We start from the raw sequence: 57217 nt of genomic DNA on the forward strand, positions 1-57217 counted from the left end.
GGGAAATATCTGTTGACTTATGTTTCAGGCTTGGGACCTACATTGGCAGAGAATGTGGTGGAATATATCCGGGAAAATGGAGCAATGAAAAGTCGGGAAGAATTGAAAAAGGTAAAGCGGATGGGACCGAAAGCATTTGAGCAATGTGCCGGTTTTCTACGCATAGAGAATGCCCGGAATCCGCTCGATAATTCGGCTGTACATCCAGAATCTTATTATATCGTGGAAAAGATGGCCCGGGATATGGGGGTACAGGTGCAGCAACTGATCGGGAATGAACAGTTGTGCAGCCGGATTGTTGCGGAACGTTATGTGGATGAAAAGACCGGAATTTTGACATTAAAAGATATTGTAGAAGAGTTAAAAAAGCCGGGAAGGGATCCCCGCACCCTGGCAAAAGTATTCAGTTTTGCAGAAGGTATTTCGAAAATTGAAGATTTAAAGGAAGGCATGGTCTTGCCGGGCATCGTGACCAATCTAACCAGTTTCGGGGCTTTCGTCGATGTGGGAGTCAAGCAGGACGGCTTGGTACATATTTCCGAAATAGCCGATCGGTACGTGGCTAATCCTGCCGATGTGCTCAGCTTGCATCAACAACTCCGGGTAAAAGTTGTTCAGGTGGATTCGGAACGGAAGCGAATCGGATTATCCATTCGTCAGGCCGGGGAATAAAGAAAAAGAGAAAAGACATATATTCATTTATCGGAACAGAAAGTTGTAAATTATTTATTACCGGGGAATAAAGCGGGAAAAGTACTTCCAATTTTGGGAGTTTTTGGAAAAGAATTGCATTCTTGTTGGTTAATTTCTTCGTATAGACTATCTTTGTATCGAATTTCTATACAGACAAAGGTTGGAAATATGTGTGTGTATTTACTTACAAATCGGTAGTTTCCAGGAAAAATAATTATTGTGTCAAAACAGGAATCAGATAATTTATTGAATGCCGGCTTTATTCCGGGAATTTACAATTTTTGTGACCATTGGTGCGAAAAATGTCGTTTAAAATCCAGGTGTTTGAGTTTTGTTATGGAAAAGAAGGTGGAGGAGAAGAAAAATGGGAATTTTGAGGAAGGAGTGTTTGATAAAAATGAGAATGTCTGGGAGTTTTTAAAACTGTTTTTCGATTCCACATACGAGTTTCTGGAGGAATTAGCCAAAGAGAGGGGAATGGAAGTGGAAGATTTATATACTCTGGAAAATGAGGAGACTGATTTCTTGGAAGAGGGGGATATTTTATCCGAAGAAGGAGATCAGGCGGAATCTTTTGTAGAATATTCCGATATGATCAAGATATGTATGATCTACGAAGCTCTGGCAGAAGAATGTCTGGATGCGATATTCGGAATATTGGACGAAAAAGAATGGTTGGAAAAGGGGAAAGAAGTCCGGACTACTGATCGGCTACTGGATGTGATAAACTGGTATCTGGATATTATACAGCCTAAGGTTCGGCGGGCTTTGTATGGGTATGTCCGCCGTGACAGTTTCCTCACTCCGGAAGCCTGGGAAATGGAGTGTAATGGCTCGGCCAAAGTTGCCCTGATCAGTATTGCGCGTTCTGAAAGAGCTTGGAAAGGCATGAGGGATTATTGTCCTTCCCTGAAAAAAGATATTGCTCATTTGTTGGTCGTATTAAATCAGTTAAAAGGCGAGATAAAACTTTGTTTTCCCCAAGCTACTTCTTTTCGGCGTCCCGGCTTTGATAAATAAATCTTTTTTGTTTAGAAAATTTTTCTCGCTGAAAAATGACTTTTTGCATTGCGGAAAGATATGTCTCTATCTCCCTGAATTCTCTATTTAGTAATCAGAAGTTTCTCTTTATCACTAAAAACCTTCCTTTCTTTCCGGAAGAAAACTGTTTTTCTCCCGGAAAGAATTTAAAGACACTTTTGACTTGACGTATGAGGCTTACTTGAACAATTTTTCGAATCCTTTTAATGCTTTATTTTTCAGGTCTTTTTCTGCAGCCTTTCTTACGGCGTTGATGGCTTTGGTCAAATCGGGTTTTACTTCCGGTTTTTCCAGAGTACCTGTGATTTTGGCATCGATATCCAGACTTTTAATGTTCCCGCTTCCGGGGATGGCTTGTAATAGATTTTCAATATCTTTCCCAAAATATTTTCGGTCGACATTCATCGACAAGGTATAATCAATATTTCCGTTTACAGATTGAGTTCCGGAGATAGTGACCGGATTTCCGGCCAGTGTGGTTTTAAAAGGCTCTATGGTAATATTTCCGTTATTTATTTTAAAGAAGATATGGAGAGAACTGATGCTGAGCCGACTTAGCTCTTCATTTTTCAATATGGAAGCCAGGTTTTTCATGCCCGGATTATCGGTGACTAAAATACCTTTTGAAAGAATATCTCCCTCTCCGTTGACGGTATTCATCAACAAGGACATATCCCGATAGTTCAATCCTCCGGACAGTTGCAGATTGGAGGATATTTTTCCGCTACAATTCATGGCGATAGGAATACTCTTTTTAATAAAAGAGAAAGAATTATAGGCTTCCCGTATATCGAAATCCGTCACTTTCAGCTGAAGATCGAAACGGGGCAAAGCCTGGTGTCGGGTATTGTATTCTCCGCTCATCGCCAGTTGGCCTTTTAAAAGATCCATACTCAGATTATTTAGCATCGCAGCCGACTGGGCCAACCGGATTTTACCTTTCAGATTTTGAACCGTCAGCCGGTCGATGAGTAGCGTTTTTATGTTGGTATTTAATTGTATGTCCAGATTATGAGGAATCTGGGGAGCTTGTCCGATAGTTTCTTCTTTTTCCTGTTCAGAAGTTGTCGTATCGGAAGCTTGATGGATCGGACGGACGAATTTATTTAAATTTACCCGGTCGGAAGTAAGAAGGAAATTTCCTTTTAAGGTTTCATTTTTGAGAAGATAAGGAATATAATTTGACAAATTTCCTTTCAGGGAAAAATCGGAAGAATAAATTTTAGCCCGGAAATTATTTAATTCCAAACTGGCCGGTGTAATAACAATCGTACCGTTTGGAATAGAAATTCCTTCCGGAAATTCCGAATTGATAAAAAGAATATTATTTAACAGAATACTGCCTTTTGTCGTAAATTTCTCGTATTTTTTTTGTTCAATAAAACTGTATTTACCATTAAAAGCCAGGTCGGTTGTCACGATTCCCTGAAGACTGATGTCTCCCAGAGGTAAAGCTTGCTTTAACCGGCTAAAGTCAATTACTCCTTTCGCCCCTCCCTGTAAACGGGGATCTTCCAGTCCGGCGATTGATAAATGCATGGTAAACGGATTGCCTCCTATAGAGAAAGAAAGCTGATTCAAATCGAATAGGGTAGAATCTGCAGGTCCTCCCGGATTGGTAATATGCAACTGCATATTGATCTGATGGAGGGATTGGGAAAGTTGTGGGTATTTGATTTCTCCGTTATTGACGGCAAACTGAATATCCAATAAAGGGAGATGATCGGTGTAATATTCTCCTTTTGCACGGGCTTTTAAGGTAAAATCTCCGGCAGTTTTTATCCCTTTCAGGTATTCCTGGTATTGTTTGGGCAGAAGTGCCAACAGATTCTCGAAGCGGGTGTCCGGAGCATTCAGTTGTATGTCCATTCCGATGCGGTCACCGGGTTTACTGATTTTCCCGGTAAGGTCCAGTTGGAGGTCGTTGACAGACAAATTATTTTTTTGTATGTCAAATTCCATTTCTTTTAAATTGGCTGCGATGCTGGCTTCCCAATTTAAATCGGTATGCTGGATCCATACATTATTTCCTTGGCGGAAGGAAATATCCTCTAAATGAAGTATAATATCCAGTAAAGTACGTGTTTCGGATAAATTTCCGGAAAAGTTCAGTTGCATGCTTCCGATCTCTGCAAAGGTGGCTGTCTGAAGATCTGCATAGGAAAGAGAAAGATTTTCGACGGTGAGGTCATTCATTTGAAGGGCTTTATGAGTCCCTTCTTTTGTCTTTTCAACCTCTTCCTGGGGAACTGCTTCAGCCGGTTCTTTCCGAATCAGGATGTCCCAATTGGGCAGTCCTTTTGCGGAAACCAAAGGTTTAAATTGAGCGTCTTTCAATAAAATCCGCTGAATGATAATTTCGTCTCCTTTGATCAGGGACATCAGATTTACGGAAGCTCTTAAAAGCGGTGCGTGCACCAGAGTATCGCCTGCAAATTCTCCTTTTCCGATTACAGCTATTTGTTTGACGTCTACATTTAAGGCTGGGAAACTTTTAAACATACTCAGGTCAATTTTTTCGATCCGTACGTCAGCATTCAAATATTTAGCCGATTGTTTTTCTATAATTTCTGTAATATTGCCTTTTAAGAAAAGGGGAATCGTGATCAATAGAACGAGTAATATACCGATGATAACAGCCAGAGTAATGAGAATTTTTTTCATAGAGACCTTTTTATCTTTTTCATACGTATGGACAAAGTTATAAAATTAACGGAAATACGGTTTTATTTTTTTAAGTTTATATGCCGGTAAAATTTTTCTTTGCTGCAATGTATCGAAAGAAATTTTTTTGTACTTATTTTTTGCATTAAAAATCAACTTTACTTCCTCATAATCGAGATAAGGATGCCGGAGGACTTCTTTAAAAGACATCGAATTCAGATCTTTTTTCCGGATCAGTTGGGGATTGACGGTAAACAGATGGGCAGCAGAATCGACGTTGAAATAGGTCATTTTTATCTCTTTTAATTGGCGTACGGCATAAAAGCCGCCCAAGCGTTCCCGATAGCGGAGGATACGGGAAGCATAATAAGGACCAATACCCCGTATGGCTATTAACGCACTGCTATCGGCCGTATTCAGTTCCAGGGGGTCCGCTTTTAGGACCGGGCGATCCTGGTAAAGACTGTCCGGTATTTCAGTGGGAGGGACTAGTACAAATACCTTTTGTTTCTTTAGTCTCAACTGCCGGGGGAGAATAATCAGGCAACTGATCAGGATAAGCAATATCAGTAAACCTTTTCTTTCGTAATAATAGAGTAACATAACGCACACTTTTTAAGATTCGCTTCCATAAGTTACGACATTTTGAGGACAATCCCAAGTCATCAGTTCTTTTAAATCTCCTTAGTTGGAAATTGGCACGGATTATTTCGAACACTTTTTAGAGAAAAAACGTAAAAAACAGATATCCTTTTTTTGCATAAAACAGAAATCTCTCTATCTTTGCAACCTCGTTCCGAAAGTAAGGACGATTCGCTAGCTCAGTAGGTAGAGCACAACACTTTTAATGTTGGGGTCCTGGGTTCGAATCCCAGGCGGATCACGGAAACTGTGTCAAAATCGGTCAATACTTATTGTAAAACCTGTAATATTAAGACATTACAGGTTTTTTTGTGTCTTTTGTCAAGCCGTCGCCGTCTTTACATATTGACAATTTAAGCGATAGTGTTTCGATAGTGTTTCAAAAAGGATAGTGTTTCAAAAAGTGTGTATGCCTTCCCTTTTTATTCATTTCTGCAAAATTATTTATTTTTAATAAAATAGTTTTGATTCTAAAAAATTATAAATGGGGTATTTATAAATATCCGCATTCTGCGCCACTGTGCCCATCAGCAGAATGACGGCCTGTGGATTTGGCATAGCTCCTCTCATGTTAATGACTCTTTTATAATCCCTGTTGAGTCTTTCAATCCAGTTTGTAGTGTAAATCATTCCCCTGATTTCCCTTTCATATTTAAAGTATGTAAAGTAGAACCTGTATCTTTCATGTTGATATCTTTTCAGTGATGGATAGCTCTTCTGCCATCTTAGGATAAAGTCTTTAAAGTTTTCAAATGCCTTTTCCGGATTGATATCCCATTGATCGGGGGCACATATTTGTTTCAGCTCTTCCATGACCTGTTTCTTATCCCTTGGCTTGACTTTACCTGCAATATTCCTTTTCAGATGAACAGTACAAAGTTGCAGATCTGCTTTTGGAAAAGTGTCTGCCAGGGCGTTTTCAATCCCGCTTAAACCATCACATACCAACAGATCAACAACACTCACCCCTCTTTCCTTGAGGTCTTCAAATACGTCTTTCCAGTTCGTTGCGCTTTCTGTGGGAAAGTTTACCACGGTCAATACTTCCCGTGTCCGGTCTTCCTTCACTCCCAAAACAGTATAATAAGCTTCATTACTGACTGACTCATCCCGACGCGTGAGTACATAAGTGGCATCGATGTATAAGATCGGATAACGAGAGTCAAGCCTACGGACAAGCCAAGCATTGACATCTTCACGGGCCGTATTCAGAAGACGGCTGACCTGGCTTTTGCTGTAATGCTTACCGTAAAATTGCTCGTAAATTTTACCCACTTGTTCCGTGGTTAAACCGCTACAATAAAGACTGCTCACTAGCTTTTGGGCCTTTTTTTCCTGATCTTTCAACACGCCGAGTAACATCGGGTAAAAATTACTGTTACGACTACGAGGGACACGTAATTCGAATATCTTACCTCCATGACATACCCGACGGCCTCGGAAACCGTTACTCATATCAGATAAAGCTTCATTATGAAGACTTCGTTCCGAGAGCATTAAACTCTCTAAACCTTGTTTGACTAAACCCTGAAGACCGGATTCTCCATTTGTGATTTCCGAAATTATTTCCGTAATTTGTTCCTGTGTAAATTCCATAATAAGTTATTTTTGATGTGCAATTACAAAAATAATTAAACTTGGGATTTACACACTTTTTGAAACACTATCTACTTTTCGCCTTTTTTGCCTAAAATGGCGTGGATGGGAAAAGACCATATGACTCCCACATTGTCTAAGGGTTAAAACATCAAAAAATCAGGATGTAAACGTATTTTTGTAACCTTTAAATGTAAACTTATGGGAAAAAGCACAGACAACGGAGTTACATTTTTTTAACCGTCAAATGCTCGATACGGAAGGTAAAAGATCAATTCACGGAAATATCGTTATTAACGGAGATCGGAGGAAATTCAGTACCGGCTTACGTATATCTGAAAAAATATGGGATGCCAAATGTAACCAAGCTAAAGGACACAGCCCGGAAGCGCAAAGGATAAATATTTCGTTAATAAAGATAAGAGAGATTATAGAAAACTTAAAAGTCAACTTATTATTAAAAGACGGTTTCGTATCTGCTGTTACTGTCCGGGATGCTTATGTCGAACTTAGCAAAACACCTGAAAAGAGAGCAAAGGAGGAAGCCATAAAAAAAGCAAAAGAGGAAGAAGAACAGAGAAAAATTGAAGAAGAACGGGAACGTAAGGAATTGGAAGAAATCGGAATAACTTTATTAGATTATTTCGATACGTATATAGAATCTCGGAGAAAGGAGGTAGAAGCGGGAGAATTAACGCATGTAACCTACGGTCGTTATCTATGCACCCGTAACCGTTTAATTTTATTTATGCTGGAAGAATACGGGGATTGGGCTATACCCATAAAAAAAGTTGATATATTCTTTATTAAGAATTTTCAAATGTTCATGCTTAAAAATTTTCCTTGTCAGCATAATGCTGCAATGAAAAACGTACAAAAATTATGTACTATCATAAACTTAGCTTTCAATATGGGAATCATCCCAACGAATCCGGCAAGTTTATTCCGAATCCACTTTGAAGAAACAGAAAGAGATCGATTAGATGAAGAAGAATTATGCAGATTGTATGAATATCCTTTTGCATCTGAAACTTTGAGCCGCGTCCGGGACAGTTACATTATGGCATGTTACACCGGATTAAGCTACATTGATGCCAGCAGCTTTGAGCAAAAGGACTTACAGAAATACATCGACGGTAATCAATACATTATAAAAAACCGTGCAAAAACTTTAGAAAACTTTAAAGTCTTATTATTAGATGTACCTGCGGAAATTATTAACAAGTATAAAGGCAAATTGCCAGACGGTCAATTATTTCCAATGATAAGTAATCAAAATACGAACCGTTTTCTGAAAGAAATAGCCCAAATCGTCGGGATAAATAAGAAACTGACCTATCACACGGCAAGACATAGCAGATTCTCTTTCTTGCTAAAATACAACAGCTTACAAAATATTTCAGCTTAATAGGTAACGATTTAGAAACCAGCGAAATTCGCTATTTTACACCGTTTCGCAGTAATTCAAAAGAACGCTTTCTATGAATACAAAGGTAATATATATTTCTTTAACTGCCAAAACAATAGTTAGTAAACAAGTGAAAGCAAATGAACTTTTCAATCGTTGAAAGACTCTATGCCTATTAGTTGTGTTCAAATCATCTCTTGACTTTGGAGAAAGACAAGATCTAATGTGATAGAACCGAAATAGAAGTGTTATATTTGCAGTGTAATTCAAAGAATTGTTATGACATCAAAAAATAAATTTATAATGATGCGCCAAATCGTTGAGAAAGAACTCAACGATTATAAACGCATCAAGAAAGAATGTAAAATAAAAGACCCTTGGCATAGTGCCACAATCGAGCGTCTTTGCAAACCCTTCTTAGAAGGCTGCTTTACGCTTGCGATTGTTGGCAAGATGTCGTCAGGTAAATCTACTTTCATCAATGCCCTTATCGGTAAAGAAGTTCTTCCTACGGGGCATTTTCAAACAACAAGCGCAATAACATACATCGAGAGAGGCGAGAAACCCTCTATGGATGTTGTTTTTTGCGACGGTAGTAGAAAGCATTATGAAGGGGAACTGATAGTTTCCGAACTTCGCAGTTTAGTAGCTGTTCCTGAGGAGTTCAGTGATTTGCCTATTAACGATATTAATAGGCTAATATCCGGTAACGCTTCATTGGCTGAAATCATCAAGATGAAACCAGGCATTGAAGCTCGAACTAACTGTGCAGATATTGATGTGGCAATATGGAAGAAATATATTTCTTCTCACCCGAAAAAAACTATCGCAAAACAAGTATATATCAAATATCCTTTGAGCGATGAGTTTATTGGTTGGCGTATAGTTGACACTCCCGGTGTTGGTGCTATTGGCGGTATTCAAGATGAAACCAAGAAGATGCTTACTAAAGAATCCGAGTTTGGTGGCAAACTCGTTGATGCCATCATCTTTTTACAAAGCGGAGCAGACAACATCGAAGATGAAGCCTGTCGCACTTTTGTTAGTGAAACTATCAATCAACTTACCGATGATGCACGGTCAAGGCTATTCTTTATCTTGACACATGCTACTGTTGGTAAATTCAGGAACCACAGGGATGCAATTTTAGCAAAAGCTCATACTTTATACGCAGATCCGTTCAAAATTCCTAATGAAAGACTTTCTTATGTAGACAGTCTTATGGGACGTTTCTGCGAAGATGCTGCTGCTCTTAATCTCGATCTTCAAGACTTAGATGAGCTTGAAGACGTAGAGGGTTGGTCTTCTGAAACACTTGAAGTTATTACTGACTTATGGAGTCCAATAAAAAAGGCGCTAAAGGAGCAGAAAATCGAGCGCACAAATGAAACCATTTTGGCTCTGATGAGAGAATGGGCAAACTTCATTCACTTAAAGCGCATCATCAATGACTTCGTAGAGAAAGAGAAGTCAAAAACTCTCGACGAAATCTTACGTCTTATCCGCGGAGATTATGAGGGGTTTATAAATTCCTTTCGCCACCAAATCAAAGTGCTCAAAGGCGGCAAAGCGGAAATCGAAAAAGAAAAAGAAAAAATAAAAAAGCGCAGGATTGAGTACAACAATATTCTCAACAAGTTAAGGAGACTTGCTTCAATCCAAGCTATCAGCAAAAAATTTGATTTTGTTGATACCGCATGCTCTAATTTTGTGAAGATTGACTCTATCCCCAAATGTAGAACTGCCTATCTTTCTTTAATGGATGACGTAAAGAAAGTAGAAAAGGGTCTTTTCAATGACCTTACTTCGGATTTCAAACAGTTTGGGTCGAAGTTTGATAATACTGATTTAGTATTAAAATCTATCGACTTCGCCAATCTTGAGTCCGAAGCTGAAAAACAAAACACTTCTACGCAAACTGACTATTCACGCTCTAAGCGAGTCCTTGTTAAAGAAGGTGGATGGTCATCAGATGATGAATACAAAACGACTTATCCCTATACAAAGACAGTTGTTGACCATCAGAAGAAAGTAAAGGATTTTATTGCTTTGGTAATAAAATCAGCAAGAAGTGCAAAAACTGATTTTATGAACTCTCTAACTACTAAAGTGGAGAAATTCTGTAATCTAATTTCGGAAGAAATCAACACTAAATTAGATGCCGCTGAAGCAGAGTTAAAGGCTCTTGAAGAAAATCTTAGTAAGAGCGTCGAGCTTATTAATGAGTTCGAGCAGAGAATAAAGTACATCGAAACAAACCGCTCTGATAGAGTAAAAAAATAAAATAATTATGACAACACCTCTTATAGACAAAGCTTACCTGAAAACACAAGTTCAGGAGAAAGCGAAGTTGTTGCTCAGTGAAATCTCCGATGAAAATCTTAAATACTTCACTGAGGAAATTAAGAAACTTGCAGAGGGCATCCTCGAAACATATGTCTTTGACATCTACGATACATGTACAACCGGCGCATTTGCGATTAAAGATGACGACGTTTTACAATCGTTCTCCGACTTTAATTCGGGGTATCAGGCACAAATGTTAAAGTGGATAAGTGATAACGCACTGAAAGTTGAGCATATTGAAATCAACCTGCCGAAACCACCTGCCGAGACAGCCCCTAAAACCACAAATCCGCTTTATTCCCTTGGAATAGGAACCGTTATTGCTACAGGGTTATTCATATTCACCAATGCGTGGGTGGCTTTAGCGGCTGAGGTACTAACCATTGCGATAGCGTACAGACAGTATACCAAGAACGTAACCATTCAAAAGCATTACGCCCTTGAAAAAGAGCGTTATGCCCACGAGTTGAAAATCAAAAAAGACCAACTTATTCAAGGCCTCACGTTAGACCTTGAAAAATGGTTGGATAGAGGCAAAGCTGAGTCTGATAGAGTAATCGCATTTTTGGGTTTGTAATTATGGAACAAGGCTTAACGAAACCATATAAAGAGGTCAATCTCGCAGAACAACTTGATTTGTTCCATGAGATTGTCACTCACGACTATCTGGCACTCTTGAATGAATGCCAGATAGTACCGCTCAATCAGTCTGATAATACGACTATGAGGTGGTATAAAATCACCAAGATCGTCACCGAAAAAGACGTTTTTTTCGGTGACAAACTTTCCATGCTTTATACCTCACTTCACGATACTGCTAAGAACGTCGTATTAGTTTTACATAAGGAAAACGAGGGTAATTTCGAACTATATTTGGGTGCCCGTGATTACTCAGGGAATAAACTCATTTCGGGTGAAATCCTCAAAGCTGGTCTTGAAGGCTATATGCCCGGCGTAAAAATTCAATCCTCAAAGTCGCTGAAACATATTCAATATGACAAACCATTCATTACAAGTGTTTCTGCTTTAGGCTCTCTAAGAGATGATAAGAAAGACTCATTTGTTCAGGGGCTTGAACGCTTAATTGATGCGTCTTCTTCAATTCCGAAATTCACCGCATATTTTATCGCTGAAAATGTAAGTTCCGAACAGGCAAATTCAATGATAAATGCTTTCTGCAACATACAGTCGCAATTATCTACTGTTTCGGAAGTTCATTTGACGTATTCAGACTCGGAAACAAAAGGTGTGTCAGACAGCATAACTCGTAGTTTCTCCGAAACTCTTACTGAGAATATTTCTCGCACAGTCACTCGTACCGAAGGAACAAACGAAAATATTACCAACGGTGAGTCTGATAGCAACAGCCACTCTGATAATCGCAGTAAAAACATATTGCACTCTTTATGCTCTACTTTATTTGGCGGCAGGACTGGCAGTTCAGACAGCACTTCACATCAAACCAACTGGAGCAAACAAACCGGATGGAATGTTTCAACCGCCGTAGGCGACCAATCTGGAACATCAACGGGTAAACAAAAAGGAGAAAGCAACCAGCATCAAGAAAATCAAAGCACTACTACCGGCACATCACGCCAAATTACCATTAAGAATTTTGCTCTACAAAATTTTATAAAGCTCATTGACAAGCAAGTTGAGCGTATAAATAATGGTATTCCATTTGGCTTATGGTCTGTTTCAACGTACTTCGTGGCCCCCACCGAAACCACTTCTGTCAAATTAGCCAACTTATATCGAGGTTGCATTATCGGAGAGGAGTCAGGAATTGAAAACTGCGCAATCAATACCTGGTGCAAACCAAGAGATTGTTCAGCTATCTACGAATATCTGACTAACTCTTTGCAGCCCCGCTTCATCTTCAATGGCATAAATGTGTCGCCGGGTACCGTTGTGACAAGCAAGGAGCTTGCTATTCATCTTTCGTTGCCCCAAACATCTGTTCCGGGCGTACTTGTTCGCGAAGAACAGCCTTTTGGTCGTAATGTTATCACTGATGATAAATATACCCCTGATAACTCAATCGCCATTGGTACCGTTCAACACCTTGGCGAAACATTCGAGGACGAAGTAGTAAGTTTGGGTATCAATGGATTATCCAAACACACTTTAGTAACTGGCACAACAGGTAGTGGTAAATCGAATACACTTTATCTCCTTTTATCAGAATTGATGAAGAAAGGAATAAAATTCCTTGTCATTGAACCTGCAAAAGGAGAATATAAAGAAGTATTCGGTTCAGACCCAAGCGTAATTGTTTACGGCAGCAATCCACGAATTTCGGATTTACTTACAATAAATCCGTTTGCGTTTCCCGAAGACATAGATGTGTATGAACACATTGATGCTTTAGTAGAGATATTCAATGCTTGCTGGCCGATGTATGCTGCTATGCCGCAAGTCCTCAAACATTCTATCATTGAGGCATATAAAACTTGTGGTTGGGATTTAGACAATTCATATAATCCCAACGGAGTTTTCCCGACTGTGGCTGATGTATTGGATAGCCTAAAAGACTACATCAACTCGTCAGAGTATTCTTCGGACACAAAAGGCGATTACAAGGGATCGTTAGAAACCCGCTTGCAATCGTTGTGTGACGGCATTGTTGGGCGAATGTTCAATGGCACGCCCTTAAGCGACCAGCAATTATTTGACACAAATGTAATTATCGACATTTCAAGGGTTAAATCATCTGAAACCAAGTCGCTTATTATGGGTCTGCTTGTGCTGAAATTGAACGAATATCGTTCATCTGAGCACAAGGGTATGAACTTGCCACTTCGCCATATTACTGTTCTTGAAGAAGCCCACAACCTACTCAAAAGGACTTCTACCGCACAATCGGCTGAATCTTCGAATGTCGCAGGTATGGCCGTGGAAAAGATAGCAAACAGTATGGCTGAAATGCGTACATACGGCGAAGGTTTTATCATTGCAGACCAATCGCCATCAATGCTCGATCTTGCCGCTATACGAAATACTAATACAAAAATTCTCATGGCTCTTCCCGAAAAGGAAGATAGAGAAGCCGCTGGTAAATCCATCGGACTTGATGATAGCCACATTGAGGAAATATCAAAACTGAAAACCGGTGAGGCCATCATCTATCAAACATCTTGGGAAGAACCTGTAAGAACAAAAGTTTTCTATTGCCCCATAGAAAGTACACCGTGGTCTTACAAATTCAGTTACTCATCATTAGACGCGCATAATTCAGCTGCTCTTGCAGAGATTTTTAATATTCTCTACAAATGCTATACTTCAGTTGGTGCTGACATTAACCGCGCTGAGTTCTTTGCATTGCTTGCCAAGTCAACCATCTCAGGAGGTAGACTTGGCAAAATCAAGCAAAAATTGAATAGCATAATAAAACCCTCTAATGATGACATTGCATTTATCTTTGTAACCATAGTAGGCACTTCAATTTTTGAATCCGCATCTAAATCTTCGGATGTGGATGTTATGAATGCAAACATTACTCGCTCACTCTCAGAGGTAACAGGGCTTTCTGTTGATTCAAGAATGAGAACATTCTTGAATATGTATATGAAAGGTTGCAGCGACAGAATGAATAATGCTTTTTACAAAGGTTGGCTTGAAGCCACATTAAACAAATAATTATGGACCCAATTACAGGTGCTATCGTAAAAGAAGTTGCTAAAGAAGCAGCTGAAAAAGTGGCAGAGAAATCTGCCGACATGGCTCTGAATTATACGGCCGATAAGATAGATGAAGCTACGCGACCGGATAAAGAGAGCAATGCACTCCGTACATGTGAGAAAATTACTAATGCAATCGAGGCTGGTACCCTATCGGATGCAGCTATTGAGACGAGAGTTGAAGCCTCGGCTCATAGTGCTTGCCTTTTCTTTGGTATTCCCGATGCTGAATTAACAGAAGGTGGTGCTATTGGTGTGTATCGCAACTGCGATATATTCGTAGGTAACGATGTCTTTGAATATAATTTAGAGCAATTCAAAGATATGGGCTGCGTTTCGTTCGAGGATATGACCAAAGTTTGGGCACATGAATGCGGCCACCGCATTTTGCGCATGGACTTTCAAGAGCCTTGGCCCCAAGAACTTGGTGCAGATTTCTTCTCGGGTGTCCGCTCCGAAATGTTAGGATTGCCAAGTAGCAATTTTGAGGAAATGTTAGCTTCCACAAAAGCATCGCCTTCTCATCCTAACGGCATTATTAGAGTCAGGGCTATTGAATATGGCCGCGAGGTCGTTCGACAGCTCCAAGCGCAAGGCATAACCCCAACCATAGAGAATTGCAAAGCAGCTTTTGCTAATTCACCCTTTGCTCAAGTCTCTCACGAAAATTTCCAAAGAGAGGGTAAATTGGCTGCTTTTGTAGATGATAAAGCATGGCACGAAAAGAACGCCAAAACAGCACAGGAAAACGCTAACTACTACACGAAAGAAGCTGCTAAAGCTGTAGAAAGAGGAGATTACTCTCACGCCAAAGACTTAGAACAGAAAGCCCAGTTCTATCAGCACAAGGCAAATGACGAGATGAAAGCAGCTTCTTCTTGTACTAAACTCGTTGATGCAGAAGCTACTACTGATACCGCTGAAGTATCCACTGACGTTGAAATTCGTCGTAAAGGAGGTGGTTACGATTCCTTAGATTGGGGTTGGAAGGATACTCCTCCGCATGAAAAGCATCATATGCCATCCAACGCCAGCTCTCACCTTGAAACTGGAGAGGGTCCCTGCATTGCTATGGAATATGAAGACCATGTTCAAACAGCAAGCTGGGGTAATTCTCGAGATGCAAGAGCCTACGCCGCTGCTCAAAAAGAACTTATAGAACAAGGCAAGTTCAGAGAAGCATTGCAAATGGACATTGATGATATCCATTCTAAATTTGGCGATAAGTACGATGACGCTATTGCACAAATGTTAGAATACGTTGATGAATTAGAACGAAACAATAAAATCTGAAAATATGGAACTTACTCCTTATATTAAAGTCGGAAATATCGCTTTTAATGAAAAGCGTTCTCTCGTTAGGGTTGATTATCCTAACTTTCGAGAGTTCAAAAAGACCCCAATAAGCAGGAACACTACAGACGCTTATCCCGGTTTTCACGTTTTCTATGATATCAATAACGAAGTTGAAGCAGTCGAGTTTTTCCATGGTGAGTTATTGACACTTAACGGAGTTAACCTCTTTAGCTTATCAAAAGCAGAGTTTATTAACAAATTCCCCAGTTGCATTGATGAGGACAGCTCTCTCAACTGTGTAAAAGAAGGCTTTATGGTTTCTTTTGCTCATAATGTCGTTGATGGAATACTCGTTTACAGAAAAGGTTATTGGGATTGACATAAGGCTTGGACATACTGGCTACCGCCGTCAAACTAAGCTCACTACCGCTCATCGAGCCTTAGGCCTCGCCCCATTCGTGCAAATCTTAACGCGAACACTTCACAACTCCCTTGAACCGTTCAGCCGAATCAAGTGAGTTGTGAAGTGTTCGTCCGACATGGGTATAATCTAGTGGGTACAAGTCCCTAACGCGGCTAATAGTGGCAAGCGTACAGCCAAAGACAACGCAAGACTCCGAGTCGAGAATAAACAAAATCGGTAAAGTATGTAACCGCCATATGCGGACCCGCTTGTATGGTGGTGTGAGAGGACAAGTGAACACGAAAGGAGGCGAACATCTCTGATTAGTGTTCACCTCCTACTTGATTTTCATCAATCGGTAATTGAATGCTTATGGATTTGCACTTGTTGCCACTTCGCCTCCATTTCCCTTGATAATTCTACAATCTGACGGCTCACCCTCACAAGGTCTATGGTGCATTTCTCTAACTTGTAGAGCAATGCCATCGCTTTCTTCTCCGAGAAATGGATGCGTAGTTCCTTCACGACCTGATTGTAGTTCGTGCCGATGGCACGGAACTGCGCATGGAAGTCTGACAGCTTGGTGTAGTAATCCACCAGTGTCTTGTCCACTTTCAGCACCTTGAACTTCTGCCCGAAGAAATGCGCCTTGAGAAAGACGGCTTTCGCGTACACCTGTGATTCCTCGTACATGGTGAGAAACCTGTTCCATTCCACATCGTCGAAACGCACCATCACGCAGTGCGTCTTTGGGTTCAACTTGGGATTTCTCCCGTACCTACTCTTCTTTTTCATGCTTCTTATCTTTCTATTTTATGGTTTATCCATTGTTTAATCTTTGATTAAGGAACCCCGAAATTATCCGACTGCGGAGGATAATTCTGCCCACGGCGGTGCAAGGATTTTCAGTTACTTAGAATTATTCGGGTAACTGAAAATATATCTTGCTGTGTCTTTGAGGACACGAGAATCCTCCGCTTGTCGGATTGGTTTGTGAGTGCAATAACTCACTGGGGATGTCGGTCAAACCGATGGAGTGCATCCACCGGCTTGACCGGTTCCACCGCAGTCCGTTCAGAGCTTGCGCCACTGCTCGATGTCTTCCCGATAGGTTTCAAGGTGCTGGCGGACGAGATTCTCGACCATCCCCGATGCGCTCATGCCCCTGCCGCCGAAGTAGCGGACAATCCTGTCCAAGCTGTCGCGTACCTCGCCGCTGACGAACACGGGCTTGCGGTCGGTAATCTTGGGGACTTGCAGGTAAGTGGTGCGGTACTCGTCCAACGACAGCCTGCGCTGCTTGCTGCTGATGCGTTTCTGCGGCAATGCCGCCTTTCCGGGTAGGTCCCTTGTGCTTCCTTCAAGCACTTCATTCGCCGCTTCCTCTGCTGGTTCTTCCGTTACGGCGGTCTTCGCTTCCGAGGTGTCGGGAGCATCGGCAGGTTCCGGCTTGTCCGTCTCCAAACCGATACGCTTGTAGAGGTCGTTCAAGGATGTCCTGTCACGGGATTCCCTGCGACTCATTCTTTCCACGATTTCCTGAGCTTGCTGCTCACTGATGGTTGATTCTTTTCTTGTTGCCATAAAAACAAATTGATTAAGTTATTACTGTGGTCTTGGTCTGCACCTCGACCGATTATCGTCAGCGAAATAAGGTGTTTTAATGCAGTCAGTCAAGCGTTTGGATTCGATTCGGCAATTTTGTGTGGCTTTGCTTAATGCCAGTCTGAACTTCGGTGCAGACTTCACCGATTTGCCGGAATGATTGAATCAGACGAGATGCGATGCGGAAGAGAAATAAGGGCTTATTTCCAATCCTGCCGATGGCTTGTTCCGCCTCGTCAAGAATAAGGCAATGGAAGCCTTCCCCCTTACCTTATTATAATAAAGGAGCAACTGCCAACGAAGAGAGTATATTTTACGGAGGCATAGACGTTGCCACCCCGGACAAGTGCTACATCGTTGTGCCACAAGCTGCCAGTTTTGAAAAATCCATTGTTTTATAAATGTTTACCATTTTCTTTGCAGCGAGAAGAAGCAATGACAACAATAAATGAAGTATATGGAAATAGTATCAATCGAAAGAAAGACCTTTGAGGCGATGGTCGCCAAGTTCGACCATTTTGTCCGCCGCATGGATGCCATCTGCCAGCGGCACGGAGAGAAGAAGATGACGGAGTGGATGTACAATCAGGACGTATGCCAAATGCTGAACATCAGCCCACGCACATTGCAGACCCTGCGGGACAACGGCACGCTTGCCTACTCGCAGATAAACCACAAGACGTATTACCGCCCCGAAGACGTTCAACGCATCGTATCTGTCGTGGAAGACAGGCGTAAGGATGCGAAGTTCAAAGGAAAGGCAATCTAATCACTGAATACAATAAACCCACTAAATCCAAAGTATATGAATGAACTGATTAACAAGGACAGCGAGTGGATAATCCACTTCATGGGCAGCATCGACCGCCTGCTGGACAGCTTCGAGCGTATGACCGCCAACTATCGTCCGACACTGGGCGGCGAGCGTTTCTTTACCGACAAGGAGGTATCGGCACGGCTGAAAGTGAGCCGCCGGACTTTGCAGGATTACCGTAACGAAGGACGGATACCCTACATCCAGTTGGGCGGCAAAATCCTCTACCGTGAATCGGACATCGAGCGGATGCTTGCTGACGGCTACCGCTCCGCATACCGACTGACGGGTACATGATTTTCTTGAAGGAGCGCAGTTTGCCGTCTGCCCTATAATTGCGCCAGCAATGAAGCTTCGGCAAATAAAGAAAAAAGGAACGGCTTACAGATGAAGCGCCAAAATCCTGCTTCGTCTGTAAGCCGTTCCTTTTTTTCTGTCTTCTGATTTCCGTCAGTCGCTTGTTTCCGTTGCCGGATGCCTTTCTTGCGTATGGCAGGCAAGGGCAAGGTTTTCGGGCTGAATACGCTCAAACCTGTTTGAGGAAGATTTTGCCCGAAACGGCTCTGCCGCCCGACCTTGCCACTGCCACCAGAGCCATACGCTACCTTTGCATCCGTGCATCGGGAACAAGTGGCTGACGGAATGAACCTCAACTATACCATCGGTTGTTATCTCTGCCGCAGGAAACAAGCAATGTAACCGAAGTTCCTATTGTTCCGGCACTCGCTTTATTGATTACAAACTGTCTGAACGAGATACTTTCTTTGCTGCGTATTCTGAATGCAATGGCTATAATCATTTCAAGGCTGTAAACGTCATAGCTGATTCCGTCCGCTTGCTTGACGTATTTCATTGTGTCCAGTTCACTCACTTCCTTGTTCTTGTATATGGAACGGATTGCCTTGCGGACATGGCAGGAGAACACGCCGAACAGGTCGGCTATCTCCTGTTGCGTCATCCATACGGGTACGGTCGGCATAGTGACTGCACCCGTTTCACTGATTGTAATGATTCCCCTGTTCATACTACTCCTTATTTAATGTTGTCTGTTTGTGGTTGTTTGTCTTTTCGCCAGCCGAAACGTCCTTTCTTCGTTCCATCAGCTTGTCCATGTCCTTTGAGATTTTATCATCGGTTATCCGGGCATATCCCTGTGTGGTTCGGATGTTTGAGTGTCCCATCATCTTGGCAATGCTTTCGATAGGTATATCCGCCGAAATCAGAAACGTTCCGAAGCTGTGACGACTTTGATGATAGCTCAAATTATCTTCTTTGCCAATGATTACGCCTATCTCGTGAATCTCAAACCACAGGGCATCACGGCTCGGAAGCGGGAACACGGGCTGTTCGTCATCGGTCGTATTGTATAGTGACAATATCCGCTCCGCTATGGGATGTAGGGGAATGAACGCCTCTACACTCGTTTTCTTGCGGTTGATGCGGATGAATCGTCTGCCCTCCGCATTCGTCCCGATATGGTGCGGATGCAGGAGTTTTATATCCACATACGCCAACCCCGTCAGCGTGGAAAAGATGAAAGCCCGCCTTGCAAGTTCCTGACGCTTGTCGTACATCGGGGTGGAGAGAATTCTCTTGAATTCCTCACGGCTGATGTACTTGTGCCTTGCCTCCGGCTTTGGCTCATATTCCAAATCCTCACAGGGGTTCACACGGATAATATCCCTGTCCACGGCAAGATAAAGCAGGCGGTTCAGCCAGCACATGCATTTGTTGGTCTGGGATGAACTGAAATTCTTGCACTTCTTCAAAAACGCCTTGTAGGACTTGCCGAAATCTTCCGTCACTTCCTCAAAAGCGATGTCCTTCTTCCTGAAAGACGCGAGGTAGTCCACCAGATACTTCTGATAGTACATTGAACCTCGGTAAGTGGAGATTGAATCTATTTCCTCGGAATGTTTCCTCAACCGCTCCCTTTCCCATTCGCCCATTTGCAGGAGGGTGGTCGGGTGGATGTTGTTCAAGGTGATATGGTTTTTCAATATCTCCGCACTGACCACGCCCTGCGATTTCAGGATTTCCTCGTATGCCTCTGAAATGAGCCGGAGGTATTCCTGCAAGCGGTTGTTCTCCCTTGCGGACTTTATCTCGTTCTTCCTGCCGTTCCAGTCTTCCGGGCGGCAATAGATTCCCGTGCTGACGGCTGTCTGCTTTCCGTCAATGGTTATGCGGCAAAGGATGCCTGTCGTTCCGTCCGCCTTCACCCTGCTGCGGTTGATGTAGGGTAACAATGAAAATGTACTTCGCATATCGTTTTCTGTATTAAAGGGTTAAAGAACTAATTGAAAATCCTTGGTGGCTTCTATGAACTTGTCCATGTCCTCGAAAAGCTTCTTCGGGCTGACACGGGCATATACCTGTGTCGTGGAAATGTCGGAGTGCCCCAACATCCGGCTGATGGTCTCTATCGGCACGCCAGCTTCGAGGGTTATCAGCGAGGCGAAACTATGCCTCGCCTGATGGTAGCACAAGTTATCCTTGATACCAGCCAGTGCAGCCAACGCCTTCATGTGTCGCTTCATGTTCGGGTGATGGATTATCGGGAAGAGCGTTTTCCGTGTCTCGTCCTTGTATTTTTCAAGCAGGGCTAACGCTTCGGGTAGTAGTTTGACGCTCGCCCTGTGCTCGTTTTTCTTCCTGCGGTATTTCAGCCACAATGCCCCGTCGTCGTCCGTGTATAGGTTCTCTTCCGTGATGGCACCACTTTTAAAAGACTTCAAATTTGGTAAATCCCTGAATATTAAACATTTCAGGGATTTTCTTTTTCTCCCAATCCGCATATTTTTGGCAAAACAACGCACTTCCGTAGTGCTAAATCGTGGACAATTTTAGTCTCGAAAAAAATGTCCACGAATTGTACCGTAAGTCGTTGATTGTCTTATCGTTTGACTCTTGCTATTCTGCACGATTCAGTAACTTTAAACATTAATTTTTTAGAGTATGAAACGACAGACTTTCAACGTGCTGTTCTTCATCCGCAAAACAAGAACAGTAAAATCAGGTGAAACACCTATCATGTTGCGGATAACTATTCAAGGTCAATTAGCTGAAATGCAGCTAAAACGAACTGTTAAGCCTGAACTCTGGTCACAAGCCAAAGAACGTTGTACAGGTAAAGATTCTAAATCAGTAGAAGTAAACCGTTATCTGGAATCGGTAAAATTACGCTTGTATGAGATTCATCGAACTTTGGAAGATGAAAACAAACTTATTAATCCGATGGAAATCAAAAGACGTTTTCTTGGACTGGATGAAAAGCATAAAATGTTCTTTGAAGTATTCCAAGAACACAACGACAAATGCAGAAAACTGATCGGCAAGGATTACGCAAAGGTCACTATCTCCCGTTTTGATACATGCCTGAAATATTTTAAAGAAATGCTTCTAAAACAGTACCACCAAAAGGATATTCCGATGAAAGAAATAAATAATGCCATCATTCAGGATTATGTTCATTTCTTGAAATCAAAAAAGAATCTACAAGAGAATACCGTTATCCGCTACATGAAAGTAGTCAAGAAGATTACTAACATGGCTCTTGCAAACGACTGGATAGATAAGAATCCGTTTATGAATATCCACTTCCATGAGCAGGAAGTACATAAAGAGTTTCTAACCAAAGAAGAATTAGAAATTTTACGGACTAAAGTTTTCAATGTACCACGCTTGGAATTGGTACGTGATATTTTCTTATTCCAGTGTTGGACTGGATTAGCGTTCATAGATGTATCGGAATTGAAACCCGAACATTTGGTAACAGACAATCAAGGGAACGTCTGGATAAGAAAAGCCCGCCAAAAGACAAAAGTCATGTGTAATATTCCGCTTTTGGATATTCCGTTAGCTATATTGGATAAATACAAAGGCTATCCGCTTTGTGAAAAGAAAGGTACATTATTAACCGTTCCATGCAACCAAAAGGCAAACAGTTATTTGAAGGAAATAGCTGATTTCTGCGGAATTAAGAAGAACCTGACCACGCATACAGGGCGTCATACTTTTTCGACTGTCGTTACGCTAGCTAACAATGTTTCATTGGAAAATGTATCTAAGATGCTCGGTCATACCAATACGAAAATGACACAGCGATACGCAAAAGTATTGGATCAGAGTATTCTCCGAGAGATGCAGAATGTACGGGAGAACTTCTCTACTAAAACTACCTAAAGATGAAAACGGCTACCTAATCCATTCGGACGGTAGCCGTTTCTCTATCTTCATTATATTAAAGGCTAAAGAGAATAATCTTCTATATTATAGGCAGAACGAAACCTATCTTCCAAAACCTTCCTAATATCCGATTCACGAAACAGCACTTTGCCCGGAAATTGAATAAAAGGGAAAATGCCATCATCCCGATAATACTGTAAAGTCCTACGGCTGATTTTGAGTATAGAACAAAGTTCTTCGCTTGTCAGATACCGTTCACCCTCAAACATGGCTTTATTATTCTTCAATGCATATTCTATATAAGGTAAAGCCCTATCTAACGATTGCAATAATTCTTGGCTATCCTCATTCGTGTACAAATCCATAAGCAATTATTCTTTAGTAGTTACTTTTATTCTACCTGACTCCAATAGTTTTTGCACTTCGACAACCTTATAATATACTTTCTTGCCAACAGTCGAAAAAGAAAGTTTGCCACTCTCCCGTAAAGACTGTAATATTCGCAGAGAAATATTTAGCGAAGCTGCCAATGTCTTGCCTTCTATCCATTCTTTCTCAATACACATATCAGAGGGAGATAAAGAAGTATTATCTGCCAATGATATAATCTGTTCCAGCTTCTTTCTAAAAGAATCGAAGGAAATTCTTTCTATTGCTACTATATCCATATATAAATTACTTTTCAAAATTCATTTTCTTTTAAAGTAAGTTTTTCAGAACTCAATATGAAACATTGACAAAGGTAAGTTCCGCATTTAGCCTGTTCAAGTCCAAGCCTTCGGTTTAGAAGAAAATCTTCCTCTCACTATGTTCAAGCGTATTTTCATCTAAAGACTTGCACAGACTAAATACTTCACTGGAAAAGTCAATGATTCAAATTAAATTCCGAAAAACAATGTTTTGAGAGTGGTAGGTTATTCTTTCCAACTTTCAAAGTAGTGCTTTTGGAGCAGTTTGTCAATATCACTTTGGCGGTAGATGATTTTGCCTTTTATCTGGATAAAGGGGATTAATCCTGTATCTCGCCATTCTTGCAAGGTTCGCAAACTGACATTCAGTTTCTTGGAAACTTCATGGTTAGAAAGAAAGCATTCCCCGTTCAGGTGAGGTTTGTAATGCTTGACAATAGTTTCAATGCCATTCAGCATTGAATCGAGCGAAGAAATAAATTCTTTGACTTGCGGTGTATCTTTATTTATAAGTTCCATGATTGAAAAATTGTTTTATTGAAATATTGATTTCAAGATTGCCAGATAGCTAATCAGTTATATGATTAGCTGGTTGATAAGTTAGTTACGCAGATAATCACCTAATGATGAAATGCTAAGTACATCTTTTATCCGGTCATAATCTATATAGAGCCGCTTGGATGCAGTGGCAATAAAATACTGGCTACCATCTTTCTGTATCTCATACGTAGCAGGAGAAGCCTGTTTGGTGGTTTCCGATACATATATAATAGAAAGGAGATGTTTTTTGTCATTCCGGTAAATGATAACCGTAGGATTCAGATTAACGCTTTCCCATGTGCCGACAATGGGAAACAGGTTGAAGGACGGATAATCTTCTTTAGTTCTTTTCATAAGGCGTGGTTTGTTTGGGTGATTGATTCAGTGTTTCACTGTCTGCAATAATTCTTTCAATATCAGCAGATTTATAATAAATCTTACTGCCTATTTGAAAATAAGCCAATCTTCCGCTACTCCGATAATATTGCAGCGTTCGCTTGCTAAAGCCTAACAACAGGCACACTTCCTGACTGTCCAGCCAGTTTTCTACTTTCTGTGTATGAGTGCTGCACAAACTTTCTATCCGTTTGGCAAACTCCGTGAACCGTTCGCAGACATACGAAAATGTTCTTCTTTCGATGGTTACTACTTCCATACTTTTTCAAATTTAAATGGTTTATAAAACGTGTTGATTCTATTTTCATCGGCAAATGAAAGAAGAATCAAGAGCCGTTTTAAAAACTGTCTAGGGATGGCATAGTAAATTCAGCATTGGCTTGATAGTAAAAAACTATCTTCCACTGCAAATTTACCAAGCAAATTATTTGTATGTTTCCGATAAGTAACATATATTTGTTCCCAAATAGTAACAACATATAAAATGGCAGGAAAAAGCATAACAGGAGAAAGAGATCGGGAAGCTACTGAAAAACGGTTGCTGGATACTATCGGTAAAATGATTGCCGAAGATGGCTTCGAGAAAATTGGCATTAACGCTATAGCTACCCAATCAGGTGTTTCAAAGATATTGATATACCGCTATTTTGGTTCGGTAGAGGGACTTATGGCTGCTTACATACGGCAACATGATTTTTGGCTCAATTTTCCACTTGAATATCCCAGCCGTAAAGAACTACCTGCATTCGTGAAAGGTATGTTTCAAGGACAGATTGAGCAATTAAGGAATAATCCTACTTTAAAAAGGCTTTATCGCTGGGAACTATCTTGCAATAATGATATGATCGTAAAGCTAAGAGAGCAGCGAGAGAAAGTTGGAATAGACCTTATTAAAAAAGTGAGTGAACTAACAGGACATCCGCAGAAGGAGATAGCGGTAATGGCTTCCCTCTTGACTGCATCTATTACCTATCTGGTGATGCTGGAAGATTTCTGTCCGGTATATAACGGTATCCCCCTAAATGAAAACTCCGGTTGGGAACAAATAAACGAAGGAATTGAGGTCTTTATCAATAAGATATTTCAAAATGAACACTGATTTCATACAAATAGCCAGCTATGCTTCTAAGGCTCCTTCGGGACATAACACGCAACCTTGGAAATTTCATATTGCTAATAATACAATTACGGTTATTCCAAACTTCGAGGTTGCATTACCTGTCGTTGATGGAAATAACCGGGAGTTATTCATTAGTTTAGGTTGTGCAGTCGAAAACCTATGTATTGCGGCCAACCATTTCGGCTATACAACTCAAATAGTTGAATATAGCATCAAAGGAATCATTCTTGAATTAACAAAGAATGACCTCATGGTTGAAAATTCTCTATTCCATCAAATAGAAAAACGGCAAACAAACCGTAGTGTCTATAATGGTAATAAAGTATCGAATGAAATGCTGCAACAGCTTCAATCCATTCAAAAAGAAGATGCTGTTCAATTCTACTTTGCCGAAATAGGTACACCATTTGCCGACACAATAATCAAATACATACTGAAAGGGAATGAAATTCAAATGAATGATGCTGCTTTCAAAAATGAATTACTTTCGTGGATGAGATTTAATAAGAAACAGGTTACAGAGACACAAAACGGATTAAGTTATCTCGTTTTCGGAAACCCGCCATTGCCCGGAATATTTGCACGCCCCATAGTTCGCTTATTCCTAAAATCCAATATGCAAAATAAATCGGATAGGAAGAAAATCGGTTCTTCCTCACATTTCGTTATATATACCACGCAGAATAATACCATTGAAGAATGGCTTAATTTAGGGAGAAGTCTTCAACGCTTTTTATTAAAAACTAGTGAAATAGGAATTTCTTACGCTTTCCTGAACCAACCATGTGAAGTTACCACATTGTCGATTGCTCTACGGAAAGAGTTACCTATTAATAAGGAATATCCTACCTTGATATTGAGAATAGGTTATGCAAATCCAGTGCCCTATTCTCCTCGTAAGAATATTGAAACATTATTAAGATAATCTTTTTTTGCTTGCAATGTTCCCGATAAGTAACAAATGATATAATAACAATTTAATAAAACTAACATGAAGAAAATGGGATTGACATTCATTTATTTATGGCTCATTAGCCTTTGTTCCTGCCAAAAGGAACTAATTGAATATGAGAAAGGAGATGTAAAAATCTGCATAGAGCAGGGTGAACAATGGCTGCATGATTTTCCTTTGTTTTTGGGTATTAATAAAAAGAATCCACCGCAAATTGCTATTTGGTTGGAAGATACACAAGGGAATTATCTTTCAACGGTTTATGTAACTTATAAAATCGCCACTCAATCTTGGCAAGCATCGGGAGGAAACCGACGAAAAGAAGCTTTACCTCATTGGTGTTATTCACGTGGAGTTAAATACGATGATGGACTTTATTTGCCAACAAAGAAAGAGCCATTAATAGATGGCATATCAGGAGCGACCCCACACGAAAGCTTTGATATAAAATTAAATCCGGCAACAGCATTAAAGAAGTTCGTAGTAAAAATAGAAATAAATCATTCCACTGATTTCAATGAATCCTTCCCTAAATCAGCCAAAGATGGAGAAGCCAACTATTCAGGAGGTAAAGAAGGAAGCGGACAACCGGCAATCGTATATGCTGCCAATGTAGATTTATCGTCAGGTGAAAAATCATTTGAAGCAAATCTGGTGGGGCATAGCAGCCCTGACGGTAGTTCCGGAGAAGTTAGCAAAGATACATCGGGGCTGACAACTGCTTTACATATTGTGAAACGTATAACTGTAATTATCCAATGAAAAAGATTATTCTACTTATTATAGTTTGTTGCGCTACTGCTATTGTAACAGCGCAACAAACAGAACGCTTCACTCTTGCCACAAGTGTAGGAACAGGGATTGATATGAACGAGCCGGCAACCACTCCGTTTACGTGGCAAGCTCTTGGCTATTATGCTATCAACAAACGGCTATCGGTCGGTATCGGGACAGGATTATCTATTTATGAGAAAACTCTGATTCCGCTATTTGCCGATGCAAAATTGTTAATCATAAAGCCTAGAAAATTCACTCCTTATATAGAATGTGGCGTTGGATATAGTTTTGCACCGGATAAAAATGCTAATGGAGGTTTTTATTTGAATCCGTCTGTTGGGGTAGAATATTCAATTTGTAAAAGTAAGAAGTTATTCTTGACTTTAGGATATGAATCCCAGAAACTTGAACGGCTGAAAACGCAAAAACAATCATTGTTTACAGCTGAGTTTGCAGAGAAGTTAAGCCATCATGCTATTTCAATAAAGATTGGATTCATGTTTTAAAGACATAAAGAAATCATTCAGCAACATGTAACAGACTTTGGTCTGATTATTAATACTCATTAATTATTAAACACTCATGCCTATGAATGATTTATCAAAAACGAGGATTATCATCTTATTGACTGATTCCTCACAAAAAGTAACTGACACAGAAATGCAAGAGGCTTATGACGAATTTATCAGGTGCATAGCAACAATTGGCAGTTCAAAAGATAACTCCAATATCTTTCGGATGCTGAATCTCACTCGTATTGAGATAGCACCCTTAAAAGAGCTATATCAGTACGGGCAGGGGGAAAAATGCGCTTAAAAATTCTTATCTGCACAAAGTGCTGGCTATTATCAATGTAGAATTGGAACTATTAAGTCTAAAAATTAAGCATCCTGAATCATTTGATTCTCCCACCTCACCAACATTCGAATCAGATCTATATGTAATCCCTAAGTCAAAGGACTTGGGGATTATTGGTATTGCTGAAATAGTAATAGGGTTATCTTTTTTAGGCGAAGTAGTCGGAAAAGACGGAAAACCCGTCCCATTAGTTCGTTTAGCTCACGGTTTTGAAGTCCTTTTCAATTTAAAATTTGGAAGTATATACGATAAACTGGATGCTATTTTTATGCGTAAACCATTCAATCTGACCAAAACATTAGATGCTTTAAAGAATGCAATTAACAAAGAAGCCCGTAAACGAGCTAATAAACATTAGACAAAATGGTTTTATAATTCTCTTATTTACAACTATTTGAATTTTATTTTTAGGGGAGTAGGTAACTACTCCTCTTTTTCTAGTTCTCCATTCTGCCGATTTTTGCATCATCAATCGATTGACATTCATAATGTATCACTAAAAAATGAAGCAAAATGTATATAGACAACGAAAACTTTGAGAAATGGATGGAGAAGCTATCCAAGAAACTTACTGAAATAGGGAAAGACTTAAAATCCCTAATCAAAACTGATAAAGTATTAGATGATAATGAAAAGATACTCGATAATCAGGATTTAGCCTTTCTTCTGAAAGTATCTTTCCGAACTCTTCAACGTTATAGGGTAAGCGGTCAACTACCTTTCTTTACCATCGGAAAGAAAACTTATTATCGTGCTGGTGATATTCGGTCTTTCGTTCGTGAACGTGCCGATTTCCAAACCTACAAACAGTTTGAAAAAGCCAATCAATTAGAGAATCAGCCTTGAAAGCAAAAGGTAGCAAGAGAAAGAAGTCTGTGTTTAGGCTATTTCTCTGTGCTACCACCCCGATTTAGCAGAAACTGCTTCACCTATCGGTTCAGCCCGTTTCACTAAATCGAGCAAGAGGGAACTGGACAAGTCCTGTTCTTCCCTCTTGCCCTGCGGGGCAAAGCCTTCGGCTTTAGCGTGTTACAAGAACACGCTGTAATGACACCTGTAATAAGCATTTTCTTTTCAATGCTTATTATCAGGTATTTATCTATTCACATTTCTATAAAAAAGTAATTACCATGCCAAACAGCAGTCGAAAAACGATATTCACTACCATTTCCATAGACAAGGAAACGGCAGCTTTGGTAGAGAAAATATGCAAACGCTATTCACTGAAAAAAAGTGAAGTTGTAAAGTTGGCGTTCGGGTATATAGATAAGGCACATATCAACCCATCCGAAGCCCCTGAATCCGTAAAATCGGAACTGGCGAAAATAAATAAGAGACAGGATGATATTATTCGCTTCATTCGCCACTATGAGGAAGAACAATTGAATCCTATGATACGGGCAACAAATTCTATCGCTTTGCGCTTCGATGCTATTAGTAAGACATTAGAAGCCTTTATTCTCTCTCAACTGGAAGCAAGTCAAGAGAGACAAACAGCCGTACTTAAAAAGCTAAGTGAACAGTTCGGCAATCATGCTGATGTTATAAATAACCAATCCAAACAGATTAACGCACTCTACCAGATACACCAACGGGATTATAGAAAATTGTTTCATCTGATACAACTCTATTCGGAACTATCTGCTTGTGGCGTGATGGATAGCAAACGGAAAGAGAATTTGAAAGTCGAAATCACCAACCTGATAAACACATAGGATTATGCATATAAATTTTGCCCCACCATCAAGTGGAACATATAATAATGCAGGAAGCAGTCGACAGTTAGCTAATTATTTAGAACATGAAGATTTGGAGCGGATGGAGAAAGGAATCTATACTGATGGCTTTTTCAATCTGACGGATGACAATATCTATAAATCAAAAGTGATTAAAGATATAGATAGTAATATCGGACAGCTCCTAAAAACAGATGCTAAGTTTTATGCTATCCATGTCAGTCCATCGGAAAGCGAGCTCCGAGCGATGGGTAATACAGAGCAGGAACAATCCAAAGCAATGAAATGCTATATCCGTGAAGTGTTTATTCCCGAATATGCTAAAAACTTTAATAAAAAACTATCCGCTTCGGATATAAAGTTCTATGGTAAGATTCATTTCGATCGTAGCCGTTCTAATAATGAACTGAAGATGCATTGTCATTTGATAGTCAGCCGGAAAGATCAATCCAATAAAAAGAAACTGTCACCACTTACCAATCACAAGAATACCAAGAGCGGGATAATTAAAGGTGGCTTCGACCGTGTGAACTTGTTCCAGCAAGTTGAAAAAGGGTTTGATAAACTGTTCAGCTACAACCGACCACTAGCTGAAACATTCGAGTATTGTAACACCATTAAAAACAGTAGTATGCCAAACAAATTGAAAACACAAGAAAAAGAAATATTTTTTGCCGATGAAAATATGGGATTACAAAAATCCGCAGTTACAAAAATAGATTCAAATACATCAGTACAACAAATCAATACGACGGCAGATAAGCAAAATAACAATAATTCGACTTCATTTACAAATAAATCAACCATCCAAAACAGGTTATCTTCCTTGTTTTCTATTCTTCCATTAGCTACTGATGTTTCATTAGACGATAACCTACAACAACCCAATCTAAAGAAAAAGAAGAAGCCTAGATTAAAATTATAAGATTCTAACTTATGCACTATTCTTGCCATAGAGTTCTATAAGCAGTATACAGACAAGACAAAATGTCACATAAGAATATTGCGACAAAGGAAGCCATTTCTTTTTATGACATTGTGTCCGTATTTCACACGTGGCATATTATTTGGGTATTTTTTTATAACGACTGTTAGGTCATAATCTATTTTTGAAAGACAAGCTATCTGAATATTATACATCTATTACTTTTAGTCTTAAATGTTATATTCCCCTAATCTGTTTTTCTTTATCATTAAAAACAATAAAATAAAACATAATTCATGGCTATTATTACCAAAAACAGGCTCTCTGAAATATCAAATAATAAATCAGGGGGATACACACAAAAATCAATTATTCTAAATGAATCAAGAAGCTATAGTAGAGGTTTCTATAAAACATCTATATTTTTATCACATAGTCATCTTGATAGAGATTATATAACTGATACTGTTGTTTTTCTCAGAAAAATGGGAGTAAACGTCTATATAGATTGGATGGATGATAATATGCCGAAAGAAACTAGCGGTAAAACTGCAGATATTTTAAAACAAAAAATAAAAGAGAATGATAAATTTATATTTCTAGCAACGAATAATTCTATATCCTCAAAATGGTGTAATTGGGAAATAGGCTTTGGCGATGCACATAAATATATAGATAGAATTGCACTACTTCCTTTAGCTGACAACTATACAGAGTGGAAAGGAAATGAGTATCTCCAAATCTACCCTCATATTGTTGAATCAGATTATACAAATGATTATTACAAAGTTATTTTCCCTAGTGGAAAGGAAATGAGTCTTTATGAATGGTTAAACCGTTAATTATTAAATATTATGAAGAAAAGAGTTTTTATTAGTTTTGATTTTGACAACAACTTAAGTCTAAAAAATCTACTTGTAGGTCAAGCAAAAAATCCTGATTCTCCTTTTGAGATATCTGATTGGTCATTGAAAGAAGCTGCTCCTGAATGGGATTGGATGTATAAAGCCGAACAAAAAATAAAATGTTCAGACATTGTAGTTGTAATCGCTGGTACATATACTTATTGTGCTTCTGGAGTGAAAAAAGAAATTGCGTTGGCAAGAAAGCATGACAAGAAAGTAGTCCAAATTAAACCTATTGGAACTAATCCAATAAGGGTTTATGATGCAGGTGTAATGTACGATTGGACTTGGGAAAATCTCAAAAAATTACTATCATAACATGAAAGCTGAATTTGAATCTTTCGTTAGAGATTTCGTTAATCATCTACGGGATAATAATGTTGCAATATTTGCAGGTGCAGGACTTTCGAAGGCTGCAGGTTATGTCAATTGGAAAGAATTATTAGAAGAAATAGCAGAAGATGTTGGGTTAAAAATAGAGCTGGAAGATGATTTGATATCTTTGGCTCAATATCATGTAAATCAAAATAATAGACATAAAATAAATCAGAAAATATTAGATGAATTTGTTGAAGGGAGCAACCCTACTGAAAATCATGTAATATTAAGTAGATTACCAATTGCAACATATTGGACTACAAATTACGATAAGTTATTAGAAGACAGTTTAGCCAAAAATCACAAAAGATATGATGTTAAAATAAGAGAAACAGATTTTCATCATTCAATACACAGAAGGGATGCTGTCATTTATAAAATGCATGGCGATGTAAGCAACCCCTCAGAGGCCGTAATTACTAAAGAGGATTATGAGAGATACTATTTATATCATAATTCGTTTTTAACAGCGTTAAATGGAGACTTGACTACTAAAACCTTTCTATTTCTCGGCTTTAGCTTTACAGACCCTAACATAACATATATAATTAGCCGTCTTAATAATGTTATTGATAAGAAGTCAAGTAGGCAACATTATTTATTTCTAAAAAGACCTATTATTGGTGATAGTAATATAACAAATGAGGCTGAATTAGACTATGCGAAAACAAAACAAAGACTTCTGATTGATGATTTAAAAATAAGATATAATATAAAGGCTTTGTTGATTGATGAATTCTCTGAAATTACCGATGTCTTAAAAGAGATAGAGAGAAGATATAAAAAGCAAACAATTTTCATATCTGGCAGTTCATGTGGAGAGTATGGGAGATTTGGAGAAAAACGAGCTACCGATTTCATACATAATCTAACTAAGCAGATTATACAAAAATCTTATACAATCGTAAATGGTTTCGGTGTTGGCGTTGGAAGTGCAGTCATTAATGGAGCTCTTGATGCAATTGATTCTGAACCTCAAAAATTCAGCGACTCACAATTAGTGATGAAACCTTTTCCACAATTTGTACCTGAAGGAAAAAATATTCAAGAGCTATGGGAAGCTTATCGTAAAAGGATTATTCCAATAGCAGGTATTGCTATTTTTGTTTTTGGGAATAAAAAAGATACTACTGGAAATGTCGTACTTGCTGACGGTGTCAAAAAGGAATTTAATATTGCTATAGAAAATGGAGTGATTCCAATACCTATTGCAGCAACTGGTTACATGAGTAAAGAGATATTTGATATTATTTCAGAAGACTCGTCTAAGTATCTCGCTCCTTATAACTGGCTGTGGAAAGAATTATGTCAAATGGACTCAGATGTAATATCAGAGGATGAGATAATAGACAAAGTTATTAATATAATTTTAAAATTAAACAAATAATGGGAAGAAGAGTATTTACTAGTTTTCATTATATTCCAGATAACTGGCGAGCTAGTCAGATTAGGAATATGGGTAAAATTGAAGGAAACGGTATTGTTTCTGCAAATAAATGGGAAGAGGTTACCAAAGGGGGGAATAAAGCTATCGAAAAATGGATAGATGACAACATGAGTGGTAAATCTTGTGTTATTGTTTTCGTTGGTGAAAATACTGCAAATAGAAAATGGATAGATTATGAGATAAAAAAAGCATGGGAAGAAGGACGTGGTATTTTTGGAATATATATTCATAATCTAAAAGATCGAGATGGCAATCAAGCCAATAAAGGTGATAATCCATTTGATGGTTTTACTATCAATGGAAAATCAATGTCATCTATTGTAAAATGCTACAATCCACCATATAAAACTAGTACAAATGTTTATGAGTACATAGAAAATAATATTGAAGATTGGATTGAAGAAGCAATAGAGATTCGTAATAAATATTAGTAGTGCGGCACGAAAAAAACTACAATATATTTGTAACAAAATAAAATACCCTATCTTTGTCTCCAGTATTCTCCATGAGTAAACTACCGCAAAAGCACGTAGCTAATTAGTGGGACAATTCATGAGATATGCTTGAAGAAAAAATATAAGGTTTTAAATATCAGCGTGGTAACTCCAACAGGAGAACCTCTGATGATATTGAGACAATGAGATATTTGAAAATAGGATCGTTCTTATAGCGAGCAAAACGATAAAACATAATCGTGTGCTAAATCATGTGGATTTCCAAATGGAAGAAACTATAAAACGGTGATAATCAACAGAGAGAAGATAAGAGTTCTCTTGCTGGTGGAACTCACATCGGCGTATGATACGCCAGTATAGCAAGCAAACAGGAAAAGGTCGCGTGCCAGTATGTGCGTCTTTCGGTACGAGGGGATTTCCACATCACGGATTTTCTCGAACGATTCACGGCTCAATGCTCGTGGGGTTCTTTCAGATTGTTTGGGCAATGTGAAATGTTGGAAATGGCATTTCTCGGAATACCCTTTCTTGTAAGCAAGGCGGCAAACTTTCTTCAGTATGGCAAGATGATGTCGGACGGTGTCAATCGCATACCCCTTTTCTTCCATGGCGAAAGCCTGATAGTCATGGATGAACTGCTCCGTCAGTTGTCCGAAAGCCAAATCCTTGACCTTGTACCGGGTCTCGATGAACTCTCGGAGTGCCAGCCGCATATAGTGATAGCCGGGATAAGTGCCTTTCGCACGGTCTATGCCGATGCGTGCCTTGATGTCATCGCATACGGCATCCGTCATTTTCATGAGGGTCATCTGCGTTTCCATGCTGCCTTGGAAAAGGTCTTTCACATCGGCGGCATCGAAATCAATCTTGCGCTCCACAAGGTTGTCGAACGCCGTGAACAGCAGCTTGTCTATCTTGGCATTAGTCTCAACCGCCTCGCGGCTCTTGCCGTTCAGACGGCTCTCACGTGGATTCCACAATTCGGGTGTGCAGGACAGCTTGCATCCGAACTGTGCCATCGTGCGGTTCACCGTAATCCGTCCCATTATCGGGGCTTTGCCCGACTTGTCCAGTCCGCTCTTTTTGAGGTAGAGCAGCACCTTGAATTTTTCTACTTTCATAACGCTTATATTTTGGTTGTGCAAAATTACTTGCCATATAAGCGTTCCTTGATATGCAAAACATTGTGTATGAGCGCAAACGAAACGGTGAGGACTTCATTTTACTTCTTTCCGTTAGCATTTTCCGTTTCGGTAACAGGGCGGCTAACGTTTTGGTAACTGAATAACCTCAATATTCTGTCCCCTTTTGCTTTTTCTCTATTTAGCAGAATACGGAAATCTTACTCATTTCAAACGACTTACGTTTTTACTTCACATCCTCGCTTTTCCTTGCATTACCTATCACTTTTCACACTGCCCGTCATACTTTTGCCACTACAATTTGTCTGACAAATGGCGTACCACTTGAAACCGTACAGAAACTTTTAGGGCATAAATCTATTCGCACGACACAGATATATGCAAAAATCGCCGATAAAAAGCTAACTGAAGATATGAACATGTTGTCGGAACGTCTACGAGATAAACAACGAATTTCAATAGCTATATGAAATAAGGGAGTTTTAAACTCCCTTATAAATTTTAACCCATAAAATTATAAGTATTCATAAACTATCTTATAATTAACACTTTAACAATGTTGTGGCTTTTTAAATTGCTAATTTTGCATTATGGAAAAGCATGTGGTGATTGAATTATTTTCTGCTGACGTAACAACTGAATTAAAACTAAACTTTGCAGAGGGGGTATTTTTGCCGGGTTTCCAAGCCCTGCACAAGATTATATGGAGTTATCCATTGATCTAAACACCGAGTTAATAAAACACCCTGCGTCTACTTTCTTCGGGAGGGTGCGGGGTAATTCCTTGTGCGATGCAAGAGTTGAGGAAGGGGATATACTTGTTATCGACAAATCCCTGTACCCGTCTGACGGCGATATGGTAGTAGCTTTTATAGACGGTGAATTTACATTGAAATTTATTCATTTTGAAACTGACGATACCGCCCCCGATAAGATATGGTTAATGCCTGCTAATGATGCTTACCAGCCTATCATGGTCACACCGGATAATGATTTTTTGGTTTGGGGCGTTGTCACTTACACAATTAAGAAAAGGAAATAAAATGTTCGGTCTGATCGTTATGTAAAGCTTTACATAACAATGAGTATGTAAAATTTATGATTATGTGGAGAAGCTGGTTCGTTCATGTCGTAAAACTCTTATATCCAATTCTTAGCTATAAATATCTCTTCACATAATATTATCTCCAAAGATAGCTAAAACTTTAGAGATTTTTTATTTACTACCGACATGGAATCCATAACTTTATAGTGTTATCAACAATTATTAACTCTATAAATTTATGGCTATGAACTTAAAATCGTACAATCAACTAATCTCTCAGGCAGCATCTTATATGCTTGAGAAAATGAATTTAAGTCCTACTACTGTATATGAATACAAGTTGGCGTGGCATCATCTAAGAGACTATATGGCAGAACATCATATTGTAGATATATCCCGAAATGTAAGTGATAAATATTTTTTGGAAAAATTCGGCAGTAATAATTATGTCGAATTAAAGATGGTAGGACAAAGAAAGGCGTTCAAGGCTATAAATCGACTAATCGAGTATAAACTGACGCAACAAATGAATTTCGTATACCCTAATAATAATCAGATAAATTATGTCTTTGAAGGAAAAATAGGATTATATATTAATACCTTCATAGCTACACTTAAATCCGAGAATATCTCATCGCTTTCAATAAATAAATACGAGCGATATCTTTCGATATTTAACAATTTCCTAATCAAATCCAATATAACGACAGTTCAGCAACTAACGTCTTCGCTATTGCTCACTTATATTCAAAGTTTCGATAAAAACGAGCCACCATACAGGATAATACACAGTTTAGCAATAGTCACTCGTTTTTGCAAATTTCTTTATAAAACTGGAGTAATAAGTATTGATATATCTAAACGTATTCCTCGATATAAGAAAGTAAATCAGCCACAAATACCATCTGTTTATTCCAAAGAAGAGATAGTACAGCTATTGTCATCAATTGATAGACAGACAAGATTAGGAAAAAGAAATTATGCAATTATACTATTAGCTGCAAGATTGGGATTAAGATTATCAGATATTAGAAATCTAAAATTTGAGAATATACAGTGGGAGGATAATCGCATCGCTATCACTCAATATAAAACGGGAAAAGGTCTCGCCTTACCTCTTTTGACAGACGTAGGTAACGCTATTTATGACTATATAAAGTATGGGCGACAAATATCGGACAGTCAATATGTATTTATTCCTGAGCGATCAGGCAGAGATAAACTCCTTATCTCATCTATATATACGATATTTCTCAAAGCGTTTATTAAAAGCGGAATAAAAACTGCCGATCGTAAACGAGGTCCTCACTCTCTTCGACACAGCCTTGGTTATGAGTTGCTTCAGCAATCTACACCATTACCTTATGTGAGTGAAGTGCTTGGTCACAGAAATACCGAGTCAACTAAATATTATATGCGCATTGATTTAACCTCGATGCGTAAATGTGTCATTGATGTTCCTGGTGTAAATAATCAGTTCTATGAGCAGAAAGGAGGTTGTTTTTATGAATAGGGAATTTTTAAGTATTTTTGCATCTCATTTGGAGGATTTCCTTAATCTTAAAAGAAACCTTGGCTATAAATATAACGGTAGTGCATATATACTTTATAATATAGATAAATGTATCTGTGACAACAATCTTAAAATATTGTCTATTAATAAAGAGTTCGCTTTGAACTGGTGTGCAAAACGCTCAAACGAAGCTAACAGAACATGGTATGGGAGAGTTGTTGTTTTTAGAGAATTTGCCATATATCTTACAGAAAATGGTACTGATGCGTATGTCCCAGCTAGACCAAAACATCCAACGGATTCATACGTACCGTATGTTTTTACGCACGATGAAATAGAACGACTGTTTGAAAGCGCGGATAGTTTAAGACTCGAAAAGTTGGAGATGCGCTCTGCAATATTCGCGATACCCGTTCTGCTGAGATTTCTATATGAAACAGGACTCAGGGTGAGCGAAGCTATGGCATTGAAGAATAGAAATATCAGCCTGGTAACAAAAACAGTTCTTGTTACTAACTGCAAGAATGGTAAGGACCGGTTAATTCCAATATCTGACTCTCTCGTAAAGATTTGTCAAACATATCTGTATTATAGAGATATGCTCAATATAGTTACCGACGAAAATAGCTATTTTTTTGTGTCAATCAACGGAAATAAATTATATCAGACTATTGTCTACCGATGGTATAGAGTATGTCTAGAAAATGCTGGAATACCTTTTATGGGTAAATCAAAAGGACCGAGAGTACATGATCTAAGACATACATTTGCTGTTCATTCAATGGCATCTATGGCTGACTCCGGATTGGATATGTATGTATCTTTACCTATACTATCAACCTACATGGGACACGATTCTCTCAAATCAACCGAATACTATGTTAGACTAACGGCAGAAATGTTTCCATCAATAGTGAACAATCTAGAAACTAATTTTACTGAAATTTTCCCAAACATATAATACCATGAAAACTACAGACTTTGCACAACATATATCTTTCTTTTTATCACGGCACCTTCCCAATCAAAAAGGTGCGAGCAAGAATACTATCAATTCATACCGTGACACTTTTGTATTGTTTCTACATTTTGCAGAGCAAACAAAGAAGATTCCAAGAAATCGGCTTACAATCAAAATGATGACACGTGAAATGGTAATTGAGTTTCTTGATTGGTTGCAAAATACAAGGAAGTCAAGTAACGTAACTCGCAATACTCGGCTTGCTGCTATCCACTCGTTTTTTGATTACCTACAATATGAAAACTTAGAGAATATATATGAATGTCAGAGAATTAAAGCTATAAAATATAAGCGAAAAGAGAACAAGTCGATTAACTATCTTTCAATTGATGGTATAAAATTGCTTCTGAAACAACCAGATATAACAACATCAAAAGGTAAAAGAGATTTAGCTTTGTTGTCACTGATGTATGATTCCGGAGTAAGAGTACAGGAAGTAATAGACTTAACTCCTTCGGCAATAAACATTCAAAAACAATCAACAATCAGAGTTGTCGGTAAGGGTAATAAGGCCAGATTAATTCCTTTATTAAATGCTCAAGTTAAAAATTTAGTTTCGTATTTGATTGAACTTGGTCTAAATAAACCTCAGGCGGGTGAATATCCACTGTTTAATAACGGTAGAAATGAGATGTTAACAAGAGCCGGGGTGTCATTTATTCTGAAAAAATATGCGATAATGGCAAGAAATGAAAACCCGGTACTTATACCAGAAACCATATCTCCTCACTCTTTGCGACATTCAAAGGCAATGCACCTGCTTCAAGCTGGTGTACCGCTGATATATATTAGAGATATTTTGGGGCACGTGTCAGTTCAAACAACAGAAATCTACGCTCGAATTGACACTAAACACAAATTTGAAATTATGCAGAACATATATGTAGATATCGTTCCAAATGAGGAATGCCCTAAATGGCAAAATAATGATATACTTACTTGGTTGAAATCATTTTGAAAATTATGGAGATTGTCACTAATCCCCATAATCTTTCTCGTAGACAACTCTATGATTTGAAGTAACTTTACCATTGAGAATGTAAATTAAACTGTGTTAATAAAGTTAGTATTTTTCACCTGACACAGTTTAATTTACACTCTCAATAACATCTTTTTTAACTGATATTGTCTATAATTGTGTAAATAGGAAACTACAGGAAACAATCTTGTAGTTTTTCTTTTATATATAACCTTGACAAACTGTAATTTTATGGAAATTCCCAAAGACTTCTTGCGTTAATTTAAGACGGAAGAAGATGTAATTAACTTTCTAACAGACTTGTATGCCCGAGTATTAGAACAAATGCTAGAAGGGGAAATGGATGCTCATTTGAGCTATGAAAAACCTTCCCCCTCAAATAGCAACAGCGGCAATTCCCGTAACAGTAGCTACGAGAAAAAAATCCAGATCCAACAGGGCGAATTCGAGCTAATTGTAGTTCCCAAACATCAAACTCCGTGGCTTATCCATAAAACGGCTGGTAATCTCTTTGTATGCCAAAGGCATGAGTGTTTCGGACATCGAAGAGGAAATGAAAGAAATTTACGGCATCACCCTTTCAACCTCCGCCATATCCATTATCATCAACAAAATATCACAGGCAGCTATAGAATGGCAACACCGTCCCTTGGAAAGTCTTTACCTGATCGTCTGGATGGATGGAATCATCATCAAGGTCAAAGAGAGCGGAAAAGTGATAAACAAAACCGTCTATTTATGCATAGGGCTTAATAAAGACGGGATGAAGGAAGTCCTGAGCATGTGGGTTGGCAAAAGCGAAAGTTCTTCTTTCTAGATAGGAGTATTGACCGATTTAAAAGCCCGTGGCATGAAAGGCATATTATAACGGTAACGATAATCTGAACGGATTTACCCAGACGATCAAAAGTGTATTCCCGGAATTCATCACCCAGATATGCGTTGTGCATCAAATTCGGAATTCCTGTAAATATGTGGGGTGGAAAGAAAAGAAGGAGTTTACAGCTGATTTAAAGAATATTTATAATGCTCCCACCCCAAAAAACGGCTGCTCTGGAACTTGATCTTTTAGAGCAAAAATGGAGTGGAAAATATCCGTATGCTATCCGCTCACGGCGAACAAACTGGGATAAGCAGACTTCTTTCTTTGATTTTCCCGTAGAGATAGTCCTCGTTCCCGAATGACGATACTCTCAAAAAGTCTGTATATCTGGCTATTATGGTAATTGAAAAGAAATAGTGTTAACCTATTTGGAACTAGGGCATCTAAATCGCAGTATTAATCTGTGCAATTTCTATCATAGCGAAAACCCTATCGGGGATTCCTTAAACTCGTTATTAAGTTGTGATTATCGTCTGTAATGCATTACGACTTCATATGGCACTAAATTACAACTTTTCCAAAATTCATATCCAATTCTGTTACTATATAGTACTTTCAAATCAAGAGAGTTAATATTCAAAAATGCAATAATTTTATTAAATGCTGTTTTACCATACCCTTTTCGTCTAAATAGCTCTACAATAAAAAAAATGTCTTATAAATATGGGACTTTTGCTATTATCAATTAATGTATACCCAATATGTTGGTCTTCTACACTAAAAATAATTGCCAAATATCCACTAGAGATAAATTCATGCATTCGGACTTCTAATTCCTTTATTGTCATGTTATTATTGCTCCCTCCGTTGTCGACAAGAGATTTATTAAAGATTGCCAACTCCAAACAGTCAGTATGTGTTGCAATTATAAATTTTAATTCTTTGAACATATTCTTTCATATTCCTTTATAGCGTCTTTACTATGCATTGCAAATATTATATTAAGATCTCTATGCACCAACACCGGACGACTTTAGAAATTCGTTACAGTTGTGGGATTCAAAGGGTAGTTTAAGTTGGCATTTTAAATGGGGATTCGGAAACAGTCATTTTTGGCTTAAACAAAGAACAACACCCGGAAATAATAAAGTGAACGAAAAAAGAGTTTTAATAGCCCGATTCTGAATTGAGTTGCCCGTACAGAAAACCTGTGCGGGCAGTTCTTTTTTTTGCCAGTCGTCGCAAAAAAAGAACCCAAAAAAAGACTTACACCCCGAAGGGATGAATGCCCGAATACGCCCGTATCCGGGCAATTGGTTTTATATAAAAGTTATATGCTATTATCAAATTAAAACATAATTTATATCTTTGGGAATAGATTGTTATAACTCACTAATAAATAAAAATGGCTTGATTTTAGCCATTATTGGGATAGTTTCAACGGTGATGTGACAGCAGGAAGGAAATAAAAGATAAGATCATGATTCAGTTTCACAATGCGACCGATACAGATGATAAAATTATCAATATAAATGATGTGACACGGGATAATCGTGCCGAACATTATTTTTGTATAGGATGCGGAAAGGAAATGAGTGCCGTTTTGGGTGAAAAGAGGGAACACCATTTCAGGCACAAAGAAGACACTTGTAGTTGGGAAAGTTATCTACACCAATTAGGCAAAAAATTAATCAAACAAAGATTTGAAACGTCGACTGAATTTATTGTACAATATTATGGTCAAAGTACCTGTCAGAAATGGGAGGAATGCAAGCTGAGAAAATCTTGTGGACAACTGAAATGCCAGTCAAAATTATTGTTTTCGGTTGATCTTAAAAACAATTACGACACTTGCGAGGAAGAAGCAGGATACAAGGGATTTCGGGCTGACTTAAAACTAACGCACAGTGAGTATCCTGAACGTGAACCGATTTTTTTAGAAATTTTCGTGACTCATGAATGTAAACCCGATAAGATAGAATCGGGGATTAAAATTATCGAGATAAAAATCGATTCAGAAATAGACGTACTTCGACCAATTATAGAAAACGAAGGTTCTATGGTAGAGTCCAAACCATATACTCCCTATAATGTCAAAACTATACCACCGATTCGATTTTATAATTTTGAGCGAAATGTGAGACCGGAATATCCCTTAAATCGGTTTTATTTGTATCGGGACGGGAACGGGTTACTACGTGGATGTTGCGAACAAAATAAAATCACCTGCCAGAATGTCGAAACGGAACACAACGATCTCTCACTTTTTGAGGTTGCAATTTTAGAGAAATCAGTTCCAAACAAACAGCAATATGGTTTATACTCTTTAGGCTTGGCGTTGGCAATAAAAAAAGGATTTAAAATAAAGAATTGTTTTTTCTGTAATCGGTTCAGAAGTTGTGTCTTAATAAAAACAACTAATCAAATAAATCCACAAACAGGTAAACCTGGGGTTATTCGTGTTCCGAATCATAAAATTTCAAAAGACTTAGATAGAACTAAGATTGCATCGTCATGTCCAAACTATCAAACTGACAATTATTTATGCAGCCGTATTATTTCCTCATTCAACCCTGATACATATTGGGAATGGTTGTGAGATAACTCAATTACTATGAATTTAGAATACGAACAAATTGAAAGCTTGGAACATATTAGAGAAGGGGTTGAAATACTTGAAGAAATATGTAACAAAGATATGATTAACACAATAAATGTTTGTCCTGAATCTTGCTTACATTTTTTCAACCCAGAATCCATGTCACATTTTTCTAAAACTTTTCCTAACTACAAAAATAATGTAAAATGTATTCCTTTTGAATTATATCCTTATGCGTTAATAGCAGAACAATACAAGAATATTGCTGAAAGTAAGCAAGATATTAGTTTGTATGATATTCAGAACAAATATTTTGATATAATAGAAACTAATTTTTATTTTTTATATGATAAAATGCATAAATTAGGCTTAACCCCTAGTCAAACAGCTCAATTATATGCAGATGATACTGACTTCATACATCGATTGGATAAAAATATACCTGCATTTTTTGATTTAATTATTAATTTTTGGCATAAATATGGTGATACTGTATATAAATATGTTAAGGATATGGATAGTAACATAATTAAAGGGATTCTTGGTGATGACTTATTTACGACAGATGATAATAATATTGCATCTAAATGTGGTATCTATGTAGACACTTTTGTTATTTCCTGTCCTTTCATTCATTTATACAATTTATTGCAATTAATGACACCAAAAGAAACCGTCTACATATTTGTTGAACGAACATTAAAACTTTTAACATATAAGCAATTAGCAATAATGAATAATTTTCCGATTGCAGTTGTTCTACCAGACAGAGATATGATGCCTAAATCGAATTTTAATTGGCTTATTGATTCAGGAAAAAGAGATGGATTATTTCATGCAAATAAAGTTTTTGGAACGAAGTTTTCCTCATGGGAAGAATTAAGAAATTATGCAGAAAAAAAATATTCAAATGAAAAATTATTCTCTATGATAAAAGATGAAAAATCAAATACAAAGAGGCTTTTTAATTTGGAACATTGTTATAAAGCACATGAACAGCAAATTAGTTTAAAATATTTTGAAGAGCCAACCTCACTTATTTTTCAAGGGATAACCAAAAATATAGTTTCTCAAATGTGTATATGCAATGATTTGTTATTTAAATCAATTCTTTTTAACGGAGTGCCTATTGTTGAGTCTCAATCCATATGGAAATCATTTAAATGGAAAATGGAATATGATGCAGAACGAAGCAACCCAGATGAACTGGTAGATAAACTACATATAATTAAGGGACTTAATTCACTTTCTAATACACGCTTGAAATGGATCGGGAATATTCCAATTGAAGGTTTAATCGAAATTAGAAAAAATGGAGCAATTAATGAAATTCGTGAAATTTTATCAAGAGGGATTAGTGAATTAATAGCGGCTGATAGCATTAACTTTAAAGCTACTTCCAAAAAAGTATTTAGCAACCTTAATGAAGCATTTCTTAAACATCAGGCCAATATAAAGGAACTAACACGCAAACCATGGAAAATAGCGGGTAAAGATATAGGTTCCTGGTTAGTGATGGGAAGTATTGAGCTTGCGGCTGCGTGTACAGGACAGCCATTATACGGAGTCTCTACTGTTGTACTAAATCAACTATTAGATGCTCCAAAAATAAAAGATTTGCCGAAATCTTTAAAAAAGATAAAGCAAGCATATGAAGGAGGTAAAATTGAAAAAAGAAATTTGAAACAATCGCCTATTGGACTAATGTTTAAATATAAAAAATAATGGGATTTGTCTTGGAATTAATAAGGTACGACCTTGAAAATTGTAATGACGAAATAAAAAAATATTTAGAGACTGAACTTTAAAATAAGAAAACCCGGCCACATAAAGTAGCCGGGTTTTTCTATTCTTTCTTTCCGTCATTCTGAAAAGATACCCGGTATTCTAATTCTTTCCCGAAGTTATCTGTAAAGACAAAATCCAACGTCTGTGTTTCTTCACAACGGGAGGTGTATAACAGAGTAAAAGTATCCTCAACATTATAATAACGGTTTACTGTATAAGGTTGTCCCTTATCGTTCGTTAGTGTTCCTTTTCCGTCCGTTTGAAAGAACCGGAATGAATAGATCGCTTTCTTATATACGGCGTCCCTTATGATCATAAACTCGATAGGTACTGTTTCCCCTTTCTGGATTTTTTGAGGAACGGGTAACGTCTGAATACTATAATCGTAATCCTGTTTAATGGTCAGTTCGTCAGAACAGGAGTATAAAACAGCTAATAAGCATATCATAATGATTTTCATATTTCCTTAGGAATAAAATTGGCAATAAAACGGGAGTATTTCGTTACCGGGAAAGAATAATTTAATTCCGTTGATACCCTCGGTAATTCTTCACTCCAAATACCGTCAGGTGTATAATACCAACCTTCTAATTGGTAACCGGGAGCGGGTATTGCAGCTATCGTTACTATTTCTCCGTGTTTATATATCCCGGCTCCACTGACACGACCTGAGCCTCTTTGTTTGACAAATACCCGGTACATCATCTCTGCGGGGAACATACTTGTCGTACCGGATGTTAGAGGAACGTCCGTTACTGTTTGGAAGGGTAGGGAATGATCGTTGCTATTGGCTGTCATATAAAGTTGTGTTGAAGCCGGCAAAATTTGTTCGGGAAGCAAAGCCCTGAATGTATATGTGTTTGTTGTTTCTTGTAAAGGATACATATTAATCGTGTATTTTTTTCCGGTAGCCTCCACTGTCCCCGTTGCAAGATTGCCCCGGCAATTACAATAGGCAGAAGACAGAGAAACAGAATGTATTTGGATTCCCTGCTCTTTGCGAAGCTGAAAATCTACGGCTGCCATTTTGCGGCTGAAATTTAATCCGATCGAAGAAGTATTGCCCCATATACCTAATGCCTTTGCAAACATGACATCGTGCTGTTTGTATTTTACCATTGAATTTTGCTGATAATCCAATTTAAAATCTATGGCTTGCGGATCATAATTTTTCTCCGTATAGGGGTAATAAGCGTATATATCGTAATAATCAATGCGGGACAGGCTTATTTCATCCTCTTTTGAAACGGGTAACAAGTTACCGTTATAATCTATCCGGTATCGCCTGTTAATGGCATAACTTGCGGTATTCAGTAAGCCCGGAATATCGGGGGATAACCTTTCAATGGCAAATATCCCGATTTCGTCCCCCGATTCAAAAGACGTATCTGTTGCCCGTGTCGGGGTATTTGGAGCAACAAAGAAGGTAGCTGCCTTTCTGGTTTCTTTTTCATTTAGTCTATTTTCCTTACAACCGGAAATGGCAAGGAAAAGACAGAATGGGTATATCAATCTTTTCATATGTTATTGTTTTTGAGAGAAACGGGGCAATTTGCCCCGTTTCTATTAGGGTAAAGTAATATTTCCGTTGATACCGTCCGTCCAGTTTGTAATCGTTATATTCGATGTAATCAGGGCTTTCCCCGATAATTTTACCGTATAAGTATTTTTTGTACCCGAAGCCCAAACCGTACTTGCCGGTACATAATAGGTATAAACTTTTCCGTCAATGGTAAAGTTGATAATTATATCTCCAGTGACCGGTACAGAAGACACGGGTACTACCATAAACTTAGGTAATGTTTTTTCGTGACCGGTAGGCGCAGTACCCAGCATCTGCGATAAACTGTGCGCATAAGACTGATTTTTCCCGGTAGAACCTGTAATAGCCCCGGTTTGTAAGTTTACCGTGCCTGCACTGAATAATACCGTTTTCCCGGTAGCATTGGCAACCTCTATTTTAGTTAATTCAGCATTTCCGGTATAATTCTCAACGTAAACATCGAAAATTAACATACTTAAGGTATGCTTCATTGTCAAATTAACATAGGGATTAGAATTATTAATTTCAGTTTGTCCGGGGGTATGTGTACCTGTTAAGTAATCGGTTTGCGTATTATGTTCTATCGGAATGCTTGTACCGTCTCTATTTTCAGAGGTATCCCATATTGACCGATGCAAGCTTACTCTCTCTCATGGAGCATGCAGGAACCGATTTAGAAGATGAAGAAGAACGGGATGTCATAAAAGGAACGGGAATAGGAACACCTGCCACTCGTGCCGGAATAATAGAGGTTTTGATTCACAGGCAATATGTCCGACGTGACAAAAAGAATATTGTCCCAACCGAAAAAGGGCAAACTACTTATGAAATTGTGAAAGATATGCGTATTTCTGATGTCGGTTTGACGGCTGGTTGGGAAGTTGCTTTGAATAATATTGAAAATGGAGTGTTACAACCTAATACTTTTCGTCAGGAAGTGGAAATATATACCGTACAGGTTACAACGGAATTATTGAATGTTTCTGTAAATCTACCTGAAAATAAGACTTGTTTCTGTCCTAAATGCAGGAGTAAAATGTTGTTTTTTCCTAAATGTATTAAATGTGCTAACGTAGAATGTGATTTTATAGTATTCAGGAATAAATGTGATAAGCAGCTTTCGGACGAACAGATCATAACGTTAATAGAGGAAGGGAAGACGGGCGTTATTAAGGGATTTAAGAAGCGTGACGGCTCATTAATGAATGCTAAATTAAAATTGGATGAAAATTATAAGACCGTTTTCGAGTTCCCAATGAAAAAATCTAATCTGAAAAAGAGATAATTTATTTATCTTTGTACTTGAAATCATGCAACAGTTAAACTGTTTTCAGGATTTTAAGTGGTGCGCCCGGGGGTAGGATACCGGGCGCTTTTTATATATTAAAATTTAATCGACATATAATATTAAGATTTTAGACACAAGATATGAAAAATAAATTATTGATTAATATTTTGTATTAAACATGAAAAAAATATGTAAATTTACAGAACTATTTTAAGGAAGAAGCCGAAAATCCTGTCGCCAATGAAATTGGGACACTTCAAAGCGAATAGGCATAACAACAAATACTTGATATTATGGATACAGAAGTAATTCCCAACTTTGTAAAAGTTGAAGTCGTTGATAGTGGATTTTCAAATATGGAATGCGGTTGGGATCCCACTTGCGATTGTAGCGGAAGTTAAAAGTTGGTAAAGCCTGACAGTTACCAAAGTAGCTGTCAGGTTTATTATAGAAACTATGGTACAAAGAAGAATAAATAATGTAGATGTGTTGATAAATCCATATTCTGCAAACGAGATTTATTTTAATTCAAAATTTCTTGAAAAAAATGGCTCATTAGTTAAGAGCATGTCACCGTCGCAGTTGTGTGGACTTATTTCTGGGTGTTCATACACTCCTATGTTATTAACTTGGGAATTATTGGATAGATGCAATTTTTATTGCCCTTTCTGTTACATTGTTGGACACTCACACAATGAACAAGTTAGATTTGAGAATATTAAATCGAAAATCCAGGAATTGATTGATTTAGGGCTGTTATATTGTACTCTAACAGGAGGTGAAATTTTGTTACATAAGGATTTCAAAGAAATTTATTCTTTTCTTAAACTTTCAGGTGTACTTGTAGCATTATATAGCAATGGATATTTAATAGATAACGAAATAATCAATTTATTTAAACAACTTCCTCCTTATAAAATAGAAATTTCCATTTATGGTGTTGACCAAAAAAACTTCGACAAAGTTACGGGAACCAAAGGTAGGGATTATCAAAAGGTATTAGATAATATTCTTAAATTAAGAGATTTAGGTATTAAAGTTAAGTGTAAAACTCCTTTTAATTCTATAACAGAAGATGGTTTTAGTAAAATTGGCGATTGGTGTAATCTTAACGGAATTGATTATTACTACTCTACAACCATTTTTCAAGCTTATGATGGAAAAAATCTAAATCATTTTCAATCTAATTTCTCATCTATGATTAGTTGTGAAGCGAACAAGATACAAATAACAGACAAATCATATCCAGAAATATTTGATTGTGAAAAACAAAATACAATAAAAAAATGCTATACTTGTGGCATTAAAAATTATGGACTCCATATAAATTCAAATTTTGAATTATTACCTTGTCAAAGAACTCAAATCAAAGAGTGTAATTATCGTATTGTTGATTTAGGAATCAAAAAAAGTATAAATCTAAATAGGCAATTTGTAAATACCTATATAAATAAGCCAATTCGTGGGTGTACTGGCTGTGAAGCAAGTAATACTTGCAAAATGTGTCCGGCTATTGCAGTGCCAGTATACAATAATGGAAATCAAATTGAAGCGTTCTCTGTGCCTTTAGGGTATTGTGATTTTGAAAGAAAAAGATATTATGGGTTAATCAATGAATTATCTAAATTAAAATAGATAACAAATATTGTTTCCCTACTAACGCTGTGAAGGACTATATTTCGTCTTGCTTCTCAATTTTGTCCTACATATATGGAATATTAAAGGAAATGCTGTACCTTTTACAGAAATAAATAAGTTTGAGTAATCTGTTTCAAAAATAGGTACAGATAATATGGTTTTTCCTGAATATTGCGAAGTAGTCAAAGATTTTGTTCTTATTATAGAAATGAGTCAATGACATTTTTTCTACAATATTCAAGAAAAAGAAAAATAGACTGTAAATCTTCTATAACTAAAATAGAACTATTTTAAACAAGGTTCGATAGAGAACAGCGACAATTTTTTAATTTACTATTGATATACAGCCTTTACTTTAAAGGATAGTAGGTTATTGTTAGTTTATAGCTTCTTTCTCTTTTAAACGTGTTTCCATAAACTCTTTTACATCAACTACTCGATAATAATTTTTTCCTCGAACGTTGAAGTATTTTAAAATCTTTTCTTTTCGGTAACGTTGTAATGTTCGTCGATTAACATGCAGAAGTAAGCACATGTCCTGGTTGTCTAAAACTTTTATCTCTTCAACGGCTATTTGAAGGGCTAATCTTTTTATTTTTTCATCCGTTTGATCTAAACGATCAAATAAACGGTGCATCCATTGCTCTAAAGTTGCTTTGTCTAATTTTTCGATCATATGGATAAATGATTATGTTGAGCAATTTCATTTACCGTTTCGTATTTACCTTCTGCTATGTATTTATTTACATCTTCAATGTTATAGCGGATTCTCCCACCAATACGGGTATAAGTAATTTCTCCCCGGGTTCTTATTCGATTTAATGTTCTTAAACTAACATGTAAAAGTTTGCATACATCTTTGTTGTCTAATGCAATTCCTTTTTCTGTTTTTTCTCTCGGTTTTTCTGATTCGTTTAATTGTATTGTACCCTGTGATTTGACGAATTGAAAAATAGTTTCTAATTTTTCTACAAGATTCCGATACACCTGTGAATCTAATGTAACAACTTCCATAATTATTTAGTTTTAAATTTGTTGCTACAAAAGTGTAGGATGAAAAAATAGAAAGTCTTTAACTTAATATTAGGTTAATAGTAATTATTTGTCCTTTTCTAACATTGCCTTGTTTAAGTTGTCCGTTAAACGACGTAAAAAAGTTGTTCTTTCTCCGACTCTGCTTCTTATTTGGATGTATAACAATGAAATGTTATTGAGATTTATGTTGAAAGCCTTTTCAAATAGTTCTGCGAGTTGTTTAATCGTAACTTCTCCATTATTGATACATTTACTGTGGAAAAGTGCATATATTATTTCAACGGCATTACATAAGTCAGCCGTCCAGCGTAGGGGCTTTTTTATTTTTAATGTTTTTGTTTCAATTAGTACTGATAATTTCAAACATTCTAAAGCAACATTGATAATTGAAAGGGTTTTATTCAATATAATATTATTCGTAGTATCTTTTTTTAAAATAGCTTCTAATTCAATTCTTGTGTAATGTATTAAGAAATAGGAAGTTGCCAAATCAGATGAGTTATTTATAAAAACCTGTAATTTGTTTACGAATTGCACATAGGCTTTTTCTAACGTCTTTGTTTCGATTTTTTGGTGTGTGCTAAGTAGAATCAATAGATCAGTCTTTAATAATGAATTTCTCATAATAATAAAATAGGGTATACCCCATAATAGGATATACCCAAGCTTAACAAAAAATGAATTACACGCATATTTTACAAAATTATGTTATATAATTTTGTAAACCATTTTTTTACGCATAATTTGCATGATATTGTCTTAATTTGTACTTTTGCCATTGTTAAATCAGAGTTCTTAGAAAATGTCGGAAATGGAAGTCTTAATAGGTCATTTTCAGACAAGTATTGATAATAGTATTTTAAATAGATAGACAAGAAACGACAATTATTCGTCCACTATTTGTCCATCTGTTATTTTTAAAATATTCCCAAAAGACAAATTAAGTGATAACCAGTTGATTATGAATATGTTCCATGTTCCCAGCTGGATCACAAAGTGACCCCAGGCGGATCACGGAAAACAAAAGAAAAATCAAACAAATCCCTGATAATTAGATATTGTCAGGGATTTCTTTTTTCTGGCAGGTAGCAGAAAATAGCCGTTTCAAGCATATTATCGGTGGATAAATCGTGGGACTAAAATTTAGCCGGAAAAAGTCCCACGAATTTGTATATTTCTCACTGATTCATAGTATTTTGCATAGACTTACTTTGGAAGAGAATACATAGTTTTGTAATTCCTAAAACGATGTAAAAATGGCTCGAAAATCATTTTCTGTATTGTTCTTCATCAAGAAAGGCAAATTATTAAAGAACAGAGAAGTACCCGTATGCATGAGAATCACTGTAAACGGCTGTATGGTAGATATTTCTATCAAAAGAAGCTGCCCTGTAAACTTATGGAATCGGGCAAAAGAGAATTCAAAAGCAAAGACCGTATGTCAGTGAAACTGAACCACTACTTAAAAATCACATGTTCGCACGTACACCAAATTTATAGGGAACTTGAATCTTCCGACAAGGTTATTACTGTCGATCTTGTAAGAAAATTGTATTATGGTGTGGACGAGGATAGCAAAACGCTATTGCAGGTATTCAGGGAACATAACGAACAAAGATATGGAAACTCGCCCACATTCGGATAACTTTTGAGGAAATAGTACAAAGTGTTTGAGAACTAAAGGAATATGTAGCTTTGGTCCAGATTCTTCCATTTGTGGTTTTTGACCGTTTTTGAGGGAGTTCGGAAAACAAATCGCTACTTATCCGTTGCCTTTTCCGGGTTGAAAAAGAGGGTTGGAAATAGCTTCCATTTCTACTTTTCATATCCTGTTTATCACTGCATGGAACGATGTTTCTTGCTATGTCTATCATGCAAACTTAGTCATATTTTTCCGTATTAGAAAAAAAGACAGGGTTTGTTTGTTAGGCGAAGGACCTTATTCTCCGTTCCGCTATATTTTTCATGCCATTCATTTGCTCGCTATATAATAATTTTGCAAACAAAGGAATTAGTTATGAATCAAGCAAATGTAAAGGTATCGTTCTACCTGAAAAAGAGCGAGGCGGATGTTGACGGAAACAGCCCTGTAATGGCTAAATTAAGTGTCGGAAAATACTCGGAAGCGGCATTCAGTGTGAAGATGAAAGTTTCACAGTCGCGCTGGACTTCCGGACGTGCGTCAGGCAAGAGTATGGCTGCAAAGGAAATAAACAACCGTCTGGACGAGATTCGTGCAATGGCTTTAAGTATCTACTCAGAACTGTCGGCTGTACGTGACGGTGTGACAGCAGAAGAGGTAAAAAGTATTCTGCTTGGAATGTCCAGCGGACAGGAAACTCTTTTGGGCTACTTCAGACGATTTATCAATTGTTTTGAAAAGCGTGTGGGAGTAAACCGTACCATGAAAAGCTTGCGTGCTTATCGGAATGCCTACAACCATATCGAAAGATTCTTGCAGACAAAATACAAACTCTCCGATATTCCGTTCTCAGCACTGGACCGTTCCTTTATTGACAAGTATGATTTGTACCTTCGGACAGAACGCAATCTCGCCCCCGGAACAATCATCAATCTGACCGTACAACTGAAAACGATTGTCGGCGAGGCCATCGCTGACGGTATCATTACCGCCAGTCCGTTTTTGGGATACGAGCCGGTGCGTCCTAAAGCCGTACAGAAATATCTCACGGCAGAAGAGTTACACAGAATCATGACCACTCCGCTTCACAGACAGACATTATATCATGTCCGTGATATATTTTTGTTTTCCTGTTTTACCGGGATTTCATATAGAGATATGTGTCTGCTGACCAAAAGCAACCTATGTTCAGCAGAAGATGGGACATGGTGGATAAAAAGTGCCAGACAGAAAACCAAAATAGAATTTGAGATTCCGCTGCTTGATTTGCCATTACAGATTCTGAAGAAGTACAGCGACACTGCTCCCGATGACAAGTTGCTGCCGATGTACTGCAATTCTATGCTGAACCATTATTTGAAAGAGATTGCGCAAATCTGCCACATAAACCGTCCGTTGGTCTTTCATGCCGCCCGTCATACATACGCTACGGAAATAACACTTTCCCATGGCGTACCCCTTGAAACAGTCAGCAAAATGCTCGGACACAGTCAGATAGAAACCACCCAAATTTATGCGAAAGTAACCGATGACAAGATAGATGCCGATACAAAGGCACTGAATCGGAAAATTTCAGAACGCTTTTCTGTCGTCATTTAATAAACCCTTAAATGGAAAGTATATGGAACAGAATATTGAGAAACAGAATACCAAACGCCGCAGCACATTTGCCGTGCTGTTTTATATCAACCGTACAAAAATACGCAAGGACGGGATGTGCCAGTTGTTGTGCAAGGTGAGCATCGGTGCCGAATGGGCTCAGATAGGTACCAAAGTATCTGTCAATCCGGCTATCTGGAATCCGGAGAAAGGGCGTGCAGATGGACGAAGCGAGAATGCCGTTACTGTGAACCGCGCCATAGATGACCTGACAAGCGAGATAGCCGGACATTATGATCGGATAAAGAACAGCCTGGGTTTCATCACGGCAGAACTGGTCAAGAATGCAGTCAAAGGTATCGGACAGAAACCGCTTACCCTGCTGGCTCTCTTCAGGGAGCATAATGAGGAATTCAAGAAACGTGTCGGGATAGACCGCATACGGGAGACATACGAGTCCTATCAGCGTTCATACAAACATCTTTCCGCATTTGTACGGGAAAAGAAGGGTATGGAAGATGTCACGTTGCGAAGTCTTGACAGGGTGTTCTATGACGATTTTGAAGTTTTCCTGCGCACCGACCGCAACCTGAAGCCCAAAAGCGTGCATGAGCATCTGTACCGCTTGAAGAAACTTACGGTACGGGCTGTCAGCCAGGGCACGTTGAGACGGGATCCATACTGCCGTCTGCACCCCGAACTCCCCAAAAGAAGAAGCCGCCACATGAAGCTGGAGGACCTCAAGACATTGATGACTACTCCCGTAGAGAAGCCGCAATTACAATTCGTGAGGGATATGTTCATCTTTTCGACTTTTACCGGACTGGCATATGCGGATTTGAAGAGGTTGTCGGTAAATGATATTACGCAGGCAGACGACGGCACTTGGTGGATTCATATCCACCGCCAAAAGACCGATACGCTTTCCTCTGTCCGTCTGCTGGATATTCCTCTCCAAATCATAGAGAAGTACCGTAGCCAGAGAACCGGGGACAAGGTGTTCAACATTTACGGACGCTGTTATTTTATCATGCTGACAAAAGAATTGGGAAAGGCCTATGGATTTGATTTGACTTTCCACCAGGCCCGGCATAATTACGGAACCCACATCACTCTCTCGTTGGGTGTCCCGATAGAGACGGTAAGCCGTATGATGGGACATACCTCCATTTCCACCACGCAAATTTACGCGCAGGTCATGGACACAAAAGTGGACGAGGACATGAAACGCTTGAGAGCCACCGGCTTCGGTAACAGCATAGAATTATGTGAAGAGGATTTCACGACAAAGAAAAAACGGAAGCGGAAATCGCAAGCCGTATGAAAAGGAGAACGGAGAAACAACCGCAACCCGGCAGGTCGTTTCTCCGTTCTGACTTTAATGATGCCAGCTATACCCAGCGTTGTTCTTCCCGGCACCGCTTATAGGCATCGTCCAGTATTTTCATAATGTCGGACTCTTTATAGAGAGCCTTTCCCTGTACCAGGTAGTAAGGGATTACACCGGATGTACGGTATTCCTGCAATGTGCGTCTGCTTACCCGCAGGACATTGGAAAGTTCTTCATCCGTAAGGAAGCGTTCACCGTTGAAGAACGTTTTCGGGATTTCCTCCAATACCGAAAGCATCTTCTCCAATTTCTCCAATCCCTGAAACATCACATCAATGTGCGGGTCTTTCTTGTCTATGAAATGATAGCTCATAATCTGCTCTTTATTAAAGGGTGATAACTCAAATCCAACAATCTCTGTATATCTTCCGGCTTGTAGAAGAGCTTGTTCTTTATACGGCTGAAGGGAAGTATCCCTTTGGCCCGATATGCCTGAAGAGTCTTTTTGTTGATGCGGAGCACATCGCACACTTCCTGGTTGTCCAGCCAGTTTTTCAGGCCGAGGTCCTCTACCGGTCGGCAAATGTGTGTCATCCGTTCCTCAAATTTGCAGAAGCGGATACGCAGCTCTTCAAAAGTCTGTTTGTCAATACATACAAGTTCCATATTCTTTTCAGTTTTATTATTCCACCTGGTTTTTCAGTCTTGCCGGCATACGTTTCCCCTTCTGGTTGAGGAATGCCTCTACCTCAGAAGACTTGTAATAGGTACGCCCGTCAATCATGTAATACGCCACGAGTTTCTTCTGGCGGTACCGTGCGAGGGTGCGTTTGGTTATGCCGAGCAGCTCGCACATGTCCTGATTGTCCAGCAGCTTGTCGCCGTCAAGGGCGGAAGTCTGGCGGTTCATGCGGTTCAGTCTGTCTTCAATCTTGTCGAACCGTTCCATGATCTGATGGAGCATCATCTGGAAGGTTTCACGGTCTATCTGTATCATAATACGGTCTGTCTTTGAGTGTAAATAATCGGGTGATTACACCTTGTTGCGCAACAGGTTATATCATGATATAGGGCTAACGGCATGCCAATGGCACCATGTTTCATGGAATGGCATCGATATTCCATTGAAATACAGCGAAATAAAAATTATTAGAGAAAAGAAATGATGGAAATAAGACCTTGCAGAATGCAAGAAATCTCGCAAAATGCAAGTTACATCCTGCAAGAATTACGGTAAATCAGACGGCAAATACCATTGTTGGAAGAAGTGAGATTTTTAATCTACAGATGATATGCAAACATACTTTTCCTATTGAAATTATTGAATACTTGTCATAGCATTTTATTTTAGCCCGTATTTTTTCATCTTTCTGTACAGTGTTGCCGGATTGATTTTGAGCATCGCAGCCGCCTGTTCCCGATGTCCGTTGCAGGCTTTAAGAGCATTGATTATGTTCATTTTCTCCTGCGTTTCGTCTTTCAGCGGGCGGATAGCAGTTAAGGGAATTGTCTCATTATTATGCTGGTGGATTTCTGTATTTAATCCTTCCATTTCTAATAACGGTGATTCGGAAACAAGCACGGAACGTTTTACCCGATTTTGCAGTTCACGCACATTACCCGGCCATGGATAGGCAAGCATTCTGCGTCTGGCATCATCGGAAAAACCGCTTGTTTCCCGTTTCAGCTCCCTTGAATAGCGTTCACGGAAAAACTCAGCCAAGGGAAGGATATCCTCCGGGCATTCAGCCAACGATGGCTGTTGAATTTCAAATTCGTTCAAACGGTGATAGAGGTCTTCCCTGAACCGCCCCTCCTTGATAGCCTGCAGCAAATCCTCGTTTGTGGCAGAGACTATCCGCACATCCGCTACTCGTTCCTTACTGCTGCCGATTGGTGTATAGGTACTTTCTTGCAACACACGGAGAAGCATGGTTTGAATTTCATAAGACATTGTTCCGATTTCATCCAGAAATAATGTTCCGCCTTTCGCCATATCGAAATAACCAGCCTTGGCGGTATCTGCACCGGTAAATGCTCCTTTTTCATGTCCGAAAAGAAGAGAGGCTGCCAGTTCACGGGGCAACGCCCCACAATTCACCGCCACGAAAGGTTTATTCCAGCGTTCACTGCCTTGATGGATACTCTGTGCCACTGATTCTTTGCCTGTTCCGTTGGCTCCAAGTATCATTACAGCCATTTCTGAAGAGGCAACCAACCGGACATTTTTTTGTACTTGCAATATTAGAGGACTTGTCCGATGAAACATTACCTTTTCCTTTTTTCGTACTGTAACCATAGGCTTAAACACATCCTCTGCCAATTCCAGTAAATGTTCTCTATGAACAGGCTTGGGCAAGTAGTCTATTGCACCCAATTTAATAGTACGTACCACATCCGGAACCGATACATATTCAGTCGTAATTATAAATGGAATATCTTTCTTTTCTCTACGGATCCATTCCAATAAAGAGATACCGTTCCCTTCTGGCAGACGTACATCTGAAAGTATCATGTCGAATGTGGTTTTACGTATCAATGAGCGTGCTATCGGTTCGCTTATGGCCGTTACCGCATCATAACCTGCCTGTGCAAACCAGTCCTTCTGCATCTGCGACAAGCCTACATTGTCCTCAACAATTAATATTCTCCTTTTCATTGTTCAATCTTTTTATTTC

59 protein-coding genes, 1 tRNA gene and 5 pseudogenes (2 of these 65 running past the window's edge) are annotated in these 57217 nt (G+C 38.5%); 39 read left to right on the forward strand and 26 right to left on the reverse strand.

All coding sequences use genetic code 11. The annotated features are described in order from the left end of the window. Positions 1-672: the 3' end of a Tex family protein gene (locus HMPREF9449_RS02365; RefSeq protein WP_009135628.1), read on the forward strand. It extends 1470 nt beyond the left edge of the window; only the last 672 of its 2142 coding nucleotides appear in the window; its start codon lies beyond the left edge, outside the window; its stop codon occupies positions 670-672. A gap of 240 nt (positions 673-912) precedes the next feature. Then, complete coding sequence (locus HMPREF9449_RS02370) at positions 913-1713, forward strand: hypothetical protein (RefSeq protein WP_009135629.1); 801 nt, start codon at positions 913-915, stop codon at positions 1711-1713. Positions 1714-1911: 198 nt separating this feature from the next. Here HMPREF9449_RS02370 and HMPREF9449_RS02375 read toward each other — a convergent pair whose 3' ends face one another. Both HMPREF9449_RS02375 and HMPREF9449_RS02380 read right to left on the reverse strand, forming a co-directional pair. Further along, on the reverse strand, positions 1912-4398 hold the full coding sequence (locus tag HMPREF9449_RS02375) for an AsmA-like C-terminal region-containing protein (RefSeq protein ID WP_009135630.1): 2487 nt from the start codon (positions 4396-4398) through the stop codon (positions 1912-1914). Positions 4399-4443: 45 nt separating this feature from the next. Then, entirely contained in the window at positions 4444-5001 is a 558-nt protein-coding gene (locus HMPREF9449_RS02380) for a ComEA family DNA-binding protein (protein ID WP_009135631.1), read from the reverse strand. A 207-nt stretch (positions 5002-5208) separates the two neighbouring features. Between HMPREF9449_RS02380 and HMPREF9449_RS02385 the strand changes: the two genes are divergently transcribed. Then, positions 5209-5281 (forward strand) — tRNA-Lys (locus HMPREF9449_RS02385). Between the two features lie 209 nt (positions 5282-5490). Here HMPREF9449_RS02385 and HMPREF9449_RS02390 read toward each other — a convergent pair. Beyond that, on the reverse strand, positions 5491-6636 hold the full coding sequence (locus tag HMPREF9449_RS02390; RefSeq protein ID WP_009135632.1) for an IS256 family transposase: 1146 nt from the start codon (positions 6634-6636) through the stop codon (positions 5491-5493). A gap of 247 nt (positions 6637-6883) precedes the next feature. Here HMPREF9449_RS02390 and HMPREF9449_RS02395 point away from each other — a divergent pair, with 247 nt between their 5' ends. The 6 genes from HMPREF9449_RS02395 (at position 6884) to HMPREF9449_RS02420 (ending at position 15745) form a co-directional block, all read left to right on the forward strand. Next, positions 6884-8044 (forward strand): site-specific integrase, encoded by a 1161-nt coding sequence (locus HMPREF9449_RS02395; RefSeq protein WP_009135633.1) that lies wholly within the window; start codon positions 6884-6886, stop codon positions 8042-8044. Positions 8045-8323: 279 nt separating this feature from the next. Next, a complete protein-coding gene (locus HMPREF9449_RS02400) occupies positions 8324-10327 on the forward strand; it encodes a dynamin family protein (RefSeq protein ID WP_147640010.1) in 2004 nt (667 codons plus the stop codon). Positions 10328-10334: 7 nt separating this feature from the next. Then, positions 10335-10967 carry a hypothetical protein gene (locus HMPREF9449_RS02405; RefSeq protein ID WP_009135635.1) on the forward strand — a complete coding sequence of 211 codons (633 nt, stop codon included), beginning with the start codon at positions 10335-10337 and terminating at the stop codon, positions 10965-10967. Positions 10968-10969: 2 nt separating this feature from the next. After that, positions 10970-14029, forward strand: a complete 3060-nt coding sequence (locus HMPREF9449_RS02410) for a helicase HerA domain-containing protein (RefSeq protein ID WP_009135636.1) — start codon at positions 10970-10972, stop codon at positions 14027-14029. Positions 14030-14031: 2 nt separating this feature from the next. Next, a complete protein-coding gene (locus tag HMPREF9449_RS02415) occupies positions 14032-15363 on the forward strand; it encodes a putative nuclear RNA export factor SDE5 (protein WP_009135637.1) in 1332 nt (443 codons plus the stop codon). 4 nt (positions 15364-15367) lie between these two features. Next, entirely contained in the window at positions 15368-15745 is a 378-nt protein-coding gene (locus HMPREF9449_RS02420) for a hypothetical protein (RefSeq protein WP_009135638.1), read from the forward strand. Positions 15746-16120: 375 nt separating this feature from the next. On the opposite strand, the gene mobA is transcribed toward HMPREF9449_RS02420, so the two are convergent. After that, the gene (gene mobA, locus HMPREF9449_RS02425) at positions 16121-16564 is read right to left on the reverse strand and encodes a conjugal transfer protein MobA (RefSeq protein WP_009135639.1); all 444 of its coding nucleotides are present in this window, start codon (positions 16562-16564) and stop codon (positions 16121-16123) included. A gap of 279 nt (positions 16565-16843) precedes the next feature. Beyond that, positions 16844-17353, reverse strand: a complete 510-nt coding sequence (locus HMPREF9449_RS02430) for a DUF3408 domain-containing protein (RefSeq protein ID WP_009135640.1) — start codon at positions 17351-17353, stop codon at positions 16844-16846. Between the two features lie 200 nt (positions 17354-17553). On the opposite strand from HMPREF9449_RS02430, the gene HMPREF9449_RS16485 reads away from it, so the two are divergent. From HMPREF9449_RS16485 to HMPREF9449_RS02440, 3 genes are read left to right on the forward strand one after another with little or no spacing between them, the layout of a single operon-like run. Beyond that, positions 17554-17775, forward strand: a complete 222-nt coding sequence (locus HMPREF9449_RS16485) for a hypothetical protein (protein WP_147640012.1) — start codon at positions 17554-17556, stop codon at positions 17773-17775. A gap of 56 nt (positions 17776-17831) precedes the next feature. Next, entirely contained in the window at positions 17832-18143 is a 312-nt protein-coding gene (locus HMPREF9449_RS02435) for a helix-turn-helix domain-containing protein (RefSeq protein ID WP_009135641.1), read from the forward strand. Between the two features lie 36 nt (positions 18144-18179). After that, complete coding sequence (locus HMPREF9449_RS02440) at positions 18180-18485, forward strand: helix-turn-helix domain-containing protein (protein WP_009135642.1); 306 nt, start codon at positions 18180-18182, stop codon at positions 18483-18485. A 32-nt stretch (positions 18486-18517) separates the two neighbouring features. Here the strand turns inward: HMPREF9449_RS02440 and HMPREF9449_RS16075 are convergent, their stop codons facing one another. The 4 genes and pseudogenes from HMPREF9449_RS16075 to HMPREF9449_RS02460 all read right to left on the reverse strand — a co-directional run. Continuing rightward, on the reverse strand, positions 18518-18841 hold the full coding sequence (locus tag HMPREF9449_RS16075) for a hypothetical protein (RefSeq protein ID WP_071987174.1): 324 nt from the start codon (positions 18839-18841) through the stop codon (positions 18518-18520). Further along, positions 18838-19212 carry a hypothetical protein gene (locus tag HMPREF9449_RS02450; RefSeq protein WP_009135643.1) on the reverse strand — a complete coding sequence of 125 codons (375 nt, stop codon included), beginning with the start codon at positions 19210-19212 and terminating at the stop codon, positions 18838-18840. Before HMPREF9449_RS02450 ends, HMPREF9449_RS16075 begins: the two co-directional genes overlap by 4 nt. Position 19213: 1 nt before the next feature. Beyond that, the gene (locus HMPREF9449_RS02455; RefSeq protein ID WP_009135644.1) at positions 19214-20455 is read right to left on the reverse strand and encodes a site-specific integrase; all 1242 of its coding nucleotides are present in this window, start codon (positions 20453-20455) and stop codon (positions 19214-19216) included. Positions 20456-20476: 21 nt separating this feature from the next. Further along, positions 20477-20905 (reverse strand): annotated as a pseudogene (locus HMPREF9449_RS02460) (tyrosine-type recombinase/integrase); the annotation flags it as partial. Positions 20906-21146: 241 nt separating this feature from the next. Here HMPREF9449_RS02460 and HMPREF9449_RS02465 point away from each other — a divergent pair. Beyond that, complete coding sequence (locus HMPREF9449_RS02465) at positions 21147-22373, forward strand: site-specific integrase (RefSeq protein ID WP_009135646.1); 1227 nt, start codon at positions 21147-21149, stop codon at positions 22371-22373. A 65-nt stretch (positions 22374-22438) separates the two neighbouring features. On the opposite strand, the gene HMPREF9449_RS02470 is transcribed toward HMPREF9449_RS02465, so the two are convergent. From HMPREF9449_RS02470 to HMPREF9449_RS02490, 5 genes are all read right to left on the reverse strand, one after another. Next, positions 22439-22741, reverse strand: coding sequence for a helix-turn-helix domain-containing protein (locus HMPREF9449_RS02470; RefSeq protein ID WP_009135647.1), 303 nt, complete (start codon positions 22739-22741; stop codon positions 22439-22441). A 6-nt stretch (positions 22742-22747) separates the two neighbouring features. After that, the gene (locus HMPREF9449_RS02475) at positions 22748-23044 is read right to left on the reverse strand and encodes a MerR family transcriptional regulator (protein WP_009135648.1); all 297 of its coding nucleotides are present in this window, start codon (positions 23042-23044) and stop codon (positions 22748-22750) included. Positions 23045-23290: 246 nt separating this feature from the next. Further along, a complete protein-coding gene (locus tag HMPREF9449_RS02480) occupies positions 23291-23584 on the reverse strand; it encodes a helix-turn-helix domain-containing protein (RefSeq protein WP_009135649.1) in 294 nt (97 codons plus the stop codon). 81 nt (positions 23585-23665) lie between these two features. Continuing rightward, the gene (locus HMPREF9449_RS02485) at positions 23666-23959 is read right to left on the reverse strand and encodes a DUF3876 domain-containing protein (protein WP_009135650.1); all 294 of its coding nucleotides are present in this window, start codon (positions 23957-23959) and stop codon (positions 23666-23668) included. Continuing rightward, the gene (locus HMPREF9449_RS02490; protein ID WP_009135651.1) at positions 23946-24260 is read right to left on the reverse strand and encodes a helix-turn-helix domain-containing protein; all 315 of its coding nucleotides are present in this window, start codon (positions 24258-24260) and stop codon (positions 23946-23948) included. Before HMPREF9449_RS02490 ends, HMPREF9449_RS02485 begins: the two co-directional genes overlap by 14 nt. A 225-nt stretch (positions 24261-24485) precedes the next feature. Between HMPREF9449_RS02490 and HMPREF9449_RS02495 the strand changes: the two genes are divergently transcribed. From HMPREF9449_RS02495 to HMPREF9449_RS02555, 13 genes are all read left to right on the forward strand, one after another. Beyond that, the gene (locus HMPREF9449_RS02495; protein WP_009135652.1) at positions 24486-25100 is read left to right on the forward strand and encodes a TetR/AcrR family transcriptional regulator; all 615 of its coding nucleotides are present in this window, start codon (positions 24486-24488) and stop codon (positions 25098-25100) included. Then, a complete protein-coding gene (locus HMPREF9449_RS02500) occupies positions 25090-26046 on the forward strand; it encodes an Acg family FMN-binding oxidoreductase (protein ID WP_009135653.1) in 957 nt (318 codons plus the stop codon). Before HMPREF9449_RS02495 ends, HMPREF9449_RS02500 begins: the two co-directional genes overlap by 11 nt. A 66-nt stretch (positions 26047-26112) precedes the next feature. After that, positions 26113-26835 carry a hypothetical protein gene (locus HMPREF9449_RS02505; protein ID WP_009135654.1) on the forward strand — a complete coding sequence of 241 codons (723 nt, stop codon included), beginning with the start codon at positions 26113-26115 and terminating at the stop codon, positions 26833-26835. Then, the gene (locus HMPREF9449_RS02510) at positions 26832-27356 is read left to right on the forward strand and encodes a hypothetical protein (protein ID WP_009135655.1); all 525 of its coding nucleotides are present in this window, start codon (positions 26832-26834) and stop codon (positions 27354-27356) included. Before HMPREF9449_RS02505 ends, HMPREF9449_RS02510 begins: the two co-directional genes overlap by 4 nt. An 82-nt stretch (positions 27357-27438) precedes the next feature. Beyond that, positions 27439-27666, forward strand: coding sequence for a hypothetical protein (locus HMPREF9449_RS02515; protein ID WP_009135656.1), 228 nt, complete (start codon positions 27439-27441; stop codon positions 27664-27666). 19 nt (positions 27667-27685) lie between these two features. Then, positions 27686-28066 carry a hypothetical protein gene (locus HMPREF9449_RS02520; protein WP_009135657.1) on the forward strand — a complete coding sequence of 127 codons (381 nt, stop codon included), beginning with the start codon at positions 27686-27688 and terminating at the stop codon, positions 28064-28066. A gap of 155 nt (positions 28067-28221) precedes the next feature. Next, entirely contained in the window at positions 28222-28554 is a 333-nt protein-coding gene (locus HMPREF9449_RS02525) for a helix-turn-helix domain-containing protein (RefSeq protein ID WP_009135658.1), read from the forward strand. Between the two features lie 284 nt (positions 28555-28838). Next, on the forward strand, positions 28839-29423 hold the full coding sequence (locus HMPREF9449_RS02530) for a BfmA/BtgA family mobilization protein (protein ID WP_009135659.1): 585 nt from the start codon (positions 28839-28841) through the stop codon (positions 29421-29423). Positions 29424-29427: 4 nt separating this feature from the next. Continuing rightward, complete coding sequence (locus tag HMPREF9449_RS02535) at positions 29428-30369, forward strand: DUF5712 family protein (protein WP_009135660.1); 942 nt, start codon at positions 29428-29430, stop codon at positions 30367-30369. Between the two features lie 296 nt (positions 30370-30665). Then, on the forward strand, positions 30666-31211 hold the full coding sequence (locus tag HMPREF9449_RS02540) for a toll/interleukin-1 receptor domain-containing protein (RefSeq protein ID WP_009135661.1): 546 nt from the start codon (positions 30666-30668) through the stop codon (positions 31209-31211). A gap of 12 nt (positions 31212-31223) precedes the next feature. Then, positions 31224-31592: a TIR domain-containing protein gene (locus tag HMPREF9449_RS02545; RefSeq protein WP_009135662.1), complete on the forward strand. Its 369-nt coding sequence runs from the start codon at positions 31224-31226 to the stop codon at positions 31590-31592. A gap of 1 nt (position 31593) precedes the next feature. Continuing rightward, positions 31594-33039, forward strand: coding sequence for an SIR2 family protein (locus tag HMPREF9449_RS02550; protein WP_009135663.1), 1446 nt, complete (start codon positions 31594-31596; stop codon positions 33037-33039). Next, positions 33039-33530 (forward strand): TIR domain-containing protein, encoded by a 492-nt coding sequence (locus HMPREF9449_RS02555; RefSeq protein WP_009135664.1) that lies wholly within the window; start codon positions 33039-33041, stop codon positions 33528-33530. Before HMPREF9449_RS02550 ends, HMPREF9449_RS02555 begins: the two co-directional genes overlap by 1 nt. Before the next feature lie 332 nt (positions 33531-33862). Here HMPREF9449_RS02555 and HMPREF9449_RS02560 read toward each other — a convergent pair. Then, positions 33863-34675: pseudogene (locus HMPREF9449_RS02560) on the reverse strand (phage integrase SAM-like domain-containing protein); the annotation flags it as partial. A gap of 281 nt (positions 34676-34956) precedes the next feature. On the opposite strand from HMPREF9449_RS02560, the gene HMPREF9449_RS16815 reads away from it, so the two are divergent. The 8 genes and pseudogenes from HMPREF9449_RS16815 (at position 34957) to HMPREF9449_RS02600 (ending at position 44401) form a co-directional block, all read left to right on the forward strand. Beyond that, on the forward strand, positions 34957-35166 hold the full coding sequence (locus tag HMPREF9449_RS16815; RefSeq protein WP_315969412.1) for a tyrosine-type recombinase/integrase: 210 nt from the start codon (positions 34957-34959) through the stop codon (positions 35164-35166). Positions 35167-35286: 120 nt separating this feature from the next. Continuing rightward, positions 35287-35738, forward strand: a pseudogene (locus tag HMPREF9449_RS02565) (LexA family protein). 241 nt (positions 35739-35979) lie between these two features. Then, positions 35980-37254 (forward strand): tyrosine-type recombinase/integrase, encoded by a 1275-nt coding sequence (locus HMPREF9449_RS02570; RefSeq protein WP_009135668.1) that lies wholly within the window; start codon positions 35980-35982, stop codon positions 37252-37254. Further along, a complete protein-coding gene (locus tag HMPREF9449_RS02575) occupies positions 37223-38215 on the forward strand; it encodes a tyrosine-type recombinase/integrase (RefSeq protein ID WP_009135669.1) in 993 nt (330 codons plus the stop codon). Before HMPREF9449_RS02570 ends, HMPREF9449_RS02575 begins: the two co-directional genes overlap by 32 nt. 4 nt (positions 38216-38219) lie before the next feature. Continuing rightward, the gene (locus HMPREF9449_RS02580; protein WP_009135670.1) at positions 38220-39233 is read left to right on the forward strand and encodes a tyrosine-type recombinase/integrase; all 1014 of its coding nucleotides are present in this window, start codon (positions 38220-38222) and stop codon (positions 39231-39233) included. Between the two features lie 303 nt (positions 39234-39536). Next, a pseudogene (locus HMPREF9449_RS16945) lies at positions 39537-40491 on the forward strand (IS256 family transposase); the annotation flags it as partial. 1066 nt (positions 40492-41557) lie between these two features. Further along, the gene (locus HMPREF9449_RS02595) at positions 41558-42676 is read left to right on the forward strand and encodes a competence protein CoiA family protein (protein WP_009135674.1); all 1119 of its coding nucleotides are present in this window, start codon (positions 41558-41560) and stop codon (positions 42674-42676) included. 15 nt (positions 42677-42691) lie between these two features. After that, the gene (locus tag HMPREF9449_RS02600) at positions 42692-44401 is read left to right on the forward strand and encodes a hypothetical protein (protein ID WP_009135675.1); all 1710 of its coding nucleotides are present in this window, start codon (positions 42692-42694) and stop codon (positions 44399-44401) included. A gap of 121 nt (positions 44402-44522) precedes the next feature. Here the strand turns inward: HMPREF9449_RS02600 and HMPREF9449_RS02605 are convergent, their stop codons facing one another. The 3 genes from HMPREF9449_RS02605 to HMPREF9449_RS02615 are packed head-to-tail and all read right to left on the reverse strand — an operon-like array spanning position 44523 to position 46645. Next, the gene (locus HMPREF9449_RS02605; protein WP_009135676.1) at positions 44523-44924 is read right to left on the reverse strand and encodes a TraQ conjugal transfer family protein; all 402 of its coding nucleotides are present in this window, start codon (positions 44922-44924) and stop codon (positions 44523-44525) included. Further along, positions 44921-45985: a fimbrillin family protein gene (locus HMPREF9449_RS02610; protein WP_009135677.1), complete on the reverse strand. Its 1065-nt coding sequence runs from the start codon at positions 45983-45985 to the stop codon at positions 44921-44923. Before HMPREF9449_RS02610 ends, HMPREF9449_RS02605 begins: the two co-directional genes overlap by 4 nt. A 45-nt stretch (positions 45986-46030) precedes the next feature. Further along, complete coding sequence (locus tag HMPREF9449_RS02615; RefSeq protein WP_071987176.1) at positions 46031-46645, reverse strand: fimbrillin family protein; 615 nt, start codon at positions 46643-46645, stop codon at positions 46031-46033. Between HMPREF9449_RS02615 and HMPREF9449_RS02620 the strand changes: the two genes are divergently transcribed. Both HMPREF9449_RS02620 and HMPREF9449_RS02625 read left to right on the forward strand, forming a co-directional pair. Beyond that, complete coding sequence (locus HMPREF9449_RS02620; RefSeq protein WP_071987177.1) at positions 46552-47292, forward strand: DNA topoisomerase; 741 nt, start codon at positions 46552-46554, stop codon at positions 47290-47292. The genes HMPREF9449_RS02615 and HMPREF9449_RS02620 overlap by 94 nt on opposite strands. Positions 47293-47751: 459 nt before the next feature. Further along, positions 47752-48930, forward strand: a complete 1179-nt coding sequence (locus HMPREF9449_RS02625) for a radical SAM protein (protein ID WP_040611173.1) — start codon at positions 47752-47754, stop codon at positions 48928-48930. Between the two features lie 379 nt (positions 48931-49309). On the opposite strand, the gene HMPREF9449_RS02630 is transcribed toward HMPREF9449_RS02625, so the two are convergent. The 3 genes from HMPREF9449_RS02630 to HMPREF9449_RS15725 form a co-directional block, all read right to left on the reverse strand. After that, positions 49310-49609 carry a helix-turn-helix domain-containing protein gene (locus tag HMPREF9449_RS02630; protein WP_009135681.1) on the reverse strand — a complete coding sequence of 100 codons (300 nt, stop codon included), beginning with the start codon at positions 49607-49609 and terminating at the stop codon, positions 49310-49312. Then, the gene (locus HMPREF9449_RS02635) at positions 49606-49947 is read right to left on the reverse strand and encodes a helix-turn-helix domain-containing protein (RefSeq protein WP_009135682.1); all 342 of its coding nucleotides are present in this window, start codon (positions 49945-49947) and stop codon (positions 49606-49608) included. The genes HMPREF9449_RS02630 and HMPREF9449_RS02635 overlap by 4 nt, the downstream gene beginning before the upstream one ends. A gap of 84 nt (positions 49948-50031) precedes the next feature. After that, a complete protein-coding gene (locus tag HMPREF9449_RS15725) occupies positions 50032-50592 on the reverse strand; it encodes an RteC domain-containing protein (RefSeq protein ID WP_050810386.1) in 561 nt (186 codons plus the stop codon). 632 nt (positions 50593-51224) lie between these two features. Between HMPREF9449_RS15725 and HMPREF9449_RS16680 the strand changes: the two are divergent. The 3 genes and pseudogenes from HMPREF9449_RS16680 to HMPREF9449_RS02655 form a co-directional block, all read left to right on the forward strand. Next, positions 51225-51583, forward strand: a pseudogene (locus tag HMPREF9449_RS16680) (Arm DNA-binding domain-containing protein); the annotation flags it as partial. 402 nt (positions 51584-51985) lie between these two features. After that, a complete protein-coding gene (locus HMPREF9449_RS02650; protein WP_009135686.1) occupies positions 51986-53209 on the forward strand; it encodes a site-specific integrase in 1224 nt (407 codons plus the stop codon). Positions 53210-53231: 22 nt separating this feature from the next. Continuing rightward, positions 53232-54533 carry a site-specific integrase gene (locus HMPREF9449_RS02655; RefSeq protein ID WP_009135687.1) on the forward strand — a complete coding sequence of 434 codons (1302 nt, stop codon included), beginning with the start codon at positions 53232-53234 and terminating at the stop codon, positions 54531-54533. 67 nt (positions 54534-54600) lie between these two features. On the opposite strand, the gene HMPREF9449_RS02660 is transcribed toward HMPREF9449_RS02655, so the two are convergent. The 5 genes from HMPREF9449_RS02660 to HMPREF9449_RS02680 all read right to left on the reverse strand — a co-directional run. Continuing rightward, positions 54601-54912: a helix-turn-helix domain-containing protein gene (locus HMPREF9449_RS02660; protein ID WP_009135688.1), complete on the reverse strand. Its 312-nt coding sequence runs from the start codon at positions 54910-54912 to the stop codon at positions 54601-54603. Continuing rightward, positions 54909-55205: a helix-turn-helix domain-containing protein gene (locus HMPREF9449_RS02665; protein WP_009135689.1), complete on the reverse strand. Its 297-nt coding sequence runs from the start codon at positions 55203-55205 to the stop codon at positions 54909-54911. The genes HMPREF9449_RS02660 and HMPREF9449_RS02665 overlap by 4 nt, the downstream gene beginning before the upstream one ends. 16 nt (positions 55206-55221) lie before the next feature. Further along, complete coding sequence (locus HMPREF9449_RS02670) at positions 55222-55536, reverse strand: helix-turn-helix domain-containing protein (RefSeq protein ID WP_009135690.1); 315 nt, start codon at positions 55534-55536, stop codon at positions 55222-55224. Positions 55537-55881: 345 nt separating this feature from the next. Then, a complete protein-coding gene (locus HMPREF9449_RS02675; RefSeq protein ID WP_009135691.1) occupies positions 55882-57198 on the reverse strand; it encodes a sigma-54-dependent transcriptional regulator in 1317 nt (438 codons plus the stop codon). Then, positions 57173-57217: the 3' portion of a hybrid sensor histidine kinase/response regulator gene (locus HMPREF9449_RS02680; RefSeq protein ID WP_009135692.1), read on the reverse strand. It continues 2286 nt past the right edge of the window; only the last 45 of its 2331 coding nucleotides appear in the window; its start codon lies beyond the right edge, outside the window; the stop codon is at positions 57173-57175. Before HMPREF9449_RS02680 ends, HMPREF9449_RS02675 begins: the two co-directional genes overlap by 26 nt.

Source organism: Odoribacter laneus YIT 12061, from assembly GCF_000243215.1.
GTDB classification, from domain to species: Bacteria; Bacteroidota; Bacteroidia; order Bacteroidales; family Marinifilaceae; genus Culturomica; species Culturomica lanea.

Excerpts from the sequence above, each read along its gene's own strand:
- HMPREF9449_RS02375 (WP_009135630.1), bottom strand. The coding sequence starts at position 4,398 with ATGAAAAAAATTCTCATTACTCTGGCTGTTATCATCGGTATATTACTC.
- HMPREF9449_RS02630 (WP_009135681.1), bottom strand. The coding sequence starts at position 49,609 with ATGATCGAAAAATTAGACAAAGCAACTTTAGAGCAATGGATGCACCGT.
- HMPREF9449_RS02490 (WP_009135651.1), bottom strand. The coding sequence starts at position 24,260 with ATGGAAGTAGTAACCATCGAAAGAAGAACATTTTCGTATGTCTGCGAA.
- HMPREF9449_RS02475 (WP_009135648.1), bottom strand. The coding sequence starts at position 23,044 with ATGGATATAGTAGCAATAGAAAGAATTTCCTTCGATTCTTTTAGAAAG.
- HMPREF9449_RS02555 (WP_009135664.1), top strand. The coding sequence starts at position 33,039 with ATGGGAAGAAGAGTATTTACTAGTTTTCATTATATTCCAGATAACTGG.
- HMPREF9449_RS02390 (WP_009135632.1), bottom strand. The coding sequence starts at position 6,636 with ATGGAATTTACACAGGAACAAATTACGGAAATAATTTCGGAAATCACA.
- HMPREF9449_RS02440 (WP_009135642.1), top strand. The coding sequence starts at position 18,180 with ATGAATGAACTGATTAACAAGGACAGCGAGTGGATAATCCACTTCATG.
- HMPREF9449_RS02470 (WP_009135647.1), bottom strand. The coding sequence starts at position 22,741 with ATGGATTTGTACACGAATGAGGATAGCCAAGAATTATTGCAATCGTTA.
- HMPREF9449_RS02570 (WP_009135668.1), top strand. The coding sequence starts at position 35,980 with ATGGCTATGAACTTAAAATCGTACAATCAACTAATCTCTCAGGCAGCA.
- HMPREF9449_RS02525 (WP_009135658.1), top strand. The coding sequence starts at position 28,222 with ATGTATATAGACAACGAAAACTTTGAGAAATGGATGGAGAAGCTATCC.
- HMPREF9449_RS02455 (WP_009135644.1), bottom strand. The coding sequence starts at position 20,455 with ATGCGAAGTACATTTTCATTGTTACCCTACATCAACCGCAGCAGGGTG.
- HMPREF9449_RS02625 (WP_040611173.1), top strand. The coding sequence starts at position 47,752 with ATGGTACAAAGAAGAATAAATAATGTAGATGTGTTGATAAATCCATAT.
- HMPREF9449_RS02540 (WP_009135661.1), top strand. The coding sequence starts at position 30,666 with ATGGCTATTATTACCAAAAACAGGCTCTCTGAAATATCAAATAATAAA.
- HMPREF9449_RS02450 (WP_009135643.1), bottom strand. The coding sequence starts at position 19,212 with ATGAACAGGGGAATCATTACAATCAGTGAAACGGGTGCAGTCACTATG.
- HMPREF9449_RS02550 (WP_009135663.1), top strand. The coding sequence starts at position 31,594 with ATGAAAGCTGAATTTGAATCTTTCGTTAGAGATTTCGTTAATCATCTA.
- HMPREF9449_RS02510 (WP_009135655.1), top strand. The coding sequence starts at position 26,832 with ATGAAAAAGATTATTCTACTTATTATAGTTTGTTGCGCTACTGCTATT.
- HMPREF9449_RS02515 (WP_009135656.1), top strand. The coding sequence starts at position 27,439 with ATGAATGATTTATCAAAAACGAGGATTATCATCTTATTGACTGATTCC.
- HMPREF9449_RS02670 (WP_009135690.1), bottom strand. The coding sequence starts at position 55,536 with ATGATACAGATAGACCGTGAAACCTTCCAGATGATGCTCCATCAGATC.
- HMPREF9449_RS02665 (WP_009135689.1), bottom strand. The coding sequence starts at position 55,205 with ATGGAACTTGTATGTATTGACAAACAGACTTTTGAAGAGCTGCGTATC.
- HMPREF9449_RS02600 (WP_009135675.1), top strand. The coding sequence starts at position 42,692 with ATGAATTTAGAATACGAACAAATTGAAAGCTTGGAACATATTAGAGAA.
- HMPREF9449_RS02545 (WP_009135662.1), top strand. The coding sequence starts at position 31,224 with ATGAAGAAAAGAGTTTTTATTAGTTTTGATTTTGACAACAACTTAAGT.
- HMPREF9449_RS02580 (WP_009135670.1), top strand. The coding sequence starts at position 38,220 with ATGAAAACTACAGACTTTGCACAACATATATCTTTCTTTTTATCACGG.
- HMPREF9449_RS02415 (WP_009135637.1), top strand. The coding sequence starts at position 14,032 with ATGGACCCAATTACAGGTGCTATCGTAAAAGAAGTTGCTAAAGAAGCA.
- HMPREF9449_RS02420 (WP_009135638.1), top strand. The coding sequence starts at position 15,368 with ATGGAACTTACTCCTTATATTAAAGTCGGAAATATCGCTTTTAATGAA.
- HMPREF9449_RS02500 (WP_009135653.1), top strand. The coding sequence starts at position 25,090 with ATGAACACTGATTTCATACAAATAGCCAGCTATGCTTCTAAGGCTCCT.
- HMPREF9449_RS02480 (WP_009135649.1), bottom strand. The coding sequence starts at position 23,584 with ATGGAACTTATAAATAAAGATACACCGCAAGTCAAAGAATTTATTTCT.
- HMPREF9449_RS02635 (WP_009135682.1), bottom strand. The coding sequence starts at position 49,947 with ATGGAAGTTGTTACATTAGATTCACAGGTGTATCGGAATCTTGTAGAA.
- HMPREF9449_RS02660 (WP_009135688.1), bottom strand. The coding sequence starts at position 54,912 with ATGAGCTATCATTTCATAGACAAGAAAGACCCGCACATTGATGTGATG.
- HMPREF9449_RS02495 (WP_009135652.1), top strand. The coding sequence starts at position 24,486 with ATGGCAGGAAAAAGCATAACAGGAGAAAGAGATCGGGAAGCTACTGAA.
- HMPREF9449_RS02675 (WP_009135691.1), bottom strand. The coding sequence starts at position 57,198 with ATGAAAAGGAGAATATTAATTGTTGAGGACAATGTAGGCTTGTCGCAG.
- HMPREF9449_RS02575 (WP_009135669.1), top strand. The coding sequence starts at position 37,223 with ATGAGCAGAAAGGAGGTTGTTTTTATGAATAGGGAATTTTTAAGTATT.
- HMPREF9449_RS02610 (WP_009135677.1), bottom strand. The coding sequence starts at position 45,985 with ATGAAAAGATTGATATACCCATTCTGTCTTTTCCTTGCCATTTCCGGT.
- HMPREF9449_RS02435 (WP_009135641.1), top strand. The coding sequence starts at position 17,832 with ATGGAAATAGTATCAATCGAAAGAAAGACCTTTGAGGCGATGGTCGCC.
- HMPREF9449_RS02505 (WP_009135654.1), top strand. The coding sequence starts at position 26,113 with ATGAAGAAAATGGGATTGACATTCATTTATTTATGGCTCATTAGCCTT.
- HMPREF9449_RS02485 (WP_009135650.1), bottom strand. The coding sequence starts at position 23,959 with ATGAAAAGAACTAAAGAAGATTATCCGTCCTTCAACCTGTTTCCCATT.
- HMPREF9449_RS02405 (WP_009135635.1), top strand. The coding sequence starts at position 10,335 with ATGACAACACCTCTTATAGACAAAGCTTACCTGAAAACACAAGTTCAG.
- HMPREF9449_RS02400 (WP_147640010.1), top strand. The coding sequence starts at position 8,324 with ATGACATCAAAAAATAAATTTATAATGATGCGCCAAATCGTTGAGAAA.
- HMPREF9449_RS02395 (WP_009135633.1), top strand. The coding sequence starts at position 6,884 with ATGCTCGATACGGAAGGTAAAAGATCAATTCACGGAAATATCGTTATT.
- HMPREF9449_RS02595 (WP_009135674.1), top strand. The coding sequence starts at position 41,558 with ATGATTCAGTTTCACAATGCGACCGATACAGATGATAAAATTATCAAT.
- HMPREF9449_RS02465 (WP_009135646.1), top strand. The coding sequence starts at position 21,147 with ATGAAACGACAGACTTTCAACGTGCTGTTCTTCATCCGCAAAACAAGA.
- mobA (WP_009135639.1), bottom strand. The coding sequence starts at position 16,564 with ATGAAAAAGAAGAGTAGGTACGGGAGAAATCCCAAGTTGAACCCAAAG.
- HMPREF9449_RS02430 (WP_009135640.1), bottom strand. The coding sequence starts at position 17,353 with ATGGCAACAAGAAAAGAATCAACCATCAGTGAGCAGCAAGCTCAGGAA.
- HMPREF9449_RS16485 (WP_147640012.1), top strand. The coding sequence starts at position 17,554 with ATGCGGAAGAGAAATAAGGGCTTATTTCCAATCCTGCCGATGGCTTGT.
- HMPREF9449_RS02530 (WP_009135659.1), top strand. The coding sequence starts at position 28,839 with ATGCCAAACAGCAGTCGAAAAACGATATTCACTACCATTTCCATAGAC.
- HMPREF9449_RS15725 (WP_050810386.1), bottom strand. The coding sequence starts at position 50,592 with ATGAGAAATTCATTATTAAAGACTGATCTATTGATTCTACTTAGCACA.
- HMPREF9449_RS02655 (WP_009135687.1), top strand. The coding sequence starts at position 53,232 with ATGGAACAGAATATTGAGAAACAGAATACCAAACGCCGCAGCACATTT.
- HMPREF9449_RS02535 (WP_009135660.1), top strand. The coding sequence starts at position 29,428 with ATGCATATAAATTTTGCCCCACCATCAAGTGGAACATATAATAATGCA.
- HMPREF9449_RS02380 (WP_009135631.1), bottom strand. The coding sequence starts at position 5,001 with ATGTTACTCTATTATTACGAAAGAAAAGGTTTACTGATATTGCTTATC.
- HMPREF9449_RS02605 (WP_009135676.1), bottom strand. The coding sequence starts at position 44,924 with ATGAAAATCATTATGATATGCTTATTAGCTGTTTTATACTCCTGTTCT.
- HMPREF9449_RS02410 (WP_009135636.1), top strand. The coding sequence starts at position 10,970 with ATGGAACAAGGCTTAACGAAACCATATAAAGAGGTCAATCTCGCAGAA.
- HMPREF9449_RS02650 (WP_009135686.1), top strand. The coding sequence starts at position 51,986 with ATGAATCAAGCAAATGTAAAGGTATCGTTCTACCTGAAAAAGAGCGAG.